Raw genomic sequence first — 57,671 nt, 5'->3', positions numbered from 1 at the left:
CTGACCTTGATGAAGGTCGCCAGCGGGATCATCTCGCCTTTGTTGTTACGCACTTTCAGTTGACCGATCTGATCGGATTCAAGACGGAACTGCTGTTCGGCCTGAACGTTGACCTGATAGGTGCGCCCGAAGCGGTTGAAGTCGTTGGCATACAGCGAGCCCAGATAGATCTGCAGGGTGTCGAAGATGTCGCTGACGGCCACGCCGTGGGTCTTGGCTTTTTCCCGGTCGATAGCGGCATCGACCTGCGGCACGTTCACCGTGTAGCTGGTAAACAGGCCGGCCAGTTCCGGGACGTTGTGGCTCTTGTTGATGATGTTCATGGTTTCTTTGTACAGCTCGTCGTAGCCGAGGTTGCCCCGGTCTTCGATTTGCAGGCGGAAACCACCGATGGTGCCCAGGCCTTGTACCGGCGGTGGCGGGAAGATCGCCATGTACGCTTCCTGAATGTTCGCGTATTGGCCGTTCAAGGCACCGGCAATCGCGCCGGCGGACATGCTCGGATCTTTACGCTCGTCGAACGGTTTCAGGGTAACGAAGACGATGCCGGCGTTCGGGCTGTTGGTGAAGCCGTTGATCGACAGGCCGGGGAACGCCACGGCGCTTTCCACACCCGGCTGTTTCAACGCGAGGTCGGACATGCGCTTGATCACGTCTTCGGTGCGATCCAGGCTCGCGGCGTCCGGCAGTTGCGCGAAAGCCACCAGGTATTGCTTGTCCTGGCCCGGTACGAAACCGGTCGGTGTGCTGGAGAAACCGAAGAAGGTCAGCACCATCAGGCCTGCATAGACGAGCAGGGCGATGCCGCTGCTACGGATGACCCGGCGCACGGTACCGACGTAGCCATGGCTGGCGCGATCGAAGAAGCGGTTGAACGGACGGAACAGCCAGCCACCGAAGATTTTGTCGAGCACCTTCGAAAAGCGGTCTTTCGGCGCGTCGTGGCTTTTCAGCAACACCGCGGCCAGTGCTGGCGACAGGGTCAGCGAGTTGAACGCCGAGATCACTGTCGAGATGGCGATGGTCAGTGCGAACTGTTTGTAGAACTGCCCGGTGAGGCCGGAAATGAATGCCGCCGGAATGAACACCGCACACAACACCAGTGCCGTGGCCACGATCGGCCCGGTCACTTCGCGCATGGCGCGCTTGGTCGCTTCGACCGGCGTCAGTCCAAGTTCGATGTTTCGTTCGACGTTCTCCACCACCACGATGGCGTCGTCGACCACGATACCGATGGCCAGTACCAGACCGAACAGCGAGAGCGCATTGAGCGAGAAACCGAACAGGTGCATGACCGCAAATGTACCGATCAACGATACCGGCACCGCCACCAACGGAATGATCGAGGCGCGCCAGGTCTGCAGGAACAGGATCACCACCAGCACCACGAGGATCAGTGCTTCGAACAAGGTGTGAACCACCGCTTCGATCGAGCCACGAACGAAGATCGTCGGGTCATACACGATGCTGTAGTCCATGCCCTGCGGGAAGCCTTTCTTCAGCTCTTCCATCTTGCCGCGCACTTCGTTGGAAATGTCGATGGCGTTGGAGCCCGGACGCTGGAAGATCGGGATCGCTACCGCTGGCTGATTGTTCAGCAGCGAACGCAAGGCGTATTGGCTGGAGCCCAGTTCGATGCGCGCGATGTCTTTCAGGCGGGTGATCTCACCGTCGTCGCCTGCGCGAATCACGATGTTCTCGAACTCTTCCTCGGAAACCAGACGGCCCTGAGTGTTGACCGACAGCTGGAAGCTTTGGGCGGTCGGCGCAGGAGGCGCGCCCAACTGGCCGGCGGCGACCTGGCGGTTCTGCTCGCGAATGGCCGTGACCACATCGGTTGCGGTCAGATTGCGCGAAGCGGTCTTGTTCGGGTCAAGCCAGACCCGCAGAGAGTAGTCGCCCATGCCGAACAACTGCACGTCACCGACACCACCGAGGCGAGCAAGCTCATCCTTGATGTTGAGGATCGCGTAGTTGGACAGATAGAGCATGTCGTAGCGCTTGTCCGGCGAGGTCAAGTGCACAACCATGGTCAGGTCGGGCGAAGCCTTGTCGACGGTGATACCGATGCGCGTCACTTCCTCGGGAAGTTTCGGCTCGGTCCGGGTCACCCGGTTCTGCACCTGCACCTGCGCGTTGTCCAGGTCAGTGCCCAGGGCGAAGGTGATGGTCAGGGTGATCTTGCCGTCAGCGGTCGATTGCGAGGACATGTACAGCATGTTCTCGACGCCGGTGATCGCCTGCTCCAGAGGAGCGGCCACGGTTTCACCGATGACTTTGGGGTTGGCGCCCGGGAAGTTGGCGCGGACCACCACGGTCGGCGGCACGACTTCCGGGTATTCGCTGATCGGCAACTGGAACAGCGAGATCGCACCGGCGATCAGGATCAACAGCGACAGCACCGCTGCGAAGATCGGCCGGGAAATGAAGAATTGGGAAAAATTCATCGGAGTTGTCGTCCCTTAACCGCGTGGGGTCGTAGCGGCCAGCTTCGCAGCCGAACCCGATGCGCCCTTGGCAGGGGCAACTTTGGGCAGGTTGCTGGCTTCCAGCGCTTGACGTTGTTGAGCAAGGGCGGCGAGGGTCTGCTCGCTGGCCATCGGAATAACCTCGGGGGTGACCGGTGAGCCAGGACGAACCCGTTGCAAGCCCTTGACGATGATCGTGTCGTCCTTGTTCAGACCGTTGCGCACGATGCGCAGGCCTTCGATTTTCGGTCCGAGTTCGACGGCGCGGTAGGCGGTCTTGTTGTCGCCATCCATCACCAGCACGAATTTCTTGCCCAGGTCCGTGCCTACGGCTTCGTCATTGATCAGCATGGCGTTGTAGGTGCCGCTGCCGACCAGTTTCAAGCGAGCGTAGAGGCCCGGGGTGTAGGTGCCGTCAGCGTTGTCGAACACGGCGCGGCCACGGATGGTGCCGGTTTTCGGGTTGACCTGGTTGTCGACGAAGTTCATCTGGCCCAGGTGCGGGTTGCCGTCTTCGTTGGACAGGCCCATGTACACCGGCGTGGTTGCGCCGCGCTGGCCGTTGCGGGCCAGTTGGGTGTATTTGAGGAAGACGCGTTCGTCGGCGTCGAAGTAGGCGTAGACCTTGTCGGTGGAGACGACGCTGGTCAGTGCGGTGGTGTCGGCGGTCACCAGGTTACCGGCAGTGATTTCGGCACGACTGACGCGGCCACTGATCGGTGCGGTGACGCGGGTGAAGCTCAGGTTCAGTTTGGCCAGATCCAGTTGCGCTTGCAGGGCACCGACGGCGGCGCGGGCCTCTTGGGCGGCGCTGGTGCGTGAGTCGGCCAGCTCAGCGGAAATGGCGTTGCTGGTGCGCAGACGTTCACCGCGAGCGGCTTCGTTTTCGCTGCGAGTGGCGGTAGCGCGGGCTTGGGCGACCAGGGCTTCGAGGCGGCGTACCTCGGCCTGGAACGGACGCGGGTCGATCTGGAACAGCAGGTCGCCTTTCTTGACCAGCGCGCCTTCGGTGAACGCGACCTGATCAATCTGGCCCGAAACCCGTGGCCGGATTTCAACGGTTTCCGGCGCTTCGAGGCGCCCGGTAAATTCGTCCCATTCGTTGACCGGTTGTTCCAGCACCTTGGCCACACTGACTTTGGCAGCGGGCGGGGCGCCAGCAGTCTCCGGAGTTTTGCCGCAGGCGCTCATCACCAGTACGGCCAGCATGGCCAACGGGAAGCGCAAATGTTTGAGTGATTGTTCCATGGATGCAATCCGCCGAAGTATTGAAGATGGGCGGATGATGCTCGGCGCGGGTGTGATGGCACGAATCGAATGAAGCGAAGGTAACTATCATTCGGAATGATATAAGGGCCGAGGCAGCCCTCTAGCATGCACCTTTCGTTAGGCGGCTATCAATTGGTCTGAAGGCAATTCTGTGTTGCCTGATCTGCAATGATTGCGACCGAAGCTGCACGCGGAGAATTATCCGACGATTAAGCGCTTCGTTGTTGTTTCGGCACGTTGCCCGCTTGCCCGAACAATCGCCAATATCCAGGTGAATTTCGCTCTGACATGAGCGTAACCTCATGCTCCGACATTCACCGTTCCCGGACGATTATTTATGCGCGACCTGCCCCCGACCGCGACCCTGCGCGCTTTTGAAGTAGCCACCCGGCACCCGACGTTCACTGCTGCAGCGCAGGAACTGCACGTGACTCAAAGCGCTGTCAGTCATCAGCTCCGGCACCTTGAAGATCTTTGGGGATTGCAATTGTTCGAGCGCGGCAAAGCGTTACGCCTCACCGCAGCGGGGGCGACGCTGGCGCCGATCGTGCGCGAGTTTTTCATGAGCATCGAGGCAACGCTGGAGGACCTGCGTGAGCAAAAGGACAGGGTTCGGCTGAGCGTCAGCACCACTTATTCGTTCGCGCTGAAGTGGTTGCTGCCACGCTTGCCGAGCCTGTCTCGCCAACACCCGGAACTGTTGGTATCGCTGGATACCACGGACAAAGTCATCCATTTCGCCAGCGGCGAAGCCGACGTCGCGATCCGTTTGGGCAAGGGCAATTATCCCGGTCTGTACTCGGAGTACCTGTTCGGCGAGCAGGTGTTTCCCGTGGCCAGTCCCGAATTGCTGCGGCGCGTCGGCAGGCCGGACAGTCCCGCTGAGTTGCTGCAGATGCCGTTACTCATTCGCGACGGCGCCGAACTGGCGCCGAAATGGGAGGTGTGGTTTCAGTCCGTCGGGCTGGAGTTTTTACCGCTGCGCGAAAGCGTCAGGTTCGGCGACACCAATATGACGGTGGAAGCTGCGTTGCTCGGCCAGGGAGTGGCGCTGGTACGCAGCGGGCATGTCGAAAATGAAATCGGCGATGGCCGTCTGGTGAGGCTGTTCGACGTGCCATTCCAGTCGCCGCTGGCCTACTATTTCGTCTGCCCCAAAGGCCTTGAAGCCCAGCCGCACATCCTCAGGTTTCGCGAATGGTTGCTCGGCGAGGCGTTGAAGGTGCAGAGCGCCCAGCGTTGAGGTATGAGCTATTGCTCATGCTGCAATGAGGAGACTTCTCTGTAACGCCGGCGCCGGGGATGCCTAGAATGCTGCATGCCCAGCCAACTCGTATTCCTCGTTCTGTTCGCCGCGCTTCTGCACGCCAGCTGGAACGCACTGCTGCGCGGCGGCGCCGATCGGCTCTGGTCTATGACGATGATGTGCGTGCCCATCGCCATCGTCTGCGCCGTCGCCGCCGTTTTCATGGTCCCGCCGGCACCCGAGAGCTGGGGTTACGCGCTGCTGTCGGCACTTTTGCATGTTGGCTACAACCTGTTTCTGGTGCGCAGCTATCGGATCGGTGACCTTGGGCAGATCTATCCGATCTCCCGTGGATCTTCACCCGCGCTGATCACTCTCGGCGCCGCACTGTTCGCCGGCGAAACCATCACACCCGGCGAACTGCTCGGCATTGGCCTGGTATCGGGAGGAATCATTTCCCTGGCGTTCCGCGGACGCAGCCTGTCGGTGCCGAGCCTGCCGTATGCGCTGGGCACCGGTTGCTTCATCGCCGCCTACAGTGTCGTCGATGGTATTGGCGCCAGGCTTTCCGGAGCGCCACTCGCGTATACGGTGTGGATGAGTGCCCTGTGGGGCGTAATGATGCCGGTGGTTTATATCTGCATGCGCGACGCCCGCAGCCTGTTTTCCATGCGGCCCGGAATGCTCACCGCTGTGGTCGGCGGCCTGGTCTCCTTGCTGGCCTACGCCATCGTTATCTATGCGATGAACGAAGCGCCGCTGGGCGCGGTGTCGGCCCTGCGCGAAACCAGCGTGTTGTTCGCGGCATTGCTCGGCTATCTGTTCCTCGGCGAAAAACTCACCGTTCGCCGTATGCTCGCATGCGTGGTTATCGCCAGCGGCGCCATCATCATCGGCTGATACAGGCCAACTGCTCAGGAGAACGTCTCATGGATAAAGTCTCGCCGGCCCCGCTGATTCTGATCACCGGCGGCAGTCGCGGAGTGGGCGCCGCCACCGCCAGACTCGCCGCAGCACAAGGCTACGACGTCGCCATCAGCTACGTCGCCAACGAGTCCGCCGCGCTGGCGGTGGTGGCTGATGTCGAAGCATTGGGATGCAAGGCGCTGGCGGTGCGTGCTGACAGTGCCGATCCTGAGCAGGTTGCTCAACTGTTCTCGGTCATCGATCGTTCATTCGGGCGTATCGACGTGTTGGTCAATAACGCTGGCGTGCTGGCGCAACAGTCACGAATGGAGGACTTGGGCTTCGAACGCATGCAACGCATCTTCGCGGTCAATGCTCTCGGGCCGATCCTGTGCGCGCAGCAGGCAGTCAAGCGCATGTCTCAGCGCCATGGCGGAGCAGGCGGCGTGGTGATCAATATTTCTTCTGCCTCGGCCCGGCTGGGCAGCCCGAATGAATACGTCGACTACGCAGCGTCGAAAGGCGCGCTGGAAACCTTCAGCATCGGCTTCGCCAAGGAAGTCGCCCGCGAGGGAATCAGGGTCAACTGCATTCGCCCGGGGCATATCTACACCGACATGCACGCCAGCGGCGGCGAGCCGGGGCGGGTCGATCGGGTCAAGGATTCGATCCCGATGGGCCGTGGCGGACAGCCCGAGGAGGTGGCGCGGGCTATCTTGTGGCTGGCCAGCGCGGAGGCCTCGTTTGTCACCGGGACTTTTCTGGATGTGACTGGCGGCAAGTAATTCGGGTGGGGAAAGAGGCTTACAGGCGTTCTGGTTCGAGATTTGAAGCGGGAGCCTTATCTTTCTGTTCTTGCCAGTCAAGCCATTGGGTCAGGGCGTTGATCAGTCGTAGGCAAGTGCAACTGCACTTCCATGGCGTCATGCAAGAGTCTGACGACCTCGATCACGTCGTCGTTTGCCACGCGATAGAACACGATATGGCGGGGGCTTTTGACCGTTCCATGGATTGATTTCGCCTGCTGGCGCGAATAGATGAGGTGATAACTGCGAAGGCCTGGCGCAAGCTCATCGCGGTCAAGGCTGCCAATGCGAAAAGGCGTTTCGGCGAGCGCTTGCAGCGCTGCGAGGATCAGCGCTTTGTAGCGCTGGCGTGCTTGGTCGCCGAATTGGGTCTGGGAGAGTCTGAGAATGTCGACAATGTCGGCGCGCGCGGGGTTGGAAATCCGATATCGCTGCATCCTCAATGCTTCTCCCGAGTGGGAAGGGTGGCCTCTTGGCTCAAGCCCTCGAGGTAAAGTTCCAGATCCCCTTCGCTCACCTGAGTAAAACGACCTTGCTCAAGATCCATGATGCCGATCGAGGTCGCCTGACGCAGCGCCTCGATTTTGGCGGTATCTTCGGCGACGCGCTGCTCCAACAGTCGCAAGCCTTCGCGCATTACCTCGCTGGCATTTTGATAACGGCCGGACTGCACCAAGTCATGGATAACCTGTTCCTGGTGAGGGGTGAGCACAACGTTTCGCGTCGCCATAAGGAGCTCCAGCTTTGGTCAAACAGTTTTTACGGTCATTGGCATACTATGCCATTTGGCTTTGTAGCACACCGTTTGCAATGGAATATGACGGACTGCCTCATACGGTCGGAGCCCATCGCGCAGTGTCCACCGATCCCCCCAACCTATGAAAGGCCGGAAATGATCAGCTAAACAGCCTGCCCGACGAGACCTAAAGACTATCCGGATCCCCAAAAAACATCTGAATCCGCGACCTCAACCACCGCTCCCCCGGGTCGTTGTCCTGCGACCCACGCCAGGCCATGTGCAGTTCAAACGTACGCGTCGGCAGCGGCGGATCTTCAGCACGCAAACCGCCAGCTGCCGTCAGTGCGTCCGCCGTGTAATCCGGCACCGTCGCGACAATGTCGGTGCCCGCCAGCAGCGTCCCCAAACCATTGAACTGCGGCACTGCCAGCACCACGTGGCGTTTGCGTCCAAGTTTTTCCAGTTCTTCGTCGACAAAACCACTGAGATCGCCAGCAAACGACACCAGCGCGTGCGGACGGGCGCAGTAGTCGTCGAGGCTCAACGGGCCTGGCACGGTGTCGGCGCGCAGGAGCTTCGGTGCGCTGCGGCGCAGGACCTTGCGTTTGGCGTTGGCCGGCAGGTCGGTGGTGTAGCTGACGCCGATGGAAATTTCGCCGGAAGCCAGCAGGCCGGGCATCAGTATGTAGTTGACCCGCCGCACGACAAGGACGATGCCCGGTGCTTCCGCGCGCAGGCGCTTGAGCAGCATGGGCAGCAGGGCGAATTCGACGTCGTCGGACAGGCCGATGCGGAACACCGAAGTGCTGGTCGCCGGATCGAAATCCGCGGCGCGACTGACGGCGGTCGAGATCGAATCGAGGGCCGGCGAGAGCAGGGCGAAGATTTCCACGGCGCGCGCGGACGGTTCCATGCTGCGGCCGGTGCGGACAAACAAGGGATCGTCAAACAGGCTGCGCAGACGCGACAGCGCTGCACTGATTGCCGGTTGGCCGAGGAACAATTTTTCCGCGGCCCGAGTCACACTGCGTTCGTGCATCAATGTTTCGAACACGATCAGCAGGTTCAGGTCGACACGACGCAGGTCATTACGATTCATCTGGAGTCCTGGCAGAGTCATCAAACTTGACGAGGGCGACCATATGAGAACAATGGCCGGCATGAATCTTACGGGGAAAGGCTGGTACTCTGCACCGGAAAATTCAGCTTTACTGCGACGGTGGCAGGCCTTTTTTCATGGATTTTGCCAATGCCGCCCCTGCTGCGGAATCAATGACAGGCATGTCGACTATTAATAGCCACTGATGGTCTTGGGTCGAAAGCCCAGATAGAGTTCATGGCATTAGAGGTTACTTTGACGAGGTTTGCGATGTCCCGCACGATCCGTTTTCACAAGTTTGGTCCGGCCGAGGTGCTCAAATGCGAAGAGCATGCGGCCGCTCAGCCAGGTCCTGGCGAAGTGCAGGTGCGTGTCGAGGCGATCGGCATCAGCTGGTACGACACCCTGTGGCGTCAGAATCTGGCGTCTTCCCAGGCACGTCTGCCTTCAGGCCTCGGTCATGAAATGGCTGGCGTGGTGACTGCCGTTGGCACTGATGTCGACGACCTGTCCGTCGGCGACAAGGTGGCCAGTTTTCCGGCGGAGAGCCCGAACGATTACCCGGTGTATGGCGAGTCGATCGTCCTGCCGCGCACGGCGCTGACCCGTTACCCGGATGTGCTCAGCCCGATCGAAGCCAGCGTGCATTACACGCCGTTGCTGATCGCCTACTTCGCTTATGCGGATCTGGCGCGGGTCAAACCCGGTCAATTTGCCCTGGTGACTGACGCCAGCCACTGTGCCGGTCCGTCGTTTGTCCAGCTTGGTAAAGCGCTGGGTGTGCGAGTGATCGCGGCGACCAAATCGGCGGAGGAGCGTGAGTACCTGCTGTCCCTCGGGGCGGAAAAGGTCATCGTTACCGAAGAAGAAGATCTGTTGATGCGCATCAACAAGATCACCGACAACCGCGGCGTCGATGTGGTTTTCGATGGGCTGGGCGGTCCGCAGATGTCGCTGCTCGGCGATGTGCTGGCGCCACGCGGCAGTCTGGTTCTGTACGGCCTGCAGGGTGGTAATCAGACGCCTTTCCCGGCCTGCGCAGCGTTCCAGAAGAACATCCAGTTCTTTGTGCACTGCATCGGCAACTTCACCGGCAAGCCCGAGCTGGGCATTGTCCAGGACCACGTCGCTCTGCAGCGTGCTCTGCGTGACATCAACCAGTTGACCGCTGACCGCGTGCTGCTGCCGCTCAAGACGCGTGTATTTGCGTTCAACGAGTTCGTCGAGGCACACCGCTACATGGACGAATGCCCATGCCGCGAGCGGGTCGCACTGCAAGTCGAAACCGCGTAAATCCGCTCATCAGAGTCCGTGCCCCCACGGACTCTTTTCTGTTTATATTTTCCGCTGTCCGTAAACCCTCCCCGTATCCAGCATTGGCCCTTTCAGCAACTGAACTGGTTTTTGCCTTCCATCTGTATCTTCTAATCACACTATAAGCACTGATAATTGAATGATTACTTTCATCTCAAGGAATGAGCTATGGCTGTGCATTCAATTTGTCCGGGGCAATATCAAACCGCTAGCTCTGCTGGCTTCGTCAATTTCTGTTTAATTGCTGTAGGGCGATTCGGAAGTTGCTTCTTCTTTTCTTGTAATGATTTGTCGTGGGACGTTGTGGGAAGTTTCCTCGGATCATTTTCGAATGGAGAAAGGCCAATGAATGCGGGTGGTTGAGCGTGTGCCCTGGCATTCCGAAGGTTTTCTTCAGGTGAAGTGTTTCAAATAACTACAACTTTGTAAGTGTTAGCATTTCAGCGTCTATTACTTATTGATCCAATTGTCGCGCGCCCATCGTCATGTCTGCGCGGCATGAAACTTTTGATACCGGGTAAATACCGATGAGCACGATCCATGATCAGGCAATGAACTATGTCTATCAGCAAGTACTGCAGCGTCTGCTGAGTTTCTTTTCCCGAGCCGAGCGCACGGCATTGCAGTTGCTGATACAGCGCCTGGTGGTGGCCGCTGGGGGCATGGAAAACATAGGGCAGTTCAAGGTGCTGGTGCATCAGTCCGGCCTGCGCGACGGTTGCTACACCCTGGCCTTGCTGCGGGCCGCGCAGTTGACCATTGCCGGACGTGCTCCGGCGACCTTCCAGTTGCGCGTGGCTTCCCTGCGCTGGAATGGCGACAGCCCGCTCGCCCTGCAAAATCTGCATCGCAGCTACAGCGCACTGTTCCTTTATGACGATCCGCGGGTCGAGGTGCTGATGGTGGATAACCGAGAGGTGCTGCCGTTCGACCACCGCACGTCTGTCAGCGATGAAGGGCGAGAGGCCAGCCGAGTCAATCTGCTGCTGGTCGGGCACTGTCGCACCTGGCTTGAAACGCCTGAATTATGGGATGACGCCTATTTGGCGACGGCCGAGTATTACAGCCAGATCGCCCGCTGGAACAATGGTGTCGACGCCATGATCAGCACTGAAACCAAAGGCGGTCAGCAACACTTCCTCGAAGGCCTGAACCGTGCGATGCAGCGAGTGGCAATAGCCGGTCCCGGGCTCGTCGATGCCGGATTCGAAACGCTTTTTCCACTGCTCGACGGGCTCGGTGATGACTTTTACCGGGAACTGCGTGCCGATGATGACCGCATGGCGTGGCGCCCGGAAGGTGAGTTCGAAGCCTGCCGGCGCACAAGCTTTATCGACATCAACGACATGATGGTCGGCAAAATCGAGGACCGCTGGCCGCTGCTGGGCGAATTTCTCGGTTATGAACCTGACGACCTCGCGCTGTACCAGGGCGAAGCGGTGTTTGCTGACCCTCTGATTTCGGCGCATGTACGAGGGTTGTACGCACACTATATCGAGGGGCGTGCCTATGACGCGGGTATCGACGATTACGTCCGTCACACGCTGGCCGACATGCGGCGAAAGCAGGTCGCCGAGCCTGTCTGCGAGCACTTGCTGGCCAGTTATGACAATGCCGGCGGGCCAGAGCAGCTGCGGGCGCTTGCCGAGGACTACCTGATCAATGGTTTCGGATTGAACGAAACACAGTTGGCGTGCCTGCTGTTCGCCCCGTTCATCGACAACGGCAAAGGTCTCGAGCGGTTCCTGCGCAACTGTCACCCCGGCATGCTGGTCGCCATGCCTGACCTGCACCGCGCCATGCAAGGCTTGCACGCGCCGGAGCAGGTTTTGAAGTGGATAACGGAAGTGAGCGGGTTGCCAGTCAGGCTGGTGATCCGTCTCTATGCAATGGGCCCTGTGCAAATTCATGCGCCTGCGCAATTCGCCTCGCAGAGTGCGGGTTCGGATGAGGCGGGTTCGGCCATGCCGTTCGAGCGGTCGACGGAACGCTGACGGTGTGCCAGAGCCTGGATTGTCAGCCAATATCTACGGAAATGAGGGTGTGAAAGGCGCGCGGGACAACGACTTTGTTTATCAGGCGGTTTATCGATATCTGACCACGCTGATTGATGATGCCGGAGGTGGTGCGGCGGTACGCATGCCTTCCTTGCGACAACTGGCAGACCGCCTGAATGTGTCCATCTCAACAGTGCAATACGCCTATTCGCTTCTGGAAAAGGAAGGTCGAGTCTATTCGATAGCCAAGTCAGGGTATTACGCGCAAGCGCTGTTCAGCATTGATGTACCCGGTAACGGCAATGATCTGCTGGAGACCGTTTACGTCAACGCCAGACGTCCCGGGATGTGTGTGTTGAGCGCCGACGAACCGGCCTCGTTGCAACCGCTGGACAGTCCGTTGTTGACGATGGAACGTGAGCTTTTGCGTCAGTATCCGCGTCAGCTACAGACATTCGTGCAACCTTGCGGTGAGCTGGAGTTGCGGGTTGCGCTGGCAGCGCGGTACACAAGCTCGACAGAGCATTTCTGGCACGCTGATGACATCTATATCGGCGCCGATTTGCGTGGGGTCCTGGAGATTCTGATTTCGGTGCTTGAATTGCGTCAGGCTACTGTGATTGTCGAATCCCCTTGCGACTGGGTGATATTGCGCCTGCTCGAATCGTCCGGGGTGCGCGTGATCGAATGGCCATTGATGGTCGAAGGCGTGCTTGATCTGTCGGCACTGCAATCACTGCTCGCGAGCGAGTCGGTACGTCTGGTTCTGTTGTCTTCGGTGTTGAGCATGCCCCACGGCAAGGGGCTCACCCATGAGCATCAGCAGGCCACCGCGCAGTTGCTCAATCAACATGGCATTTGGGTGCTGGAAAACGACTGCTACAGCGAGCTTGACGAGCGCAATGATTCGCAGCGGTTGCGCAGCTGGCTTGATCCTGAGCGTCTGCTGGTATTTTCCACTTTCGAGAAATTCATCGGTGCTGAAGCGCCATTCGGCTTTGTCTTGTCGCGTTACTGGCGTGAGGAGTTGCAACGCCATTTTCTGCTGCGCGCGTTTCGCTTGTCGCCTATCCGCCAAAAGGCGATTGCGCGGCTGTTGAATGGTGGGCGGCTTGATCAGCATTTATCCGTGCTGCGGCGAATGCTGGGTGAGCGGCGAGCCGGGTTGATTCAGATATTGCACGAACGTCTTGGCGATACGCTGCAGATAGTCGAGCCGCAGGGCGGGGCGACGGTATGGGTGCGTTCGTTACGTCCGGTAGATATGGCGAATGTGTTTCATCGACTGCTCAAGCAACAGATCATCGTCGCCCCCGGCGAGCTGTTCAGCCTGCAAGGTCTGCATGCGGACCATCTGCGTATAAGCGCGTTGCACCATGGCGAGCGGGATCTGCCGGGTGTCATAGGCTTGCTCGGCGATGCCTTGCGCCTGTCGCCCGGTCAATAACGTTAAAAAACATCGGGCGATGTTTGGATACATCCCGTCGCACAGTGGTCAAACTGCCAGTAAACTGCGCAGCATTTCCTGAACCACTCCGATTTCAGAGGTTTTTGCATGACACTCAGTCCTTTTGCGGGCAAACCGGCACCAGCAGAACTGTTGGTCGATATCCCGCGACTGGTTACGGCCTATTACACCGGCCAGCCTGATGCAGCGATTTCTACCCAGCGAGTGGCGTTCGGCACCTCGGGCCACCGCGGCAGCTCCTTCGATCTGAGTTTCAACGAATGGCACGTTCTGGCCATCAGCCAGGCGATCTGCCTGTACCGTGAAGCCCAGGGCATTACCGGCCCGCTGTTTGTCGGCATCGACACCCATGCCTTGTCGACCCCGGCCGGCGCCAGCGCACTGGAAGTCCTCGCCGCCAACGGTGTAACGGTGATGATCGCCGAAGGTGACGAGTACACGCCGACCCCGGCAATTTCCCATGCCATCCTCTGCTACAACCGCGGCCGTACCTCCGGCCTGGCTGACGGTATCGTCATCACGCCGTCGCACAACCCGCCACAAAGCGGTGGCTACAAATACAACCCAACCAACGGTGGCCCGGCCGATACCCACATCACCAAGTGGATCGAAGCCAAGGCCAACGAGCTGCTGGCGAACAAACTGGCCGGCGTCAAGCGCATCAGCTACGAGCAAGCGCTCAAGGCCAGCACGACCCATCGTCACGATTACCTGAACACCTATGTCGCCGACCTGATCAACGTCATCGATTTCGATGCCATTCGCGACGCCAAGCTGCGTCTGGGTGTCGATCCGCTGGGCGGAGCTGGGGTGCGCTACTGGTCAGCGATCGCTGAGCACTATCGCCTGGACCTGGAAGTGGTGAATAAACAGGTCGATTCAACGTTCCGTTTCATGACGGTCGACTGGGACGGCCAGATCCGCATGGACCCATCTTCCAGCCACGCGATGCAGGGCCTGATTGGTCTGAAAGAGCGTTTCGACGTGGCGTTTGCCTGCGACCCGGATCACGACCGCCACGGCATCGTCACGCCGTCCGGTGGTTTGCTTGCGCCGAACAACTATCTGGCGGTGGCGATCGACTACCTGTTCCAGAATCGTCCGCAATGGCGCGCCGATGCTGCTGTCGGCAAAACCGTGGTCAGCAGTGGCCTGATCGACCGCGTGGCCAAGCGCCTTGGCCGTCGCCTGTACGAAGTGCCGGTCGGCTTCAAGTGGTTCGCCGACGGTCTGTTCGATGGCTCGCTGGGTTTTGGCGGTGAAGAGAGTGCCGGCGCCTCGTTCCTGCGCAAGGATGGCGGCGTATGGAGCACCGACAAGGACGGGCTGATTCCAGCCTTGCTCGCCGCCGAAATGACTGCGTGCACCGGGCGCGATCCAAGCCAGGCCTACCACGCGTTGACTGATGAACTGGGCGAGCCGTTCTCGGTACGCGTCGATGCCAAGGCCAACCCGGAGCAGAAGGCACTGCTGAGCAAGCTGTCGCCGCAGCAGGTCACGTCGACCGAGCTGGCCGGCGAGAAGATCCAGAGCATCCTCAGCCATGCACCGGGCAACGATCAGGCCATTGGCGGTCTGAAAGTCATGACCGAAAACGGCTGGTTCGCCGCGCGTCCGTCGGGCACCGAAGACATTTACAAGATCTACGCCGAGAGCTTCATCAGCGACGACCACCTCAAGCAACTGGTGGCCGAAGCGCAAACCCTGGTGGATGGCGCTATTTCCACCAAGTGATGCACGCATGAAAAAGGGCAACCGTGATGGTTGCCCTTTTTTATTGCCTGCGGATCAGGCCAGGTCAACCAGCACGATCTCGCTGTCTTCGATCGCCGTGACCGTCAGAACTTGCTCATGTGCCACCGCCACACCGTCGCGCGCTTGCGCACGCAAACCGTTGACTTCGATCACGCCAGTGGCCGGAACCAGATAGGCGCGACGTCCCTCGTCCAAACGGTATTCGGCAGTTTCACCGGCCTTGATGTTCGCCGCGACCAGACGTGCATTGGCGCGAATGTGCAGGCTCTCATCGTCGCCAGCCTTGCCGCTGGCCAGCGTGACAAAGCCTTCACGCTCACCTTTGGGAAACGGCTTGGCTCCCCAGGATGGAGGGGCACCGGTTTCAGTCGGCAGAATCCAGATCTGGAAGATCTTGGTTTCCTTGTCCTCAAGGTTGTATTCGCTGTGGGCGATGCCGGTGCCGGCGCTCATCACCTGTACGTCGCCCGCTTCGGTACGGCCCTTGTTGCCGAGATTGTCCTGGTGGGTGATCGCACCTTCACGCACGTAGGTGATGATTTCCATGTCGCGGTGTGGATGCTGCGGGAAACCGGTGCCTGCGGCGATGATGTCATCGTTCCACACGCGCAGATTGCCCCAGCTCATCCGCTGCGGGTCGTAGTACTCGGCAAATGAAAAGTGGTGATGCGCGTCCAGCCACCCGTGATGGGCGCCGCCCAGCGAGCTGAAGGGTCTGAGTTCAAGCATGATCGTCTCCTTGATAGGGTTCGTCAGGGGGCGGGCCCCGTGGTTGATGACGACGATCATCTATCAGGCAATCATCGATAAAAAGCGCAAAAACTGCCGCATCATGATCAGGTAATTAGATGGGAAGGCGCCGCGGAATCATTTCATCCGACTTTCAATTCGTCGCCTAAACCGATGACCTGTAAGCATTTCGCTAGAACTCATGAGCAAATCCAGCCACCATAGCCGCCACAGCCTCACACCCTGGAGTCCCTCAGCGTGGCGCAACACACACCCGATCTTCCCCCTGAACTACGGCCACTGGCCGAGATGCCCTGGTTCAAGCGTCTGGCCGCGCGATTCTTCGGTCACGGCCTGACCAAGCTGCGCGCCCAGCACCGCGCCTCGTGGCTGCACGGGCAAGCTGACGGCTTTCGCAGCGGCCACACCGCTGGCGTCGAGTACGGTTTCAAGGAAGGCAAACTCGAGGGGTTGGAAGAGGGCCGCCAGGTCCTGTTGATCCGCGACATCCGCAATACCGAGCATCGCCCGCCCAGCGTTGACAACAACCTGTTTGACGACTGGCGCCTGCCGCTGACAGCGGAACTGAAAAAACGCATCAAGGCTGACGTCGCCCGTTTGCTCCCGGCCCACGCCCAGCCCAGTGTCGCGCAATGGAAAATGATCTTCAGCGACACGCCGTCCACCTCGGTGGTGGCCGGTGCCGGCGCTGGCAAGTCGACCACGCTGGTGCTGCGGATTCTCTTGCTCAGCCATTATCTGGGTTTTGAGCTGGATTCAATGACCGTAGTGACCTTCACCCGTGAGTCGCGCAAGGACTTCATCAACAAACTCATTCAAATCTTCACGCTGTGGGGCCAGCCGCTGAACCTCAAACAGGCCCGCGAACTGGTTAGAACCTTTCACTCACGCATTCTGCCGATGGTCCGCAGCCTGCCGGGTTTCGAGCGTTTGCAGGCCTTCGAAAATCTCAGCGATCGCCCGCAAAGCGGCGCAGAGGAGGTCGACAGCAATCCGTTTGACCTGCGCATCAACGATGCGCAGCGACAGCAACTCAATGCCTGCTATCACCGCTTGTTCAACGACGACGAGCGTTTCCGCCAGTTGATCCAGCCGCTGTCCCGCGCCGGGCTGCAATTGAAGGAGCTGGAACGCGATCATCCCGATGTGCAGAAGCGCATGGCGGTGACCGAGCTCGCGGCCAAGCGCGATGAAGAACTGTGCGACGTCATCGAGGATCTGTGGTTTCGCGCAGGTGCGTGGCCGATCAAAGGCATCGAGCCCAATCGGCAAACGTTCGAGATCAACGGCTCTACGTTCCACTGTCACGGTTATATTCCCAGCCTTGATGCCTGGGTGGTCCTGGGCTTCGATCCGAGGGAGAACGCCCAGCTCAGCCGCGCCAATGCCAAGTTGAGTGTCCGTGCAGAATGGGCGGTCAAGCGCACTCTGTTTCAAGCTTTCTGTCGCAAGCCATTGATATGGCTGGATAGTTACGAATCCTCCAAACGTGTTCTGGCGACATTGGCCGGCGATGCCAGCGCCGGTCCTGGCTTCGATTACAAGGTCAAAGGCGAGCTGGCATCGGCACCATTGCTGGATTGTTTCGTCGGCGCAGCAGGCTTCATCGAAAATCTTGGCCTTGATGTGCCGGACGCGGTCAGCCGCATGAGCTTCGCCAAGGACGATCCCGACCGGTTTTTCTTCGAGGCCTTGAGCCTGTTCTGGCGCGCGTTCGAGGATCATCTGCTCGATCAGAAACCGCCCGTGATGACCTACAACCGCATGTTTGCGCTGTTCAGCGAGCATTCACCGGAAAACCTCAAGCTGCTCAGCGATGAGCTGCTGCGGCCCATGGCGCATCTGATGATCGATGAATTCCAGGACGTTTCGCCGCAGATCGTTTCGTGGATTCGTGCCAGCCTGAATGAAGTTCGCAGCCGCGGCCCGGCCATGCACGTCGGGCGAGGCGCCCAGCGCTCGTCGCTGTTGTGTGTCGGCGATGACTGGCAATCGATTTACGGCTGGCGCGGCAGTTCGCCGAGCTATTTCATGGAATTCAACAAGGAATTCCCCTCGCCGAGCACAACGCGGGTCATGCTCAGCGACAACTACCGCAGCCATCAGCACATCATCGATGCCGCCGAACACATTGTTCGCGCAGCGCCGGCGATCGCGGGCAAGAAGGCCAAGGCCAGTGGTGAGTCCAAGCCGCTGCACCCGGTGAATGTGCTTGAGCGTGATGATGAAGGGCTCGGTCAGCGCCTCGCCGAGCATTATCGACGGGGCGATTCAATCTTGATGCTCTATCGAAAAGGCAGCGATAAGGTATTGATTGAACAGCATATTCAGCCAGTACTTAATGTCGATTCGAGCTTGCCATACGAGGCCAGGCGGCTGAAACAGTTGACCTATCACAGTGCCAAAGGCTTGCAGGCCGATGCAGTGTTTCTGCTGGGCGACTGTCAGCACCTGACGAGTTCGCCGTACAAGAATCAGGTCTATCGTATGGCTGGACTGGGTAAAACCGGCGACAGCGAGCCATATGACAGTGCGCAAAAGGACGAAATCCTGCGCTTGGCTTACGTAGGCATCACCCGGGCCGTCAGCCATTGCTACTGGTACGTCGAACCGCAGGAAACCCAAGCGGTGAACATGCCGCGAGCCTCGGATCGGGTTGCCAAGGGCAAGCCATTCTTTGTCGATCATCGAACCGAAAAGGCCAGCGCCTGAGCAATAAAAAGCCCGCATCGCTGCGGGCTTTTTGTTTTAAATCAGTAGGTTAGGCGTAATTCTTCAGAGACTCCGGAGGAGTGAAAGCTTCCAGCTCATCCTCGATGGCTTCGATGATTCGCTCGACATCCGCCGCGTTCATTACCGTCGCACAGGGAATACCAGCGATGGCAATCATGGTTTCGCCGCTGGCACGGTCGAACAGACGGGCGATCATGCTGCCCGGCGCATCCATCGTCGCCTCGAAACCCATTGGATGAAAATGCCAGCGCATCAGCTGGCAGGCGTTGGGGAAGGTGACTTTGCTGAACCCTTTATTCATGGTGTTGCCCGCCTGCTTCATCGAGCGCTTCCTTTTGCTCATGTTAGGTGGGAAGAGCCTTCATTGGCTCAACCAGTGCTTGAGCTTTAAAAGTAGCATCCGTGTGTGAAAAAACTGTGAGTTTTTTCAGTCCGTTTAGCGATTGATTCGCATTTTTTGATGTAAGTCACTGGCTGGTCGATTATCGCCAAAACGCCACCATGGATTTTTCATTGAAGCGGCAGAGGAAGTTGGGCAAGCTCGGTTCTTTTTCGCCGAGCCGCTTATGCACGCCGATGACGACGGCCCAGAACAGACCCAGGCCACGGCCGCCACGGTCATGCGCTATCACCTGAGCTGGAAGCATCGGGATCTGGACAGCGTCATGGCGCTTTATCACGCCGATATCCAGTACAACGATTTTTTTCAGAATCGCGTGCTCGGCCTGGATGAGTTGCGCGAATACGTGCGCGTGAGCATGCCGCGAGAATCCGACGAACTGCTCGAACATTGCGACCGCATCCGGGTGGATGGCAACACCGCATTCATTCAGTACGAGGTGACCTTGCGCGGCGGCGATGGCCTGGTGTCGTTCCGCTCCAGCGAAGCGATCACGGTCAAGGACGGCTTGATCTGGCGCGTCAATGAATATGCCTCGCTGGTGCGTACCCAGGCCGACGGTAGCGCGACGCCGAGCCAGCGCCCGGCGGTGAGTCGTCTCGGTCTGTCACCGCGGCAACTGAGTTTCATGGCCGAAGACCTGCAGCAGTATTTCGAAAAGCAGCAACCTTATCTGGATCCTGAGCTTGACCTGCAACGGGTGGCGAAGGAGTGCGGGTACAGTCGCAATCAGATTTCCTATCTGCTCAACCAGGTGCTGGGGCAGAGCTTCTATCGCTACGTGAATCAGGCGCGCCTGCAACATTTGCTGCGCACGCTGGACCGCGCCACGCTGCCGTTGCGCGTCGATGAGCTGGCGTTTGCCGCCGGGTTCAACTCGTTGTCGGCTTTCTATAAATGCTTCCGCGAGCACACCGGCCAGTCGCCCAAGGCGTATGCCAAACAAATTTCTCTGCGGGCACGCGCGCAAGACAGCCACTGAAGGCAACCACTAGGATCGACGCCATCGAAGGTTTTCAATGGCGGAGTCTGGGATGTCGGCGTGGCGCACGATCAGTTTGTGGATGGATCAGCTCGATGAGCCGCTGCTGGCGCGGCCTGCGTTGGAGCGGGACCTGGACGTCGACGTGGCAATCATCGGCGCCGGTTATACCGGACTGTGGACGGCGTACTACCTGAAGAAACACGCGCCCGGCCTGGATATCGCCATCATCGAGGCGCAAACCGCCGGATTCGGTGCGTCCGGCCGTAATGGCGGCTGGCTGATGGGCAACCTGCTCGGCGAGGATCGCCTGTTGGCCGGGGTGTCGCCAGAGCAGCGCCGCGCCTCATTCGACCTGCTGCACAGCATTCCGGATGAAGTGGAGATCGTCCTCGAACGCGAAGGTATCGACTGCGATTACCGCAAGGGCGGGGTGCTTTACTGTGCTGCGCGATACCCCGAGCAGGAAACCGTCCTGCGCGATTATCTGAGCAAGCTGCACGCTCAAGGCCTGACCGACAACGACTACCGCTGGCTCAGCCCCGAGCAACTGGCCCAACAGATCCGCGTGGCTAAGCCCTACGGCGGCATCTTCGCCCCCCATGTCGCGACCATTCACCCGGCGAAACTGGTGCGAGGTCTGGCGCGGACCGTGCAGAACATGGGGGTGAAAATCTACGAAAACAGCCCGGTCACCCACTGGCAGTCCGGCAGTTTGCGCACCGCCAAAGCCAGCGTGCGCAGCCGCTGGATCGTCCCGGCCGTGGAAGGTTATTCGGTGACGTTGCCGCCGCTGGGCCGCTATCAGTTGCCGGTGCAAAGTCTGATCGTCGCCACCGAGCCGTTGTCCGCTGCGACCTGGGATGAAATAGGCCTCAATCGCGGCCAGGCCTTCAGTGAATTCAGCCGTCAGGTCACCTACGGCCAGCGCAGTGCCGACAATCGTCTGATCTTCGGCGCCCGTGGTGGTTATCAGTTCGCCGGCAAGCTGCGTCATGACTTCAACCTGACCCGTGATGAAGTCGAGCTGCGCCGCTATCTGTTCGGCGAACTGTTCCCGCAACTGAAAAACGTGCAGATCACCCACGCCTGGGGCGGCAATCTCGGCATGTCGCGGCATTTCAAGCCGCACATGCTCTGCGATCGTGCCAATGGCATCGCTCTGTCTGGCGGTTACGGCGGGGAAGGTGTCGGTGCCAGCAACCTCGGCGGACGCACCCTGGCCGATCTGATTCTGGAGCGCGACAGCGAACTGACCGAGCAACCGTGGGTGCTGCCCGACGGCGGCATTCATGCGCTGCGCGCCTGGGAGCCGGAGCCATGCCGCTGGCTGGGCTACAACGCGATCATCAAAAGTTTCGTGCACGAAGACCAGACCCTGGCCAACCCGGCCACGGCACCGTGGCGGCGCAAGCTGGCCAGCCGGGTCGCCGGGTTCATGGAAGGATTCATGCACTGAACGTCGTTTACCTCAATAAACAGGACACGCCATGAGCATCACCCAATTCAAGAACACCGCGACGCTCAAGCTCGAGGAATCCAATCCGGTCGCCGTGCCCCTCGGCGAGCCCGTCGCAATTGCCTCGACCACCAGTGTCGAGCGCGACGACGGCGTTGAAACCGGAGTCTGGGAATGCACGCCGGGCCGCTGGCGGCGGCAGATCACCGCGCAGGAGTTCTGCCATTTCATCTCCGGGCGCTGCACCTTCACCCCCGACGGTGGCGGCGAAACCCTGCACATACAAGGCGGCGACGCACTGATGTTGCCAGCCAACACGCTCGGGATCTGGGACATCCAGGAAACCGTGCGCAAGAGCTACGTGCTGATTTTCTGATTGTTCGATCCTTTGATTGCCTGCCAACAAAAAAAGCCCATACAGGAATCGCCCCATGATCCAGAAAACCCTCGCATTGGCGCCTCTGCTGCTGGCCGCTTCCGTCAGTCACGCGGCCGAGACGGTCAAGGTCTACAACTGGTCCGACTACATCGCCCCGGACACGACGAAGAACTTCCAGAAGGACACGGGCATCGGCGTCACCTATGACGTCTACGACAGCAACGAAACCCTCGACGGCAAGTTGATGACCGGCAAATCCGGTTACGACGTGGTGTTCCCGTCGAACCACTTCATGGCGCGGCAGATTCAGGGTGGGGCGCTGAAGAAGCTCGACAAGAGCCAGTTGCCGAACTGGAAGAATCTCAACCCGGCGCTGCTCAAGGCCTTGCAGACCAACGACCCGAACAACGAGCACGGCTTCCCGTACCTGTGGGGCAGCACCGGCATCGGCTACAACATCGCCAAGGTCAAAGCGGTATTGGGCGACAATGCGCCGGTGGATTCCTGGGATCTGATCTTCAAGCCCGAGTACATGGAAAAGCTGCAGAAGTGCGGCGTGGCGATCCTCGACAATGGCCCGGAATTGCTCCCGGCGGCGCTCAACTACCTCGGCCTGCCGCACCACAGCAAGAACCCCGAGGACTACAAAAAAGCCGAAGCGTTGCTGATGAAAGTGCGGCCCTACGTCAGCTACTTCCACTCCTCGAAGTACACCAGCGACCTGGCCAACGGTGACATCTGCGTAGCCGTCGGGTTTTCCGGCGACATCCTGCAAGCCGAGAACCGCGCCAAGGAGGCCAGGAACGGCGTCGAGATCGGTTATGCGATTCCCAGGGAAGGCGCGGCGATCTGGTTCGACATGGTCGCCATGCCCGCCGACGCACCGGACGAGAAGGCCGGCTACGCCTTCATGAACTACCTGCTGCGCCCGGACGTCATGGCCGGCATAACCAACTACGTGCACTACGCCAATGGCAACGAACAGGCGGACACGCTCATCGATCCGGCGATCAAGAACGACACCAAGGTTTACCCAAGCGCGGAAATGATGGGCAAGCTGTTCGCGCTGGAGGCGATGCCGTTGAATATCGACCGGATTCGTACGCGGGTGTGGAACAAAATCCGTACCGGTAGCTGACCCTCCGTCCCCTGTAGGAGCTGACGAGTGCAACGAGGCTGCGATCTCTTGATCTTGATCTTCAAAAGGTCAAAGTCAAAAGATCGCAGCCTCGTTGCACTCGTCAGCTCCTACGGTCAAATAACGTTGCGGAGTTGATCTCAAAGCACTTGCACCGCTGTCTGCAAGTGTGACGCCTTCATGAACTACCTGCTGCGCCCGGACGTCATGGCCGGGATAACCAACTACGTGCATTACGCCAATGGCAACGAACAGGCGGACACTCTTATCGAGCCAGCCATCAGGAACGACACCAAGGTTTACCCGAGCCCGGAAATGATGGGCAAGCTGTTCGCGCTGGAGGCGATGCCGTTGAATATCGACCGGATACTTACGCGGGTGTGGAACAAAATCCGCACCGGTAGCTGAACCGCGCCCCCTGTAGGAGCTGACGAGTGCAACGAGGCTGCGATCTCTTGATCTTGATCTTCAAAAGGTCAAAGTCAAAAGATCGCAGCCTCGTTGCACTCGTCAGCTCCTACGGTCAGATAACGTTGCGGAGTTGATCTCAATGCACTGGTACCGTGACGCCTTCATGAACCACCTCCTGCGCCCCGACGTCATGGCCGGGATAAGCAGATACGTGCATTACGGCAATGGCAACGAACAGGCGGACACCCTTATCGATCCGGCGATCAGGAACGACACCAAGGTTTACCCGAGCCCGGAAATGATGGGCAAGCTGTTCGCGCTGGAGGCGATGCCGCTGAATATCGACCGGATTCGCACGCGGGTGTGGAACAAGATCCGTACCGGTAGCTGATCGTCTAGCGGGCGCTAAAGCGCCCGGCGTTACAGCGTTAGCGAGAGCTATCACGAAAAATCAGTATTTGCACCTGTCATTGTTGACAGGTCCGGCTCAGCTGGAAATTGGATTTAATGCCTTGGCAGGAGGGCGAAATGTCGCCTTTCCTTACCGAGGATTTTGATGATGAGCAATGAAAATGGTCTTGAGAATGTATTGAAGGGGACGGTGAAAAACCTTCGTAATGGTAAGGAATTCAAATTCTACGCCAGAGAAACCCACCGCGACGAGCAGGGAGGGACGCTCAGATTTCATGGCACGATGGTCGACCCGGAGGGCAATAGCAGCGTTGATCTTTCATCAATCGCAGTGAATCTCAGCAACAAGGCTGATTCTGGCACAGAGATTCCGCTCACGGACGCGCGAGTTCTTTTTGTGGCTTACTCCCGCAATGGGGCGACTACCAGGAATTTTTACGCAGACAAGGAAAAGCCGGGCTTTGTGACGCTCCAGCATTCAGGGGATCGCATCAACGGTAAATTGCAATTCACAACTGAAGCCCTTGGAGACGACAGCTACGAGGTCGACGTGATCTTTGACCAGGGTCCTTCTCGATAAATCGCCCTACAGAGTCGGTGAGTGCAACGAGGCTGCGATCTTTTGACTTTGACTTTTTGAAGATCAAGATCAAGAGATCGCAGCCTCGTTGCACTCGTCAGCTCCTACGGTCCGAGCAAATCGTAGTTGATATCAAAGCACTGGCACCGCTGGCTGAAAGTGTGACTTGCCGAGCAAATCCAAACTTACCGATATTTAATATTTAAATAGAAAATCGTCAGACAATTTCCACTCTCTCACCAACTAAAAACATTCTTTCCTCCCCGCACGCTTTGTTTTCGGCAGTTTCCTGATAACACCAAATTGGATCGCAAAAAAACTCTTTACGACAGATTTCAAATTGTGTCAGGTTCGTTACGCCTTCATTGGGCGAGTGATAGGACGATCTCGCCAAAGATCGTCCTGTCGGACAAAAACTGTTCCATTGCTAAACAAGGAAGTGTGTTTATGTCGAAAGTTAAAACCAACGCTGTTGATTCCGCCGAACAGGCCTTCCAGCTGGCTGCCTTCAGCTCGGCGTACAACCAGATCAACAGCTTCAGCCATCAGTACGATCGTGGCGGCAACCTCACGGTCAATGGCAAACCCTCGTACACCGTCGACCAGGCGGCTACGCAATTGCTGCGTGACGGCGCTGCCTACCAGGACAAGGACGGCAGCGGCAAGATCGAATTGACCTATACATTCCTGACCTCGGCCTCGAACAGCACGATGAACAAGCACGGGATCAGCGGATTCAGTCAGTTCAGCGCGCAGCAGCAGGCTCAGGCCAAGCTCGCCATGCAGTCCTGGGCAGATGTGGCCAATGTCACCTTCACCGAGAGAGCCTCGGGCGGTGACGGGCACATGACCTTCGGAAATTACAGCGGTGGCCAGGACGGCGCTGCGGCGTTCGCTTATCTGCCGGGTACCGGCGCTGGCTATGATGGTACTTCGTGGTACTTGATCAACAGCGGTTACACGCAGAACAAGAACCCGGATCTGAACAACTACGGTCGTCAGACCCTGACCCACGAAATCGGCCACACCCTGGGCCTTGCACACCCTGGCGACTACAACGCCGGCAATGGCAACCCGACCTACAACGACGCGACGTACGGCCAGGACACCCGTGGCTACAGCGTCATGAGCTACTGGAGCGAAAGCAACACCAATCAGAACTTCAGCAAGGGCGGTGTCGAAGCCTATTCGTCCGGCCCGCTGATGGATGACATCGCCGCAATCCAGAAGCTCTACGGCGCCAACACCAGCACCCGCACCGGTGACACCACCTACGGCTTCAACTCCAATGCCGGCCGTGATTTCCTCAGCGCTTCGTCGTCGGCCGACAAAGTGGTGTTCTCGGTATGGGACGCCGGCGGCAAGGACACCCTGGATTTCTCCGGTTTTACCCAGAACCAGAAGATCAACCTCAATGACGCTTCGTTCTCCGACGTTGGCGGCATGGTCGGCAACGTGTCGATTGCCAAGGGCGCGATCATCGAGAACGCCATTGGCGGTTCGGGTAGCGATCTGTTGATCGGTAACAGCGTGGCCAACGAGCTGAAGGGTGGTGCCGGTAACGACATCCTCTACGGCGCTGGCGGTGCCGACAAGCTGTGGGGCGGCAGCGGTTCGGACACGTTCGTGTTCGCCGCCAGCTCGGACTCCAAGCCGGGTGCGATCGACCAGATCCTCGATTTTGTCAGTGGTCTGGACAAGATCGACCTGACCGGCATCACCAACGGCGCGGGCCTGCACTTCGTCAACAGCTTCACCGGCTCGGCCGGCGATGCGGTGTTGACCTCGTCGGGCGGCAACAGCCTGTTGTCGGTGGATTTCTCCGGGCATGGCGTGGCGGACTTCATCGTCAGCACCGTGGGCCAGGCAGCGACCAGCGACATCGTGGCGTGATGTGAAAGGAAAGCGGCGCCTGGTGCGTCGCTTTCTTCGCTTGCATCGGCGTGGTCGCCGGGCAAGGCTACGAGCGGAAGTGGAAATTTCCTATGCGTGTATACGTTTTTACTTACACAACGATGGCATGGCTGATGGCAGTCACGCTGATGATGAGCGGAGCGACAAGCATGGCAAGCAGCCTCAGACTCGAAGAACCCGCGGTATTCGCCGGGCGCTGGCAGGCCACATTGACCGGTCACAACGACACACCGCAAGCGCAGACGCTGCAAGACAAACCGTCGAACACTTGTCTGGTCGAGCTTGCGCCGAACCAGACCTTGGGCAAGGGCGCCGATTGTCTGGGCGCGTGGTTGAGCGAATCGCCGATCGGCTGGTTTGCAGAGCCCGATGGTATTGCCATCACCGGCAAGGAAGGTTCGAAAATTGCGTTTTTCAGCCGCCAGCGCGAGAGCGTTTACACAAAAAAACTGGATGGCGGATTACTCATCACGCTAGAGCGTGCGGCGCAATAAGCAATGCCCAGAAAGTTGATTAGCGCCAGTGAACATCACTAATAAGCGATCACTGGTTAACTTGTTATGAAATTGTAAGCACTACTTGCAAGTCCTCTTCGGCAGGTAGGCGGACTATCAATGGAATGCTCGTTGGTAATGACGAGAACATGAACTCAGGAAGAATGATGAAGATGGCGAAGTCTCCTGCCACCGCTCCGTTAATCAAGGCACTGGGTGACTATAAGAGCATCTTGATCAGCGTCGGTTGTTTCACCGCGCTGATCAACGTGCTGATGCTGGTGCCGTCCATCTACATGCTGCAAGTCTATGACCGGGTGCTGTCGTCGCAGAACGAAACCACCCTGGCGATGCTGTCGCTGATGGTCGTCGGTTTCTTCGCTTTCATCGGCCTGCTGGAAGTCGTCCGCAGCTTTATCGTGATTCGCATCGGCAGCCAGCTGGAGCGCCGCTTCAATCTGCGGGTCTATCAAGCCGCGTTCGAGCGCAATCTGTTCAAGGGCGAGGGCAACGCCGGACAATCGCTGGGTGACCTGACCCATCTCCGCCAATTCGTCACCGGCCCGGCGCTGTTCGCCTTCTTCGATGCGCCGTGGTTCCCGGTCTATCTGTTTGTCATCTACCTGTTCAACGTCTGGCTCGGCGTATTGGCCACGGCGGGCGCGTTGCTGTTGATCGCACTGGCGTGCCTCAACGAATACATGACCAAGAAGCCGCTGGGCGAGGCCGCTGGTTTCTCCCAGCAGTCCAGCCAGTTGGCCACCAGCCACTTGCACAACGCCGAGACCATTCAGGCCATGGGCATGCTCGGTTCGCTGCGCAAGCGCTGGTTTCAGGTGCATTCGCGTTTTCTCGGCCTGCAAAACCAGGCCAGTGACACCGGTGCGGTGATCAGCTCCCTGAGCAAGACTCTGCGCCTGTGCCTGCAATCCTTGGTGCTGGGGCTGGGCGCGTTGCTGGTGATCAAGGGCGACATGACCGCCGGGATGATGATCGCCGGTTCGATCCTGATGGGCCGGGTATTGAGCCCCATCGACCAGTTGATCGCCGTGTGGAAGCAGTGGAGCGGGGCGAAGCTGGCTTATCGGCGTCTGGATGCGCTGTTGCAGGCGTTTCCGCCAAGCGATGAGGCGATGGCACTGCCGGCACCGAAAGGCCAGATTACCTTCGAACAAGTCAGCGCCGGCCCACCGGGACAACGTTCCGCAACGTTGCACATGGTCAATTTCAACCTCGGTGCCGGTGAAGTGCTCGGGGTGCTCGGCGCGTCCGGTTCCGGCAAATCGACGCTGGCCCGGGTGCTGGTCGGCGTGTGGCCACTATGGGGCGGCACCGTGCGTCTGGATGGCGCTGATATTCACCGCTGGAATCGCGATCAGCTCGGACCTTACATCGGTTATTTGCCGCAAGACATTGAGCTGTTCAGCGGCTCCATCGCGGAAAACATTGCGCGTTTCAGTGAGGCCGACCCGCAAAAAGTCGTCACCGCCGCGCAACAGGCCGGCGTCCACGAAATGATCCTGCGCCTGTCGCGGGGCTACGACACGCAACTGGGTGAGGACGGCAGTGGCTTGTCCGGTGGCCAGAAGCAACGCGTAGCGCTGGCCCGCGCGCTGTATGGCACGCCAAGTCTGGTGGTGCTCGATGAACCGAATTCCAACCTCGACACCGTTGGCGAAGCCGCACTGGCCAGCGCCATCGCGCAACTCAAGGCGCAAGGCACGACTGTGATTCTGGTCACGCATCGTTCTTCGGTGCTGGCTCAGGCTGACAAATTACTCGTGCTCAACGATGGTCGCTTGCAGGCATTCGGCCCGAGTCAGGATGTGCTCAAGGCACTTTCCGGCCAGCATGAACAGCAACGCGAAAAAGCCGCACAAGCACCGGGCGGGCTCAGTATGAGCCGGCAGTACCAGCCCTCGACCAGGAATTCGGGTGTATGAGCAGCGCCAGCATGAACACTGAAAACGAAGCGAACATGGAACACGCCTACCTCACCGAACGCCCGGAACGCGATGCCAAATTCTTCGCACGCATGGGCTGGATTCTGGCCATCGTCGGCGCTGGCAGTTTCTTCACCTGGGCCGCATTGGCGCCGCTGGATCAAGGCATTCCGGTGCAGGGCACGGTGGTGGTCTCGGGCAAACGCAAGGCTGTGCAGTCGATGAGCAGCGGCGTGGTCAGTCGGATTCTGGTGCGCGAAGGCCAGATCGTGAAGCAGGGCCAGCCGCTGTTCCGCCTCGATCAGACGCAAGTCGCCGCCGATGTGCAATCGCTGCAGGCGCAATACCGCATGGCCTGGGCCAGCCTTGCGCGCTGGCAGGCCGAGCGCGACAACCTCAAGCAAGTGACCTTTCCGCCAGAATTGAGCAACGACCCGGATCCGCGTCTGGCGTTGGTGCTGGAAGGCCAGCGGCAACTGTTCAGCAGCCGCCGCGAAGCGTTCTCCCGTGAGCAGGCGGCACTGCGCGCCAATATCGAAGGCGCTACAGCGCAACTCGCCGGGATGCGCCGCGCGCGCAGCGACCTCAATGCCCAGGCCAGTTCCTTGCAACAACAATTGAGCAATCTGCAACCGCTGGCCGACAACGGCTACATCCCGCGCAACCGCTTGATGGACTACCAGCGGCAACTGTCGCAAGTGCAGCAGCAACTGGCGGAAAACACCGGCGAAAGCGGGCGCGTGGAGCAGGGCATTGTTGAATCGCGCCTGAAGTTGCAGCAGCACGGCGAGGAATATCAGAAGGAAGTGCGCACGCAGCTGGCCGACGCGCAGTTGAAAAGCGTGACCCTGTCCGAACAACTGACCTCCGCCGGTTTCGATCTGCAACACAGCGAGATTCTCGCCACTGCCGATGGCGTAGCGGTCAATCTCGGGGTGCACACCGAAGGCGCCGTGGTGCGTCAGGGTGAAACGCTGCTGGAGATCGTTCCGCAAGGCACCACTCTGGAAGTGGAGGGACATTTGCCGATCAACCTGATCGACAAGGTCGGTACGCATCTGCCGGTGGACATTCTGTTTACCGCGTTCAACCAGAGCAAAACCCCGCGCGTGCCCGGCGAGGTCAGCCTGATTTCCGCCGACCAGATGGTCGATGAGAAAACCGGCGTGCCGTATTACGTGTTGCGCAGCAGCGTCAGCGATCAGGCGATGGAAAAGCTCAATGGCCTGGTGATCAAACCCGGCATGCCGGCGGAAATGTTCGTGCGCACCGGTGAGCGTTCACTCCTCAACTACCTGTTCAAACCGCTGCTCGATCGCGCCGGTTCCGCGTTGACCGAGGAATAAGGATGTTCGGCTGTATGAATAAGCGTTCAATGCTGGCGGCAGTCATGATGCTGGCGAGTCACTCGGCAGTCGCGGCCATGGGGCCGTTCGAGATTTACGAACAGGCGTTGCGTAACGACCCGGTGTTCCTTGGTGCGATCAAGGAACGCGATGCCGGCCTGGAAAACCGCGCCATCGGCCGCGCCGGGCTGCTGCCGCGGATCGGCTACACCTACAACAAGGGCCGCAACTCTTCCAAGGCTACGTCCCTTGATGATCGTGCGCGCAACCGCACCGACGAGCGTAATTACAGCAGTTACGGTTCGGCGCTGACCGTGCAACAACCGTTGCTTGATTACGAGGCTTACGCGGCATATCGCAAGGGCGTGGCGCAGTCGTTGTTCGCCGACGAAGCGTTTCGCGGCAAGAGTCAGGAGCTGCTCGTAAGGGTTCTCGACAACTACACCAAAGCCTTGTTTGCCCAGGATCAGATCGACATCGCCCAGGCGAAGAAGAAGGCCTACGAACAGCAGTTCCAGCAGAACGAACACATGTTCAAGCAGGGTGAGGGCACCCGCACCGATATTCTCGAAGCCGAGTCGCGCTATGAGCTGGCGACTGCCGAGGAGATCGAAGCGCGCAACGAGCAGGACGCGGCCTTGCGCGAACTGGGGGCGCTGGTCGGCGTGCCAGCGGTGGACATCGGCGACCTGGCTCCGCTCGGTCAGCAGTTTCAGACCTTCACGCTGCAACCGGCCAACTTCGACACCTGGCATGAGCTGGCGATCAGCAACAACCCGAACCTCGCTTCACAGCGTCAGGCCGTGGAAGTGGCGCGCTATGAAGTCGAGCGCAACCGCGCCGGGCACCTGCCGAAAGTCAGCGCTTACGCCTCGATGCGCGACAACGAGTCGGAGAGCGGCAACACCTACAACCAGCGCTACGAAACCAACACCATCGGCCTTGAAGTCAGCGTGCCGTTGTATGCCGGTGGCGGGGTGTCGGCATCCACCCGTCAGGCCAGCCGCACCATGGAACAGGCTGAGTACGAACTGGACGGCAAGACCCGCGAAACGCTGATCGAACTGCGCCGACAGTTCAGCGCCTGCCTGTCCGGGGTCAGCAAGTTGCGCGCTTATCAGAAGGCGTTGAAGTCGGCCGAAGCGCTGGTGGTATCGACCAGACAGAGCATTCTCGGCGGCGAGCGAACCAACCTCGACGCGTTGAACGCCGAGCAGCAACTGTTCACCACCCGCCGGGATCTGGCCCAGGCGCGTTATGACTATCTGATGGCATGGACCAAATTGCATTACTACGCCGGGACTTTGAACGAGCAGGATCTGGCGCGTGTGGATGAGGCATTTGTGGTCGCGCAACAGCCCTCACCCTAACCCTCTCCCAGAGGAGAGGGGACCGATTCGGGGAGATTGAAGAGATACACCGACTTGAACGAGCGGCACTGAATCCATAGTCGACTGTTTTTTTCAGGTCGACGGATGACTGAAGACAACACAAATCGGCTCCCTCTCCTCGGGGGAGAGGGCTGGGGTGAGGGGAACAGGCGACACCGCAGGGTGGCTAGGGACCGGGACTTTGAACGAGCAGGATCTGGCGCGGGTGGATGACTCACCCTAACCCTCTCCCAGAGGGAGAGGGGACCGATTCGGGGAGATTGAAGAGATACACCGACTTGAACGAGCGGCACTGAATCCATAGTCGACTGTTTTTTTCAGGTCGACGGATGACTGAAGACAACACAAATCGGCTCCCTCTCCTCGGGGGAGAGGGCTGGGGTGAGGGGAACAGGCGACACCGCAGGGTGGCTAGGGACCGGGACTTTGAACGAGCAGGATCTGGCGCGGGTGGATGACTCACCCTAACCCTCTCCCAGAGGGAGAGGGGACCGATTCGGGGAGATTGAAGAGATACACCGACTTGAACGAGCGGCACTGAATCCATAGTCGACTGTTTTTTTCAGGTCGACGGATGACTGAAGACAACACAAATCGGCTCCCTCTCCTCGGGGAGAGGGCTGGGGTGAGGGGAACAGGCGACACCGCAGGGTGGCTAGGGACCGGGACTTTGATGAGCAGGATCTGGCGCGGGTGGATGAGGCATTTGTGGTCGCGCAACAGCCCCCACCCTAACCCTCTCCCAGAGGGAGAGGGGACCGATTCGGGGAGATTGGAGAGATACACCGACTTGAACGAGCGGCACTGAATCCATAGTCGACTGTTTTTTCAGGTCGACGGATGACTGAAGACAATACAAATCGGCTCCCTCTCCTTGGGGAGAGGGCTGGGGTGAGGGGAACGGGCGACACCGCTATTGAGCCTTGAACAGAACAACAAAAACGAGAGTGACGACCATGGACGTACGCATCAAACCGATTTCGCTCGGCACGCTGTTGCTGATGACCTCTGCAACGCAGGCGCAATATCTGGAATCCGGCCAGCCCGGCAATCCGGCCAGTTGGCGCAGTGCCGAGTTCTTGCGTGACTGGGGCCTGGAACGCATGCAGGCCGATCAGGCCTACGCCGCCGGCATCACCGGCAAGGGCGTGAAGATCGGCGCGCTCGATTCCGGTTTCGATGCCGCCCACCCGGAATTCTCCGCCGATCGTTATCACCCGGTAACCGCCAGCGGCAGCTACGTCGACGGCTCAGCGTTCAACGTCGACGGCACGCTCAACCCGAACAACGACTCCCACGGCACCCACGTGGTCGGCACCATGGGCGCGTCGCGTGATGGCAGCGGCATGCATGGCGTGGCGTACAACGCGCAAATCTACGTCGGCAACACCAACAAGAACGACAGTTTCCTCTTCGGCCCGGGGCCCGATCCGCGCTATTTCAAAGCGGTCTACGACAGCCTTGCCGACGCTGGCGTGCGGGCGATCAATAACAGTTGGGGCAGTCAGCCGCCGGATGTCAGCTATCGCACCCTGGCGGATCTGCACGCCGCCTACGCGCAGCACTGGAACAAGGGCACCTGGCTCGACGCCGCTGCCGACGTCTCCCGGCGCGGTGTGATCAATGTCTTCAGCGCGGGCAACAGCGGTTACCCGAACGCCAGCGTACGTTCAGCGCTGCCGTATTTTCTGCCGGATCTGGAAGGCCACTGGCTGGCGGTGTCCGGGCTCGATCAGAGCAATCAGCAGAAGTACAACCAGTGCGGCATCGCCAAATACTGGTGCATCACCACACCGGGGGCGAAGATCGACAGCACCATTCCCGGTGGCGGCTATGCGATCAAGTCCGGTACCTCGATGGCCGCACCGCACGCGACCGGCGCCCTGGCGCTGGTGATGGAACGCTATCCGTACATGAACAACCAGCAGGCGCTCGAGGTGCTGCTGACCACCGCCACCCAGCTCGATGGCTCGGTCACCGATGCGCCGAGCGAGCGCGTCGGCTGGGGCGTCGCCAATCTCGATCGGGCGATGCGCGGGCCGGGGCAATTGCTCGGTGCGTTCGATGCCAATCTGGGGGCAGGGCAGCGCGATGTCTGGAGCAATGACATCTCCGACAAGGCACTGATCCAGCGCCAGAGCGAAGACCTCGCCGAGCACAGCGCCTGGCAGCAAACCCTGCAGGACAAAGGCTGGCAGAACGGTGTTGCGGCCGGCGCCAGTCAGCAGGACCAGACCGACTACGCCGTCGGCATGCTCCGCGATGCGGCAGCCGCCAGTCGCGTTTATCAGGGCAGCCTGATCAAATCCGGTGCCGGTCAGTTGTTGCTCAGCGGTACCAACACTTATCGCGGCCCGACCACGGTCAACGGCGGTCTGCTGACGGTCGACGGCTCGCTGACTTCAGCGGTCAGCGTCAACGACAGCGGCACCCTCGGCGGCTCCGGACGCATCGGCGCGTTGACCGCCAACAGCGGCGGCCGAGTCGCACCGGGCAATTCCATCGGCACCTTGAACGTCGCCGGTGATGTGACACTCGCCCCGGGCTCGACTTACGCCGTTGAGCTGTCACCCACCAGCAGCGACCGCATCGTTGCCGGCGGCACGGCAACCGTCAGCGGCGCCAGCGTCAGCCTGGCGCTGGAAAACAGCCCGACCTTGCTCAGCAGCGCAGAAGCGCAAAGCCTGCTCGGCCGCCAGTACAACATCCTGCAAGCGGCCGGCGGCGTTCAGGGGCAGTTCGCTGCGGTGGTGCCGAACTACCTGTTCATCGGCGGCGCCCTCGACTACGCCGCAAGCGGCATTCAACTGAATATCCAACGCAACGCAACCAGCTTCGCCAGCGTCGGGCAAACGCCAAACCAGCGTTCGGTGGCGGCGGCAATCGAAGGTTTGGGCGCTGGCAATCCGGTTTATGAAAGCCTGCTGCGTGCGCCCAGCCAGGCCTCCGCACAGCAAGCCTTCCAGCAACTGAGCGGCGAGATTTATCCGGCACTGGGGACGATGCTGATCAACGACAGTCGCCAGTTGCGTGATGCGGTCGGCGAGCGGCTGCACGATGAATCGGCGGCCCGCAGCAATGGCTGGATCAAAGCCCTCGGCGCGTGGGGCAGCACCGATTCGAGCCACGACACGGCCGGCTATAACACCTCGATCGGCGGCTTGCTGGCGGGTGTCGACGGCGCGCTCGATGAGCAGACCCGCATCGGTCTGGTCACCGGTTACAGCGACAGCTCCTTGAGCATGGGTTCGGGCACGCATTCCTCGGCGAAAGTCGACAGCTATCACCTCGGCGCTTACGCCGGCCACGACATTGCTGCGTGGCGCTTGAGCACTGGCGTGGCGTACAGCTGGCATCGCGGCGATGTAAAGCGCGATTTGCACTACGACGAAGTCAGCGCCAAGCAGAAAGCCAAGCTTGATGCGACCACCACCCAGGTGTTCGGCGAAGCGGCGTATCGCTTGCAGCTGCAAGCGCTGGCGCTGGAACCGTTTGCCAACCTGACTTACCTGCATCTGGACACCGAGGGCTTCACCGAGAAGGGCGATGCCGCTGCCTTGAAAAGCTCGGGCGATACGCGCGACGTGGTGTTGAGCACTCTGGGCATGCGGGCGAGCAAAACCTTCAACCTTTCCAACCAGCAGGCGCTGGACGTCAGCGCCCGTCTCGGCTGGCAGCACAGCCTCAGCGATATCGAATCGGCGCAACATTTGCGCTTTGCCAGCGGCGGCACGCCGTACGCAGTCGAGAGCTCGGCGCTGGTGCGCGATGCCGCGCTGGTCGGCGTGCAGGCCAGTCTGGCCCTGAGCAAGGACGTGCGGGTCAACCTCGATTACAACGGCCAACTGGCCAGCCGCGAGAAGCTGCATGGCGTTGGCTTGAGTCTGAACTGGCAGTTCTGACCGAACGCTTTCCTGTGGCGAGGGAGCTTGCTCCCGCTGGGGCGCGAAGCGGCCCTGTGCTTTTCTCAGGCAGATCGCGTTGACTGATTTTACGGCTGCTGCGCAGCCGAGCGGGAGCAAGCTCCCTCGCCACAAATAGCGTGCACGGCAGCAAAGACAATCGGATTTTTTCGCAACATCACTAAGGAAGGTCGTGGATGGATAACAACAATACCCCCGCGCAATCGGGTGGCCGCTTTGCCCTGAAAACCCTGACAGTCGCCATGCTCTGTGCCAGTGCGATGGCGCAGGCAGCGCCTTACGTGGAAAACGGCCGCAACGGCGATCCGTCGAGTTGGCGCAGCAATGAATTCAAGGCTGACTGGGGCCTGGGCGCGATCGGCGCGGATTACGCCTATGCCGCCGGCTACACCGGCAAAGGCGTCAAACTCGGAATCTTCGATCAGCCGGTGTACGCCGCGCATCCGGAGTTCTCCGGTAGCAACAAAGTCGTCACCCTGGTCACCAGCGGCATTCGCGAATACACCGACCCGTACATTCCGGTGAAGGCCGGCGATGCGTTCCTGTATGACGGTTCACCCTCGGTCGGCTCCAACGGCAAGCTCGGCGCCCACGGCACGCACGTTGGCGGCATCGCGGCGGGCAGTCGCGACGGCGGGGTGATGCACGGCGTCGCATTCGGAGCGCAGATCATCAGCGCCGACAACGGCGACCCGGGGCCGGAGGACGGCATTGTTCGCGGCAATGATGGTGCGGTGTACAAGGCCGGTTGGGATGCGCTGATCGCCAGCGGGGCGCGGATCATCAACAACAGCTGGGGCATCGGCATCACCGACCGCTTCGACCTCGGCGGCCGCGATCCGGCGTACCCGCACTTCACCGTCAACGACGCGCAATTGCAGTTCAACGAAATCCGCACGCTGCTCGGCACCAAGCCCGGTGGCGCCTACGACGGCGCGATTGCCGCCGCTCGCAGCGGCATCGTCACCATTTTTGCCGCCGGCAACGACTACAACCTCAACAACCCGGATGCCATCGCCGGCCTGGGTTATTTCGTCCCGGACATCGCGCCGAACTGGATCACCGTCGCCGCGTTGCAGCAGAACCCGGACACCGCCAGCGCCAACCCCTACGTGATCAGCACGTTCTCCTCGCGTTGCGGCTACACGGCGAGTTACTGCGTCTCGGCGCCGGGCACGAAGATCTACAGCTCGATCATCGAAGGCACCAATGCCGGCAACCTGACCACCAGCTACGCCAACTACAACGGCACGTCGATGGCGGCACCGCACGTCGCCGGTTCCATCGCGGTACTGATGGAGCGCTTTCCGTACATGTCAGGCGATCAGGTCGCCAGCGTCTTGCGCACCACCGCCACCGACCTCGGCGCGCCGGGCATCGACGCCTTGTACGGCTGGGGCATGATCAACCTGCGTAAAGCCATCGACGGCCCGGCGATGTTCGTTACCGAGCAGGACATTCCCGAGGAGTTTCGCGTGCAGGGCGCCTACGGCTCCGGCCAGTTCGTTGCTGACTTGCCGGGCATTGGCGCGATCATCGATCAGGGCAAACCGACCGAACGCGTGTGCACTGACATCACTTGCGGCCTCGACACCTGGCGCAACGACATCGGCGGCCACGGCGGTCTGACCAAGCAAGGCATCGGCACTCTGGTGCTGACCGGCAACAATACTTACAGCGGCCCGACCCTGGTCAATCAGGGCCGACTGGCAATCAACGGTTCGCTGCAATCGGCGGTCACCGTCAACAATGGCGGCGTCCTCGGCGGCAATGGCCGCATCGGCGCGCTGGCGGTGAACAGCGGCGGTACGGTGGCACCGGGCAATTCCATCGGCACCCTGAGCGTTGCCGGTGACGTGACCTTCGCGCCGGGTTCGACCTACGCCGTAGAGCTGTCGCCGACCAGCAGCGATCAGATCGTCGCGGGCGGCAAAGCCGTCATCGACGGCGCCACGGTGAGCCTGTCGCTGGAAAACAGCCCGACCTTGCTCAGCACCGGCGAAGTGCAAAGCCTGCTCGGCACTCGCTACAACATCCTGCAAGCAGCGGGCGGCATCGAAGGGCGCTTCGGTCAGGTCTTGCCGAATTACGCCTTCCTCGGCGGCACCCTCGACTACTCGGCGGGCGGCATTCAGTTGGCGGTCGGGCGTAACGAGGCATCGTTCGCCAGCGTCGGTCTGACGCCAAACCAGCGCGCCGTAGGTGCTGCCGCCGAGCGTCTGGGCGCGGGCAATGCGCTGTTCGAAACCCTGTTGCTGTCGCCCACTGCGGTGTCGGCGCAGCAGGCCTTTCAACAGCTGTCCGGCGAGATTCACCCGGCCATCGGCACGCTGCTGATCAACGACAGCCGCTACTTGCGCGAAGCTGTCGGCGAACGTCTGCGCGAGCGTGACCTGTTCAACGCCGACGCACCGGCTGATGATCGCAGCAACGTCTGGGTCAAGGTCCTCGGCTCTTGGGGCGAAAGCGACGGCGGGCATGACAATGCCGACTCCAACAGCTCCATCGGTGGGCTGCTGGCCGGTGTCGATGGCCTGATCGCTGAAGACACCCGGCTCGGTTTCGTCACCGGTTACAGCGACAGTTCGTTGAGCATGGGCAGCGGCACGCATTCCTCGGCGTCGGTCGACAGCTACCACTTGGGTGCGTATCTGGGCCATGAGATCGACGCGTTGCGCCTGACTGTCGGCGGTGCTTACAGCTGGCATCGCATCGATGTGAAACGTGATCTGCAGTTCGGCGACGTCAGCGGCAAACAGAAAACCAAGCGTGACGCGACCACTGCGCAACTGTTCACCGAGGCCGCGTACGACCTGGGCCTGCAACCGATGAACCTGGAGCCGTTCGCCAATCTGTCCTACGTGCACCTCAACACCGACAGCTTCACCGAGAAGGGTGACGCTGCCGCACTGAAGGGTGGCGAGGACAATCGCGACGTGGTGCTCTCCACTCTTGGCGTACGCGCCAAGCGCAGCTTCGCCGTGTCGGATAAACATCAGCTGGAACTGGGCGCGAGCCTCGGCTGGCAGCACAACCTGAGCAGCGTCGATGCCGACAGCCACCTGGCGTTCGCCAACGGCAATAGCGCGTTCACCGTGCAGAGCGTGTCGATGGATCGTGACGCTGCCGTGGTCGGCGTGCGCGCCGGGCTGGCGCTCAATCGCGACGTGCGGGTCAATCTCGATTACAACGGCCTGATCGGCTCGAACGAGAAAGATCACGGTGTCGGTCTGACCCTCGACTGGCAGTTCTGAGGCGTAACCGGCAGGAGATCCAATAGTGGGAGCGAGCCTGCTCGCGAAAGCGGTGGTTCAGGCGATTGTGATGTTGAATGTGCTGCCGCCTTCGCGAGCAGGCTCGCTCCCACAGGTCCGGTGTACACATGACATTTGAGGGACCATCAAACGACATATGATGCTCCGGAGCCCCGCGCTCTGGCTGTGAGCTATCTCTGACAATTCCAACAACAAGAGAGGCAATGGCAATGGGTGTATACGACTACAAGAACTTCGGCACAGCCGATTCCGCGGTGCTGTTCAGCGATGCCATGGCGATCACGCTGTATTCCTATCACAACCTCGATAACGGTTTCGCTGCCGGTTACCAGCACAACGGCTTCGGCCTTGGATTGCCAGCGACGCTGGTCACCGCGCTGATTGGCGGCACCGATTCGCAAGGGCTGATTCCCGGTATCCCGTGGAATCCGGACTCGGAAAAACTCGCCCTTGAGGCCGTGCAAAAGGCCGGCTGGACGCCGATTACCGCCGCGCAGTTGGGTTACGACGGCAAGACCGACGCACGCGGGACGTTCTTCGGCGAGAAGGCCGGCTATACCAGCGCGCAGGTGGAAATCCTCGGCAAGTATGACGCCCAGGGTCATCTCACCGAACTGGGCATCGCCTTTCGTGGCACCAGCGGCCCGCGGGAAATCCTCATCGGCGATTCGATTGGCGACGTGATCAGCGATCTGCTCGCAGCTTTCGGCCCGGCCGACTACGCGAAAAACTACGTCGGCGAAGCCTTTGGCAATCTGCTCAACGATGTTGTCGCCTTCGCCCGGGCCAACGGCCTCAGCGGCAAGGACGTGCTGGTCAGCGGCCATAGCCTCGGCGGCTTGGCGGTGAACAGCATGGCTGACTTGAGCGGCGGCAAATGGGGCGGGTTCTTCGCTGATTCCAACTACATCGCCTACGCTTCGCCGACCCAGAGCAGCGGCGACAAAGTGCTGAATATCGGTTACGAAAACGACCCGGTATTTCGTGCCCTCGACGGTTCGACGTTCAGCGGCGCATCGGTGGGCGTGCACGACGCGCCGCACGCCTCGACGACGGACAACATCGTCAGCTTCAACGACCACTACGCCTCGAATGCGTGGAACGTGCTGCCGTATTCGATCCTGAATATCCCGACCTGGATTTCGCACCTGCCCACAGGCTATGGCGACGGCATGACCCGCGTGCTGGAGTCGAAGTTCTACGACCTGACCAGCCGCGACTCGACGATCATCGTCGCCAACCTGTCCGACCCGGCGCGGGCCAACACCTGGGTGCAGGATCTCAACCGCAACGCCGAAGCCCACAAGGGCAGCACGTTCATCATCGGCAGTGACGGCAACGAGCTGATCCAGGGCGGCAGTGGCAATGACTATCTGGAGGGGCGCGCCGGTAACGACAGCTTCCGCGACAGCGGCGGCTATAACGTCATTCTGGGCGGGCAGGGGAGCAACACGCTCGACTTGCAGCAGACGGTGAAAAACTTCGATTTCGCCAACGACGGCGCCGGCAACCTGTACATCCGCGATGCCAGCGGCGCAATCAGCATCACCCGCGACATCGGCAGCATCGTGACCAGGGAGCCGGGTTTTCTCTGGGGCGTGTTCAAGGACGATGTGCTGCACAGCGTCGCTGACAAGGGGTTGAAAGTCGGTAGTAACCTGACCGCTTATGAATCGAGCGTAAAAGGCACGACTGCTGCTGACACGCTCGAGGCGCATGCGGGCGGTGACTGGCTGTTCGGGCTGGAGGGCAATGATCATCTGCTCGGCGGCGCGGGCAATGACGTGTTTGTCGGTGGCGCTGGCAACGATCTGCTGGAGTCGGGCGGCGGGGCGGATATGTTTCTGTTCAATGGCGCGTTCGGCCAGGATCGGGTCGTTGGCTATACGGCCGATGACAAACTGGTGTTTCTTGGCGTGCAGGGTGTGTTGCCGGGGGATGATTTGCGCGCGCATGCGTCGGCAGTCGGGCAGGACACGCTGCTGACGTTTGGCGCGGATTCGGTGACGTTGGTGGGTGTGGCGCTTGGCAGCCTCAACAGCGATGCCATAGTGATCGCCTGACGCACAACCCTGTGGCGAGGGAGCTTGCTCCCGCTTGAGTGCGAAGCACTCACCTTTTTTGGGGGCGCTGCGCGCCCCAGCGGGAGCAAGCTCCCTCGCCACAATGGGTATCAAAAGTCTGATCGTTCCCACACGGAGCGCGGGAATGAATCGGCGCGTATCAGTCTTCCTTGCGCACGGTCGCGACTTCATCAGCGCGAACCTTTACCTTGGCTCCGGAAATATCCTCGAACTCATAAAAACCGTCTTCGGTCTTGGTCTTGGGCATGTCCTCGGTCAGGTATTGGGTGCCGTTCTGCAGCGTCACCACAGTCTGGGTCGAACAGCCGCCCAGCGCCAACAGGGCTGCGACCGCTACAGGAATGCCCAGCATCTTGATTTTCATACCCACCTCTGACTCCTTGCTTGAATGTGATTGCGGGCATTGTCGGCCCTCTAACGCGGTTGGTGCCAGCATCGGCGGAAAAGTTCGATGGCAGCGCGAAAAAATGCCATTGATCTTTTTCCGTTTGCGCCGGACCGGGCTGAGCTGCTATCTGTACGCATAACCAGTGTTCGCTTGCCGTGGCTTTGAAATCCCGTGACCCCCAACCCTCTCGACAATCCGTTCTATTACCTCAACAACTTCCGGCAAGTGCTTGATTGGCTTGGACTTCGCTATGCCGATGTGATGAGCACGCGCGAACACGGCTTCATCCGCGACTTCAACACGTTGTCGCAAGCCTCGCAGGGATTGCTGGTGCGCATGGTCATGCGCAAGGGCATTCATTTTCGCGCGAGCAAACTCAATTATCTGGAAATCGGCGATATCGCTGAAGCGGCGCAGCCGTTGCTCGATCACGGCTGGCTCGACGAACACGCCGCGCTGACGCTGGCAGAGCTGTTCGATGTCTTGCTCAAGGCCGAGCTGTTGCAGGCATTCGGCACCTTTATAGAACAGCCGAAAGGGCGCAAGGATGAATGGCTGCCGATGCTGGCCGAGCAGTTCAGCGAGGCGCAAACCCTGCGCGCCTGGGCCCCGCAACTGGCTGACCAGCTGTTCAGCCTGACCCTGATGGATTTGTGCGATCGCCTGCGCCTGATGTTCTTCGGCAATCTGTATCAGGACTGGTCGGAGTTTGTCCTGGCCGACCTGGGCATCTTTACCTATGAAAAAGTCGAGTTCTGCGCCGACTCCCGAGGCCTGCGCAGTCGCGAAGACGTCGATGCCTGCCTGTTCCTGCATCAGTGCCAGCTGCGCTTCGAGGCCGGTGAGCCGCTGGCGGAGATCGTTGAGCAGATCAACGCCGTGCATTTCGACAACCCGTGGCTGCGCCGCCGGCAAGCCAAGGCGTTGTTCCAGATCGGCCAGTATGCCGAGCGCATCGGTGACTTCGGCCTGGCCCTGAGTGTTTACCGCGACTGCGCTTACCCAGGCGCGCGACTGCGGATGATCCGTGTGCTCGAACGTTGCGGCGAATACGGAGTGGCATTGGAGCTCGGCACGCTGGCCGAACAGGCGCCGCAAAGTGCAGCCGAGCAACAAGGTTTGCAACGCATCGTTCCGCGTCTGCGGCGCAAACTGGGTGGCCCGCCGCTCAAGCGTGTAAAAGCCAGAGAGGTCGAGCGCCTCGACTTGCACCTGCCGCGCACCGATCCGGCGTTGTCGGTGGAATTCCATGTGCAAGCGCACTTGCATGCCGATGACGGCCCGGTGCATTACGTCGAGAACAGCCTGATCAATTCCCTGTTCGGGCTGTTGTGCTGGCCGGCGATTTTCGCGCCGTTGCCGGGTGCGTTTTTTCACCCGTTCCAGCGCGGTCCGGTCGACCTGCTCAGCGAAGATTTCCTCGAGCGCCGCGCCGAACTGTTTCAGGCCTGCCTGGGCGAACTCGATGACGGCCGCTACGCCGAGACGATCCGCCAGCGCTTCGTCGACAAATGGGGCATCCAGTCACCGTTCGTGTTCTGGGGCGCGCTCAATGAAACCTTGCTGGAGCAGGCGCTGGCCTGTCTGCCCGCCGCACACCTGAAACACTGGTTCAATCGTCTGCTGCTCGACATCAAGGCCAATCGCGCCGGCATGCCGGACCTGATCCAGTTCTGGCCGCAGCACAAGACCTACCGGATGATTGAAGTCAAAGGCCCCGGCGACCGCTTGCAGGACAATCAACTGCGCTGGCTGGAGTTCTGCCACGAGCATCAGATGCCGGTGGCCGTGTGTTACGTGCAATGGGCGGAGCAGAGCGCTTGAGTTACAGCATTGCCGTCCGCGCACTCTGTGAGTTCACCGCCAAGACCGGCGACCTCGACCTGCGCTTCACCCCCTCGCCGACGGCGTTGGAAGGCATCGTCGGCCATCGCACCGTGGCCTCGCGGCGCAATGAGCAATATCTGAGCGAAGTGGCCCTGCAAGGCGAGTTCGGCGAGCTGCGGGTCAAGGGCAGGGCGGATGGCTACGACCCGACGCAGAATTGCCTGGAAGAAGTCAAAACCTACCGCGGCGACCTCAGCAAGCAACCGGCCAATCACCGCCAGTTGCACTGGGCGCAGGCGAAGATCTACGGCTGGTTGATGTGCCAGAAACTGCAACTGGAGCAGATCAATCTGGCGCTGGTGTATTTCGACATCGCCAGCGAAAAGGAAACCTGCCTGGTCGAAGCCCACAGCGCCGAAGCACTCCAGGCATTTTTTGCGCAGCAGTGCACTTTGTTTTTGCAATGGGCCGAGCAGGAAATGGCCCACCGCGAAGCGCGCAATCTGGCCGCGCAGCAACTGGCGTTCCCCCACGCGGATTTTCGACCGGGCCAGCGGCATCTGGCCGAGTCGGTGTTCAAAGCCGTCAGCACCGGTCGCTGCCTGATGGCCCAGGCGCCAACCGGCATTGGCAAAACCCTCGGAACGCTGTTTCCGATGCTCAAGGCCCTGGCGCCGCAGCAGCTGGACAAGGTGTTCTTTCTCACCGCCAAGACACCGGGGCGCAAACTGGCGCTGGATGCCAGTCAGGTGTTGTTCAAACAAACGCCGGATCTGCCGTTGCGGGTGATGGAAATGGTCGCCCGCGACAAGGCCTGCGAACATCCGGACAAAGCCTGTCATGGCGAATCCTGCCCGCTGGCCCAAGGCTTTTATGATCGCTTGCCTGCGGCCCGCGAAGCCGCCAGCCGCATCAACCTGCTCGATCAGGCGGCGATGCGCGAGGTCGCCGCGCAACACAGCGTGTGTCCTTATTATCTGAGCCAGGAAATGGCCCGCTGGGCGGATGTGGTGGTTGCCGACTACAACTATTACTTCGATTTCAGTGCGCTGCTGTTCGGTCTGGCCCAGCTCAATCAGTGGAAAGTCGCGGTGCTGGCCGACGAGGCACACAACCTCGTCGAGCGCGGTCGGCAGATGTACAGCGCCAGTCTCGACCAGTTCACTCTCGGCACTGTGCGCAAAACCGCGCCGGCAGCGCTGAAGAGTTCCCTGCAACGGGTCAACCGCGAATGGAATGCGCTGCATGCGCCGCAACTGGCGGCCTATCAAGCCTACGACAAGGCCCCGGACAAACTTCTGCACGCCATCTCATTGTGCTGCGCGGCCATCGGCGATTACCTCAACGAGCATCCGCAAGGCCTCGACAGCGGCCTGCAGAACTTCTATTTCGACCTGCTGCAATTCGCCCGGGTCGCCGAGCTGTATGACGAGCATTACCTGTTCGATATCAGTAAACGCGATCTCGACCGCAAGCGTCCGCTGTCGCAACTGTGCCTGCGCAACGTAGTGCCGGCGGCGTTCATCGGCCCGCGCCTGAGCGCGGCGCGCAGCAGCGTGCTGTTCTCGGCTACGCTGAGCCCGCGCAACTACTACGCTGACCTGCTCGGCACCCCCGCCGACACGGTGTGCATCGACGTCGAATCGCCGTTCAGTGCCGAGCAGTTGCAGGTGCACATCGTCAGCCAGATCTCCACCCGTTTTAACCATCGGCAGGCCTCGCTGGAACCGATTGTCGAACTGATCGCCTGCCAGTTCAGCGAGCGTCCGGGCAACTATCTGGCGTTCTTCAGCAGTTTCGATTACCTGCAACAAGTCGCGACCTTATTGGCCGAGCGCCATCCGCACATCACCCAATGGCTGCAATCGCGGGGCATGGTCGAGGGCGCGCGGCAGGCGTTTCTTGACCAGTTCAGCGCCGACAGCCAGGGCGTTGGCTTTGCGGTGTTGGGCGGCGCGTTCGGTGAGGGCATCGATCTGCCCGGTGCGCGGCTGATCGGTGCGTTCATCGCCACGCTGGGGCTGGCGCAGCTCAACCCGGTCAACGAGCAGATGAAGCGGCGCATGGCCGCCATTTTCGGCGCCGGCTACGACTACACGTATCTGTACCCGGGCATGCAAAAAGTCGTACAAGCCGCCGGACGGGTGATCCGCACCCGCGAGGATAGCGGCACGGTCATGCTCATTGACGATCGCTTTGCCGAAAGCCGCATCAAGCAACTGCTTCCGAGCTGGTGGACGATCAAAAGCGAACCGGCACTTTTCAAATCGGCGGATTCACGCATACTTCAGCCCATGACAGTGGCCGGTGAGTGTGATGAGTGATAACAACAGAACCGCAGCGATCGAAGACAGCCGTTTCCGGCTGCTGATCGATGCGGTTGTCGACTACGCGATCTACATGATCGACCCCGACGGTACCATCACCAGTTGGAACTCCGGCGCCAAACGTTTCAAAGGTTATGAAGAAGCCGAGATCATCGGCGAGCACTTCTCGCGCTTCTATACCCCGGAAGACCGCGCCAACGGCATGCCGCAGCGGGCGCTGGACACGGCAATCCGTGAGGGCCGCTTCGAAGGCGAGGGCTGGCGCGTGCGCAAGGACGGCACGCATTTCTGGTCGCACGTGGTGATCGACCCGATCATCGACCCCAACGGCACGCTGCTCGGTTTCGCCAAGATCACCCGTGATCTCACCGACCGCAAAATGGCCGAGGAAACCCTCAAGCAAAGCGAACAGCAGTTCCGCCTGCTGGTGCAGGGCGTTACCGACTACGCGATCTACATGCTCAGCCCCGAAGGTTGCGTCAGTAACTGGAACCAGGGCGCGCAGCGGATCAAGGGTTACTTGCCGGAAGAAATCATCGGCCAGCATTTTTCGATTTTCTACACCCCCGAAGACCGCGCACTCGGTGAGCCGCAGCGTTCTCTGGAGATTGCCACCCGCGAAGGCCGCTTCGAAAACCGCAGCTGGCGGATGCGCAAGGACGGCACGCGCTTTCTTGCCCACGTAGTGGTCGATGCGATTCGCGGCGACACCGGCGCGTTGCTTGGCTTCGCCAAGATCACCCGCGATGTGACCGAGGCCCACGAAGCACAGCAGGCCCTGGAAAAGACCCGCGAGGCGTTGTTCCAGGCGCAGAAGATGCAGGCGATCGGCCAACTCAGCGGCGGTATCGCCCATGATTTCAACAACCTGCTGACGGTGATACTCGGCAATCTCGAGATCGTGCAGAAGCGCATCGGCGACGCGCCGAAAATCGCCCGTTTACTGGAAAACGCCACCCAGGGTGCCTTGCGCGGTGTCTCGCTGACCCAGCGCATGCTGGCCTTTGCCCGACGCCAGGAACTGAAGACCGAATCGGTGGATATCCCGCAATTGGTGCAAGGCATCACCGGGCTGCTGCGCAGCTCTCTGGGGCCGGGGATTCGCATCGAAACGCGCTTTCCAGACGACCTGCAGCCAGTGCTGGCCGACAGCAACCAATTGGAACTGGCGATCCTCAATCTCGCCACCAATGCCCGCGATGCCATGCCAGATGGCGGCACGGTGATCATTCAGGCACAAGCGGAAGTGGTACTGGAACAAACTCATTCGACCCTCGCGGCGGGGCGCTACGTGTGCCTGAGCCTGATCGACAGCGGCGAAGGCATGGACGCAGCCACGCTGGAGTGCGCCCGCGACCCGTTTTTCACCACCAAGGGCTTGGGCAAAGGCACCGGGCTGGGCTTGTCGATGGTGCATGGCTTCATCGAGCAGCTGGGCGGGCGCTTTATTCTCAAGAGCGAGAAGGGCCACGGCACGGCGGCCGAGCTGTGGATTCCGGTGGCGCTTGAGCAAGCGGTCAGTCGCCCGAGCTACAGCAACGCAGCGCCGATTGCAGTGCCAAGACTCAGTGTGCTGGTGGTCGACGACGATTCGCTGGTGTTGACCAGCACCAGTCTGTTGCTCGAAGACCTCGGCCACCGCGTCATCGGCGCGACCTCCGGCACCAAGGCGCTGGAATTGTTCGATCAGGGCGAGGTGATCGATCTGGTCATCACCGACATGGCCATGCCGCACATGAGCGGCGCGCAACTGGCCCACGCCGTGCGCATGCTCAAACCGGATCTGCCGATCATTCTCGCCACCGGTTACGCCGAACGCCTCGAAGGTTTTGCTGCTGAACTGCCGCGCCTGCCGAAACCGTTCACCCAGTTGAATCTGGTGCAGATCATTGCCCAATCGATGAAGTGACGCGCTGGTCGATCCGGCTGAACTAGTCAGGACGCGTGCCTTTCCAAAAAGTCTTGTTCACTTTTGGAGGGCACGTCTCTTGCCTCGCATATTGACCCAGCCAAGCGCTGTTGAAGAAGCCTTGGCCGAACACGATGCCAAGATGTTTGGCTCACCCAAGGAGCGCCTGGATTTCTATCGCCGGGAAATCCAGTACGAAACCAGCATCCTCGCCAACCGCACCGACGCCTACCTGGCGGCGCAGTCGTTTCTGGTGATCGCCTTCGCCTCGTGCATGGCCAACCTCAATCCCGAGTGGGGCAAGATGTTCACCCTCGTCGTGCCGCCGTTTCTGGCACTGCTCGGCGTGCTCAGCTCGCTTAACGCCTGGCCGGGGATTCGTGCGGCTTACGACATCATCGACCACTGGCATTTCAAACAGAGCCAGTTGCTGCACAGCGAGCCGGTGATGGGCGCGGCGTATGACGAATCGCCGCTGTTCAGTGAAATGGAATCGAGCCACAAGGGCTATCGCAAGTCGCTGCTGTTCTCGGTGCGCACGCCTTGGATCTTTGCCACGTTCTGGGTGATGTTGGGGGTGTATGCGGTGTTTATTCAGGTGACCAATCCTTGAGGTGGGTTGGTCGGGGGCAGGGGACAGGTGCTGGATTTTGTGGTGTCTGTGAGAGCTTACCCCCTCACCCCAGCCCTCTCCCCCAAGGGGGCGAGGGGGAAAGGGAGCCGATTTTCACGCTTTTCAAAACTTGTAGTCGACTCGATTTTCAGGTCGATGAATAACGAAAGAACACCCCGGTCAGTCCCCTCTCTGCCAAGGGAAAAGGGAGCCGATCTCGGGTGGATTCGAGGGGTGGTTCAGCGCGCGATATCTCGTCTGGCAAATTGGTAAAGGCCTGAGTTCGGCGCGGTATTTCAGGTCGGTGTAATACGCAAGGGCACCCCGGTCAGTCCCCTCTCCCTCCGGGAGAGGGCTAGGGTGAGGGGCTTTTGACTTTTATCACGCGGTTTCCAGCTCACGCCGCGGAGTAACAGCGTTCTGCACCGCCGCGGGAATCGGCGGGAAATCCTCATTCAGCACACACAGATGATCAATCGCATCTTCAAATTTCGCGTCGGCTTTCTTGCGCAGTGCCCGGTATTGCTCAAAGCGTTCGAAGTCGGTCGGGGTCTGTTCCAACAGCGCGTTGGCCGCTCGGTTCAGTTCGTGGGCTTCTTCGAACAGTTGACGATTGCGTTCCAGAGCCAGTGCTCTGCAAGCCTTGATTTGCGCAGGAGTCGAGCATTCGTTCATGACTGTGACCTTAATCTTGTCGGGGTTCCGTTTGATAGGCTTGTTCGCCGCAGGGGAACCGAACCTGCCGGGCCGCGCTGGATGGTTGGCGCGGTTAAAGTTGTGACCCTTGGGCCGCGCCCGGCGATCCATTTTTTTCCAGAAAAATCTTCGATGATTTCCAGTGAAGCGCAGCGGCGCAAGAATCAGCTTTTTCGTTGTTTCAAGCTTTCATACCGCGCCAGCATCGGCTGCGTACTGATGCCATGCAGCAGAATGCTCAGAGCCACCACGGACAACGTGAGGTCAGTACAGACCTTGGCCACGTCGGAATCCAGGCCATGGTTCAAGGCGAAAAACAGATAGAACAGGCTGCCGATGCCACGTATGCCGAACCAGCCGATCAACAAGCGCTGCGGGCCGCTGAGCAGCTTGCCCCAGGGCATCAGCGCCACGCTCAGCGGGCGGATCAGGCAGAACAGCACCGCGCCGATCCACAGCGCCCGCCAGTCCCAGTGCGCGATCAGCACGACGCCGAGCAGGGTCACCAGAAACACTTCCATCGCCCGCTCGACCAGGCTGCCGAATGCGAGCATGTCGCCCATCATGATCCCCGCCGCGACCTGGCTGTCTTCCAGTTGCTCGGTATCGCCATGCACGGCGTTCTGCGGCTCGACGTTCTGATGGCCGACCACCGGCTGCACCAGATGCTCGGCAGGGGCCTGGGTGATGCCGGTGGATTTTACTTCCTCCTGGCGCAGACCGAGGCCCGCAGCGAACACTGCGAGAAAGCCATAGCCGCCAATGGCATCGGCGACCACGTAGGACAGGGCGATCAGGGCGAGGGTCAGGTAATCGTTGGGGCCGAGGGTGCTGTCCTCGTTGTGAATGCGCAGCGACAGGGCGATGCGGCCGATGCCGCGGCCCATCCAGTAACCGGTGAGCAGCCCCGCCGGCACCGCCCACAACAGACTGCGAATCACCCAGTGCTGCCACTCGCCGGCGCTGCCGTCACCGTGCAGCAACAGCAAGCCGAGAATCACGAACGGAAAGGCCACGCCATCGTTGAGACCGGCCTCACCGGACAGGCCGAAGCGCACGCTGTCGACGTCCTGCGCGTCGTTGACCTGCACCAGCGCGGCGAGCACCGGGTCGGTCGGCGCCAGCATCGCGCCGATCAGCAGCGAAGGCCCCCACGCCAGTTGCAGGCCCCAGTGCAGCAACAGACAGACGCCGATGATGGTCAGGATCATCACCGGCCCGGCCAGACCGAACGCAATGCGCCAGGTTTTGTTGGTCAGTGGCAAACGCAGCTTCAGCCCGCAGACGAACAAGGAAAAGAGCACCGCGACTTCCGTCAGGTGCTCCATCCACAAGGACGATTCTTCCAGCGACAGTTTCAGCAGGTCGAGACCGCTGGGGCCGATGGCGATGCCCAGCAGCAGGCACACCGCGGAGGTGGTGACCGGCATCCAGCGCAACCACGACGAGGTCAGGGCCAGCATCAGCAGCACGGCGCCGAGCACCGCGACCCATATGCCGAAACTCATGACCGCTCACTGCAATGAATTTTCAAGGACAGGCGCACCGGGTCAGCTCACGGTCGTGCGCAGGTACTCGGGGATGAGCACGTTGAACCACAGCAGGATCATCGACACCAGCATGGTCACCAGCACCAGCAGGCCAACGCCCCACACGCACGCCGAGTACAACAGGCCTTGTTCCTTTCGCTCATGCATGAACGTCGGCAGGCCGACGAACAGCAGGAACGTTGAATAGATCGACGCCGCGCCGAGCACCAGAATCGCCAGCCAGCGGCTCGGGTACAGCCCGGCAAACCCGGCAATGAAAAACGGCGTCACCGTGTAAGCGGCGAAACCGATGCATTGATTCAGTGTCGGCCGCGCATCGAAGGAACGCGACATCCAGCGAATGAAACCGCCGATGATCGCCACGCCGGCCACAATCGTCACGTAGAGCAACACGCTCAATTGCAAGGCGCTGGCCGTGCTCAGGCGCACGTTTTCACCCACGGCGAGGCTCCAGCCGACATAGGTAGTGCCGATGAACAGGCACACGGCGGGAATCAACGCGAGCAGCAGCAGATGAGCGAGGTAGTGGCGCGGATGGGTTTCTTCTTCGCGGCGGATATCGGTCCAGGCGAAGTTGGGTTGGGTGAAGAGTCTGACGAGGGGGGCGGACATGACAACCTCCTGTTCCTGATGGCCCGTAGGCGCTTACAGGTATGGAGGGATGTCATGCCGCTCGGGTTCAGTTTTTCTGCTGCACGGTTACAGCATCGGTTTGCCGCCGGTGACGCCGTAGCGCTGGCCGGTGATGTAGCTGGCTTCGTCGGAGGCCAACAGCACGTAAATCGGTGCGACTTCCACCGGTTGGCCCGGACGGCCGAGCGGGGTGCTGCCGCCGAAGTTCTGCACTTCTTCGTCAGGCATGGTCGAGACGATCAGCGGCGTCCAGATCGGGCCAGGGGCGACGCTGTTGACGCGAATTTCCTTCGGCCCGAGCATCTGCGCCAGGCCGCCGGTGAAGTTGGCGATCGCGCCTTTGGTGGTGGCGTAGGCCAGCAGGGTCGGCTTGGGCATGTCCGAGTTGACCGAGCTGGTATTGATGATCGACGAACCGGGGCGCATGTGTTTGATCGCCGCCTGGCAGATCCTGAACATGGCCGTGATGTTGACGTCGAAGGTCATCACCCATTCGTCATCGGGGATTTCTTCGAAGTTCTCGTGGGTCATCTGGAATGCGGCGTTGTTGACCAGTATGTCGATGCGGCCGAAGCGCTCGACGGTCTTGTCGACCAGCGCCTGGCACTGAGCTTTTTCGGCGATATCGCCCGGCAGCAGGATGCACTGACGCCCGGCCTGTTCGACCCAGCGTGCGGTTTCCTTGGCGTCTTCGTGTTCATTCAAGTACGCCACGGCGACGTCGGCGCCTTCACGGGCGAAGGCAATCGCCACCGCGCGACCAATGCCGCTGTCAGCGCCGGTGATCAGCGCGATCTTGCCGGCCAGGCGGCCGGAACCGACGTAGCTTTGCTCGCCGCAGTCTGGATACGGTTCCATTTTGCGTTGCGAGCCGGGCACCGGTTGGGCTTGTTTCGGGAAGGGTGGTTTTGGATAGTCAGTCATCGCAGGGTCTCCTGATTTCAAGGCCAGTGTTCCGGGTTGACCCGGTGGCTTTGCCTTGAGTTCGATCGGATTTGCGCTGGATTCTGATTGGCTATGCGAAATCAATGTGGGAGCGAGCCTGCTCGCGAAAGCGGTCTGTCAGACGATAAATGTGTCGACTGACACTGCGCTTTCGCGAGCAGGCTCGCTCCCACAGGGATCATTTATATAGGGAAATCTCGGCCCGAATCAGATATTGCGGTTGATCAAAGCCCGCTCCATCCGCGCAATCCCTTCTTCAAGCAACGCCCGCGGGCAGCCGAAGTTAAGGCGCACGAATTGCTGATGCTGGTCGCCAAAATCAAGTCCGGCACTCAGCCCGACCTTGCCCTGTTCGAGGAAGAACCGCTGCGGATCTGGCAGGTCCAGCGCCGTGCAATCGAGCCATGCCAGATAGGTGCCCTGCGGCACATTGATGGTCACGCCCGGCAGGCGGGTGCGCACGGCATCTACCAGCCAGTCGCGGTTGGCCTGCAAATAGGTTTTCAATTCGGCGAGCCACGGCGCGGCTTCGCTGTAGGCGACACGGGTGGCTTCCATGCCCAGCGGGTTGACGCTGTCGACCATGCCGCAGCGCGCGTGGTTGACGCGCTCGCGCAGGGCGGCGTCCTGAATGATCATGAACGAGGTCTTGAGGCCGGCGATGTTGTAGGCCTTGCTGGCCGACATCAGGGTGATCGTGCGTTTGGAAATTTCCGGGCTCAGCGATGCGGTGGGAATGTGCACGCGGCCGTCGAAGCACAGCTCGGCGTGGATTTCGTCGGAGATGATCCACGCGTCCTGCGCTGCGCAGATGTCTGCGATGGCCTGCAATTCCTCGCGGTCGAAGACTTTGCCGATCGGGTTGTGCGGGTTGCTCAACAGCAGGGCGCCGCCGCCGATCAGCGACTCACGCAGAACATCCAGCGGCGTGGCGTAAGTGCCATCGGCCTGGGCGTTGAATTCCAGCTCGACCTTGTTCAGACCCCAATGCCCCGGTGCGTGGCGCAGCGGCGGGTAGTTCGGCACCTGCACAACGACATTCTGCTGCGCCTGGACCAAAGCCTTGAGGGCCATGTTGAAGCCCGATTCCACGCCCGGCAGGAAAATCAGCTCCTGCGGTTTGACCCGCCATGCGTACTTGTTCCACAAGTCAGCGACGATGGCTTCACGCAGGTTGTCCTGGGCCACGCTGTAACCGAGCAGCGGGTGCAGCAGGCGCTGTTGCAAGGCTTCGATGACCACCGGCGGCGCGGCGAAATCCATGTCAGCGACCCACATCGGCAACACATCGGCCGGGTAGCGGCTCCACTTGGTGCTGCCGGTTTGGTGGCGGTCGAACTGCTGATCAAAATCGAAAGTCATGCGCGGTCTCGTCAAGGCGGGTTGGTTCTGCCGGACATTCTATGCGCAACGCGATCTGTGTGGGAGCGAGCCTGCTCGCGAATACGTCGGGTCAGGCAGCATCGAGTTGAATGACCCACCGCTTTCGCGAGCAGGCTCGCTCCCACAGGGGGGGTTGTGTGCTGGCTGGAAATCCGGGCCAGACACCCGACGGTCGGTTTTCACACAATCGCCAAGGTCTTTGTCTACAGTCAAAAGGTCAGCGCCGTCGCGCTGCAACCGTGATTGTCCAGATAAAGCCCGGCGCAAGTACCGGGTTCCACCTGATCAGGAGTGCACGATGGATCTCAGCCGTCGTCAGTTCTTCAAGGTCGCCGGTATCGGCCTTGCAGGCTCAAGCCTGGGCGCGTTGGGCATGGCCCCGACGGCGGCCTTCGCCGAGCAGGTGCGTCACTTCAAGCTCGCCCACACCCGTGAAACCCGCAACACCTGCCCGTATTGCTCGGTCGGTTGCGGCTTGATCATGTACAGCCAGGGCGATGCCGGCAAGAACGTGGCGCAAAACATCATTCACATCGAAGGCGATTCCGACCACCCGGTCAATCGCGGCACTCTGTGCCCGAAAGGCGCGGGGCTGCTCGACTTCATTCACAGCCCCGGCCGCTTGCAGTACCCGCAAGTGCGCAAGCCCGGCAGCAATGAATGGACGCGCATCGGCTGGGACGAAGCCCTCGATCGCATCGCCGACCTGATGAAGGCCGACCGCGACGCCAACTTCATCGAGAAAAATGCCAACGGGCAAACGGTGAATCGCTGGCTGACCACCGGTTTCCTCGCGGCATCGGCGGCATCCAACGAAGCCGGCTACATCACCCAGAAGGTGATTCGCAGCCTCGGTCTGCTGGGGTTCGATAACCAGGCGCGTGTCTGACACGGCCCGACGGTGGCAAGTCTTGCCCCGACGTACGGCCGTGGTGCCATGACCAATACCTGGACCGATATCGCCAATGCGAATCTGATCCTGGTGATGGGCGGCAACGCAGCAGAAGCGCATCCGTGCGGCTTCAAATGGGTGACCGAGGCCAAGGCGCATAACGCTGCGCGGCTGATCGTGGTCGATCCGCGTTTTACCCGGACCGCTTCGGTGGCCGACTATTACGCGCCGATCCGCACCGGCACCGACATCGCCTTCATGGGCGGGCTGATCAATTACCTGCTGACCGAGGACAAGATCCAGCACGAATACGTGCGCAACTACACCGACGTGTCGTTCATCGTCAAAGCCGGCTATGGCTTCGAAGACGGCCTGTTCAGTGGCTATGACGCGGAAAAACGCAGCTACACCGACAAGTCCGGCTGGGGCTACGAGTTCGCCGAGGACGGTTTCGTCCGCGTCGACCCGACCCTGCAAGACCCGCGCTGTGTCTATCAGTTGATGAAGCAGCATTACAGCCGCTACAACATCGACCTGGCGAGCCAGATCTGCGGCATGCCGGTCGATGCGATGCAGAAAATCTGGGAGGAAATCGCCACCTGCTCGACACCGGGCAAGACCATGACGATTCTCTATGCGCTCGGCTGGACGCAGCACTCGATCGGCGCGCAGATCATCCGCAGCGCGGCGATGGTGCAATTGCTGCTGGGCAACGTCGGCATGCCCGGCGGCGGCGTCAATGCGCTGCGCGGGCACTCGAACATTCAGGGCCTGACCGACCTCGGCCTGTTGTCCAACGCCTTGCCCGGCTACCTGACTCTGGCCAGCGACAGTGAGCAGGATTACGGCCAGTTCATCTTCAAACGCACGCAGGTTCCGCTCAGGCCGGGGCAGCTCTCGTACTGGCAGAACTACAGCAAATTCCACGTCAGCCTGATGAAATCCTGGTACGGCGCCAACGCCACCGCCGAAAACAATTGGCTGTTCGATCATTTGCCCAAGCTCGACATCCCCAACTACGACGTGCTGAAAATGTTCGACCTGATGAGCCAGGGCAAGGTCAACGGCTACTTCTGCCAGGGCTTCAACCCGATCGCCGCATTGCCGGACAAGAACCGCGTGATGGGCGCGTTGGCCAAGCTCAAGTGGCTGGTGGTGATGGACCCGCTGGCCACCGAGACTTCGGAGTTCTGGCAGAACGTCGGGCCGTACAACGATGTGAAAACCGAGGAAATCCAGACCGAAGTCATTCGCCTGCCGACCACCTGTTTTGCCGAAGAGGACGGCTCGCTGGTCAACAGCAGTCGCTGGCTGCAATGGCACTGGAAAGGCGCCGATGGCCCCGGCGAAGCGCAGACCGACATTCGCATCATGAGCGAACTGTTCCTGCGTCTGCGCCAGCGTTATCAGACCGAGGGCGGCAAGTTTCCCGATCCGCTGCTCAAGCTGTCGTGGCCATACAAGATCCCCGACGAGCCTTCGCCGGAAGAACTGGCGCGGGAAATCAACGGCACCGCGGTCAGCGATTTCACCGATGCCAGCGGCGTCACGGTCAAGGCCGGCACGCAACTGGCCGGTTTCGGCTTGCTCAAGGATGACGGCAGCACCGCATCCGGTTGCTGGATCTTCGCCGGCAGCTGGACCGAGGCCGGTAACCAGATGGCCCGTCGCGACAACGCCGACCCGTTCGGCATGCACCAGCATCAGGGCTGGGCATGGGCGTGGCCGGCCAATCGGCGGATTCTCTACAACCGCGCCTCGTCGGACCCGGCGGGCAAACCGTGGGATCCGAAAAAGCGCTTGGTGTGGTGGAACGGCAAGACCTGGACCGGCACCGACGTGCCGGACTACAAGGCCGACGTGCCGCCGGAAGCCGGGATGAACCCGTTCATCATGAACCCCGAAGGCGTGGCGCGATTTTTCGCTGTCGACAAGATGAACGAAGGGCCTTTCCCCGAGCACTATGAGCCCTTCGAAACGCCGATCGGCATCAATCCGCTGCACCCGCAGAACAAGAAGGCCACCAGCAACCCGGCAGCGCGGATCTTCGATTCGGTCTGGGAAACCCTCGGCGAGGCCAAGGACTTCCCGTACGCCGGCACCAGTTACCGGCTTACCGAGCATTTCCACTTCTGGAGCAAGCACTGCAAGTTGAACGCGATTGCCCAGCCCGAGCAGTTCGTCGAAATCGGCGAAGTGTTGGCGAACGAGAAGGGCATCGCTGCCGGTGATCGCGTGCGGGTCAGTTGCAAACGCGGCTTTATCGAAGCGGTGGCGGTGGTGACCAAACGCATCCGGCCGCTGCAAGTGAACGGTCAGGTCGTGCATCAGATCGGCATCCCGCTGCACTGGGGGTTCACCGGCCTGACGCGTCACGGTTACCTGACCAACACCCTGGTGCCGTTCCTCGGCGATGGCAACACTCAGACCCCGGAATCCAAGTCATTCCTGGTCAACGTGGAGAAGCTCTGATGGAGAATCTTTAAATGGCCAGCCAAGACATCATTGCCCGCTCGGCCACCACCACTGTGCCGCCGTCGGTGAGGACCCAGCAGGGCGTTGCCAAGCTGATCGACACCACCAAATGCATCGGTTGCAAGGCTTGCCAGGTCGCCTGCTCGGAATGGAACGAGCTGCGCGACGAGGTCGGTCACAACCACGGCACCTACGACAATCCGCAGGACCTGACGGCGGACTCGTGGACGCTGATGCGCTTCACCGAGCACGAAACCGACGCCGGCAACCTTGAATGGCTGATCCGCAAGGACGGCTGCATGCACTGCGCCGAGCCCGGTTGTCTGGCCGCGTGCCCGAGCCCCGGCGCGATCATCCAGCACGCCAACGGCATCGTCGATTTCGATCAGGACCACTGCATCGGGTGCGGCTATTGCATCACCGGTTGCCCGTTCAACATTCCGCGCATTTCGCAGAAGGATCACAAGGCCTACAAATGCACCTTGTGTTCCGACCGCGTGGCGGTGGGGCTGGAACCGGCCTGCGTGAAAACCTGCCCGACTGGCGCGATCGTTTTCGGCACCAAGGAGGACATGAAAGAGCACGCCGCCGAGCGCATCGTCGATCTGAAAAGCCGTGGTTTTGAAAACGCCGGTCTGTACGACCCGGCCGGGGTCGGCGGCACCCATGTGATGTACGTGTTGCACCACGCCGACACGCCAAAAATCTACGCCGGCCTGCCGGATCACCCGGCGATCAGTCCGCTGGTGGATCTGTGGAAAGGCATCAGCAAACCCCTCGGCCTGTTGGCGATGGGCGCGGCGGTGCTGGCCGGGTTCTTCCATTACGTGCGCATCGGCCCGAATCGTGTCGAGGAGGATGAACTTCCGCCAGCGCCCGACACCTCGGTGCACGTGGTCGATCCGGCGGTGCACACCTTCGATCCACGCGGGGAGGAGCGGCCATGAGCCACAAGACGATCCTGCGTTACAGCGCCAATCAGCGCAGCAATCATTGGCTGGTGGCGATCCTGTTCTTCATGGCCGGGCTGTCCGGGCTGGCGCTGTTTCATCCGTCGCTGTTCTGGCTGAGCAACCTGTTCGGCGGCGGCACCTGGACGCGGATCCTGCACCCGTACATGGGCATCGCCATGTTCGTGCTGTTCCTCGGCCTGGTGTTCAGCTTCTGGCGCACCAATTTTTTCATCGCCAATGACCGACAGTGGCTGCGGCGGATCAACCGGGTGATGGTCAACGACGAAGAAAGCGTGCCGCCGGTGGGCAAATACAACGCCGGGCAAAAGCTGCTGTTCTGGACTTTACTGCTGTGCATGCTCGCGTTGCTGTTCACCGGGCTGGTGATCTGGCGCGCGTG

At 60.4% G+C, this 57,671-nt stretch carries 41 protein-coding genes and 2 pseudogenes (2 of these 43 only partly in view); 30 read left to right on the top strand and 13 right to left on the bottom strand.

Annotated elements, in window-relative coordinates:
• Both GXB78_RS04945 and mexE read right to left on the bottom strand, forming a co-directional pair.
• Positions 1-2,447: the 5' portion of an efflux RND transporter permease subunit gene (locus GXB78_RS04945; protein ID WP_041480270.1), read on the bottom strand. 745 nt of this gene lie to the left of the window's left edge; only the first 2,447 of its 3,192 coding nucleotides appear in the window; it begins with the start codon at positions 2,445-2,447; the stop codon falls past the left edge of the window.
• A 15-nt stretch (positions 2,448-2,462) separates the two neighbouring features.
• Entirely contained in the window at positions 2,463-3,716 is a 1,254-nt protein-coding gene (mexE, locus tag GXB78_RS04940; RefSeq protein ID WP_039761553.1) for a multidrug efflux RND transporter periplasmic adaptor subunit MexE, read from the bottom strand.
• Between the two features lie 358 nt (positions 3,717-4,074).
• Here mexE and gcvA point away from each other — a divergent pair, with 358 nt between their 5' ends.
• The 3 genes from gcvA (at position 4,075) to GXB78_RS04925 (ending at position 6,674) form a co-directional block, all read left to right on the top strand.
• Positions 4,075-4,980: a transcriptional regulator GcvA gene (gene gcvA / locus GXB78_RS04935; protein ID WP_329514552.1), complete on the top strand. Its 906-nt coding sequence runs from the start codon at positions 4,075-4,077 to the stop codon at positions 4,978-4,980.
• Positions 4,981-5,055: 75 nt separating this feature from the next.
• Positions 5,056-5,883, top strand: coding sequence for a DMT family transporter (locus tag GXB78_RS04930; RefSeq protein WP_329514551.1), 828 nt, complete (start codon positions 5,056-5,058; stop codon positions 5,881-5,883).
• A gap of 29 nt (positions 5,884-5,912) precedes the next feature.
• Entirely contained in the window at positions 5,913-6,674 is a 762-nt protein-coding gene (locus GXB78_RS04925) for an SDR family oxidoreductase (RefSeq protein ID WP_329514550.1), read from the top strand.
• Between the two features lie 77 nt (positions 6,675-6,751).
• On the opposite strand, the gene GXB78_RS04920 is transcribed toward GXB78_RS04925, so the two are convergent.
• From GXB78_RS04920 to GXB78_RS04910, 3 genes are all read right to left on the bottom strand, one after another.
• Positions 6,752-7,132, bottom strand: coding sequence for a type II toxin-antitoxin system RelE/ParE family toxin (locus GXB78_RS04920; protein ID WP_329514549.1), 381 nt, complete (start codon positions 7,130-7,132; stop codon positions 6,752-6,754).
• Between the two features lie 2 nt (positions 7,133-7,134).
• A complete protein-coding gene (locus GXB78_RS04915; protein ID WP_329514548.1) occupies positions 7,135-7,425 on the bottom strand; it encodes a type II toxin-antitoxin system ParD family antitoxin in 291 nt (96 codons plus the stop codon).
• 193 nt (positions 7,426-7,618) lie between these two features.
• On the bottom strand, positions 7,619-8,533 hold the full coding sequence (locus tag GXB78_RS04910) for a LysR family transcriptional regulator (protein WP_225926638.1): 915 nt from the start codon (positions 8,531-8,533) through the stop codon (positions 7,619-7,621).
• 270 nt (positions 8,534-8,803) lie between these two features.
• Here GXB78_RS04910 and GXB78_RS04905 point away from each other — a divergent pair, with 270 nt between their 5' ends.
• From GXB78_RS04905 to pgm, 4 genes are all read left to right on the top strand, one after another.
• A complete protein-coding gene (locus GXB78_RS04905; RefSeq protein ID WP_329514547.1) occupies positions 8,804-9,826 on the top strand; it encodes a zinc-dependent alcohol dehydrogenase family protein in 1,023 nt (340 codons plus the stop codon).
• Positions 9,827-10,374: 548 nt separating this feature from the next.
• Positions 10,375-11,841 (top strand): hypothetical protein, encoded by a 1,467-nt coding sequence (locus tag GXB78_RS04900; protein WP_329514546.1) that lies wholly within the window; start codon positions 10,375-10,377, stop codon positions 11,839-11,841.
• Positions 11,842-11,890: 49 nt separating this feature from the next.
• Positions 11,891-13,291: an aminotransferase-like domain-containing protein gene (locus tag GXB78_RS04895; RefSeq protein ID WP_329514545.1), complete on the top strand. Its 1,401-nt coding sequence runs from the start codon at positions 11,891-11,893 to the stop codon at positions 13,289-13,291.
• A gap of 108 nt (positions 13,292-13,399) precedes the next feature.
• Positions 13,400-15,046 (top strand): phosphoglucomutase (alpha-D-glucose-1,6-bisphosphate-dependent), encoded by a 1,647-nt coding sequence (pgm, locus tag GXB78_RS04890; protein WP_329514544.1) that lies wholly within the window; start codon positions 13,400-13,402, stop codon positions 15,044-15,046.
• Between the two features lie 54 nt (positions 15,047-15,100).
• Here the strand turns inward: pgm and GXB78_RS04885 are convergent, their stop codons facing one another.
• Positions 15,101-15,796, bottom strand: a complete 696-nt coding sequence (locus GXB78_RS04885; RefSeq protein WP_329514543.1) for a pirin family protein — start codon at positions 15,794-15,796, stop codon at positions 15,101-15,103.
• A 258-nt stretch (positions 15,797-16,054) separates the two neighbouring features.
• Here GXB78_RS04885 and GXB78_RS04880 point away from each other — a divergent pair, with 258 nt between their 5' ends.
• Entirely contained in the window at positions 16,055-18,529 is a 2,475-nt protein-coding gene (locus tag GXB78_RS04880; protein ID WP_329514542.1) for a UvrD-helicase domain-containing protein, read from the top strand.
• A 49-nt stretch (positions 18,530-18,578) separates the two neighbouring features.
• Here the strand turns inward: GXB78_RS04880 and GXB78_RS04875 are convergent, their stop codons facing one another.
• Positions 18,579-18,851, bottom strand: a complete 273-nt coding sequence (locus tag GXB78_RS04875; RefSeq protein WP_039761582.1) for a DUF1652 domain-containing protein — start codon at positions 18,849-18,851, stop codon at positions 18,579-18,581.
• A 265-nt stretch (positions 18,852-19,116) separates the two neighbouring features.
• Between GXB78_RS04875 and GXB78_RS04870 the strand changes: the two genes are divergently transcribed.
• The 15 genes and pseudogenes from GXB78_RS04870 to GXB78_RS04800 all read left to right on the top strand — a co-directional run bounded on the left by GXB78_RS04870 (position 19,117) and on the right by GXB78_RS04800 (position 40,659).
• A complete protein-coding gene (locus tag GXB78_RS04870; RefSeq protein ID WP_329514541.1) occupies positions 19,117-19,932 on the top strand; it encodes a helix-turn-helix domain-containing protein in 816 nt (271 codons plus the stop codon).
• A 52-nt stretch (positions 19,933-19,984) separates the two neighbouring features.
• A complete protein-coding gene (locus tag GXB78_RS04865) occupies positions 19,985-21,391 on the top strand; it encodes an NAD(P)/FAD-dependent oxidoreductase (protein ID WP_329514540.1) in 1,407 nt (468 codons plus the stop codon).
• Between the two features lie 31 nt (positions 21,392-21,422).
• On the top strand, positions 21,423-21,767 hold the full coding sequence (locus GXB78_RS04860; RefSeq protein ID WP_039761535.1) for a cupin domain-containing protein: 345 nt from the start codon (positions 21,423-21,425) through the stop codon (positions 21,765-21,767).
• Between the two features lie 55 nt (positions 21,768-21,822).
• Positions 21,823-22,908 carry a polyamine ABC transporter substrate-binding protein gene (locus tag GXB78_RS04855; protein ID WP_329514539.1) on the top strand — a complete coding sequence of 362 codons (1,086 nt, stop codon included), beginning with the start codon at positions 21,823-21,825 and terminating at the stop codon, positions 22,906-22,908.
• Positions 22,909-23,082: 174 nt separating this feature from the next.
• Positions 23,083-23,316 (top strand): annotated as a pseudogene (locus GXB78_RS04850) (spermidine/putrescine ABC transporter substrate-binding protein PotF); the annotation flags it as partial.
• Positions 23,317-23,476: 160 nt separating this feature from the next.
• Positions 23,477-23,710 (top strand): annotated as a pseudogene (locus GXB78_RS04845) (spermidine/putrescine ABC transporter substrate-binding protein PotF); the annotation flags it as partial.
• 168 nt (positions 23,711-23,878) lie between these two features.
• Positions 23,879-24,310: a hypothetical protein gene (locus GXB78_RS04840; protein WP_329514538.1), complete on the top strand. Its 432-nt coding sequence runs from the start codon at positions 23,879-23,881 to the stop codon at positions 24,308-24,310.
• Positions 24,311-24,757: 447 nt separating this feature from the next.
• Entirely contained in the window at positions 24,758-26,203 is a 1,446-nt protein-coding gene (locus GXB78_RS04835; protein WP_329514537.1) for a serralysin family metalloprotease, read from the top strand.
• A 92-nt stretch (positions 26,204-26,295) separates the two neighbouring features.
• Positions 26,296-26,718 (top strand): AprI/Inh family metalloprotease inhibitor, encoded by a 423-nt coding sequence (locus GXB78_RS04830; RefSeq protein ID WP_329514536.1) that lies wholly within the window; start codon positions 26,296-26,298, stop codon positions 26,716-26,718.
• 167 nt (positions 26,719-26,885) lie between these two features.
• Positions 26,886-28,661 (top strand): type I secretion system permease/ATPase, encoded by a 1,776-nt coding sequence (locus GXB78_RS04825; protein WP_329514585.1) that lies wholly within the window; start codon positions 26,886-26,888, stop codon positions 28,659-28,661.
• Positions 28,658-30,007 (top strand): HlyD family type I secretion periplasmic adaptor subunit, encoded by a 1,350-nt coding sequence (locus tag GXB78_RS04820; RefSeq protein ID WP_329514535.1) that lies wholly within the window; start codon positions 28,658-28,660, stop codon positions 30,005-30,007. The genes GXB78_RS04825 and GXB78_RS04820 overlap by 4 nt, the downstream gene beginning before the upstream one ends.
• A 2-nt stretch (positions 30,008-30,009) precedes the next feature.
• Positions 30,010-31,377 carry a TolC family outer membrane protein gene (locus GXB78_RS04815; RefSeq protein WP_329514534.1) on the top strand — a complete coding sequence of 456 codons (1,368 nt, stop codon included), beginning with the start codon at positions 30,010-30,012 and terminating at the stop codon, positions 31,375-31,377.
• A gap of 977 nt (positions 31,378-32,354) precedes the next feature.
• Positions 32,355-35,300: an autotransporter serine peptidase EprS gene (eprS, locus tag GXB78_RS04810; protein WP_329514533.1), complete on the top strand. Its 2,946-nt coding sequence runs from the start codon at positions 32,355-32,357 to the stop codon at positions 35,298-35,300.
• A 197-nt stretch (positions 35,301-35,497) separates the two neighbouring features.
• Positions 35,498-38,575 (top strand): autotransporter domain-containing protein, encoded by a 3,078-nt coding sequence (locus GXB78_RS04805; protein WP_329514532.1) that lies wholly within the window; start codon positions 35,498-35,500, stop codon positions 38,573-38,575.
• Positions 38,576-38,805: 230 nt separating this feature from the next.
• Positions 38,806-40,659, top strand: a complete 1,854-nt coding sequence (locus GXB78_RS04800) for a polyurethane esterase (RefSeq protein WP_329514584.1) — start codon at positions 38,806-38,808, stop codon at positions 40,657-40,659.
• 160 nt (positions 40,660-40,819) lie between these two features.
• Here GXB78_RS04800 and GXB78_RS04795 read toward each other — a convergent pair whose 3' ends face one another.
• Positions 40,820-41,044, bottom strand: coding sequence for a YgdI/YgdR family lipoprotein (locus GXB78_RS04795; RefSeq protein WP_042610041.1), 225 nt, complete (start codon positions 41,042-41,044; stop codon positions 40,820-40,822).
• Positions 41,045-41,239: 195 nt separating this feature from the next.
• Between GXB78_RS04795 and GXB78_RS04790 the strand changes: the two genes are divergently transcribed.
• The 4 genes from GXB78_RS04790 to GXB78_RS04775 all read left to right on the top strand — a co-directional run bounded on the left by GXB78_RS04790 (position 41,240) and on the right by GXB78_RS04775 (position 47,744).
• Positions 41,240-42,892 (top strand): VRR-NUC domain-containing protein, encoded by a 1,653-nt coding sequence (locus tag GXB78_RS04790; RefSeq protein ID WP_329514531.1) that lies wholly within the window; start codon positions 41,240-41,242, stop codon positions 42,890-42,892.
• Entirely contained in the window at positions 42,889-45,219 is a 2,331-nt protein-coding gene (locus GXB78_RS04785) for an ATP-dependent DNA helicase (RefSeq protein WP_329514530.1), read from the top strand. The genes GXB78_RS04790 and GXB78_RS04785 overlap by 4 nt, the downstream gene beginning before the upstream one ends.
• Positions 45,212-47,131, top strand: coding sequence for a hybrid sensor histidine kinase/response regulator (locus GXB78_RS04780; protein ID WP_329514529.1), 1,920 nt, complete (start codon positions 45,212-45,214; stop codon positions 47,129-47,131). Before GXB78_RS04785 ends, GXB78_RS04780 begins: the two co-directional genes overlap by 8 nt.
• A gap of 79 nt (positions 47,132-47,210) precedes the next feature.
• The gene (locus tag GXB78_RS04775) at positions 47,211-47,744 is read left to right on the top strand and encodes a hypothetical protein (protein ID WP_042610038.1); all 534 of its coding nucleotides are present in this window, start codon (positions 47,211-47,213) and stop codon (positions 47,742-47,744) included.
• Between the two features lie 381 nt (positions 47,745-48,125).
• Here the strand turns inward: GXB78_RS04775 and GXB78_RS04770 are convergent, their stop codons facing one another.
• The 5 genes from GXB78_RS04770 to GXB78_RS04750 all read right to left on the bottom strand — a co-directional run bounded on the left by GXB78_RS04770 (position 48,126) and on the right by GXB78_RS04750 (position 52,930).
• Complete coding sequence (locus tag GXB78_RS04770) at positions 48,126-48,419, bottom strand: hypothetical protein (RefSeq protein WP_039761510.1); 294 nt, start codon at positions 48,417-48,419, stop codon at positions 48,126-48,128.
• Between the two features lie 185 nt (positions 48,420-48,604).
• The gene (locus GXB78_RS04765; RefSeq protein ID WP_329514528.1) at positions 48,605-49,948 is read right to left on the bottom strand and encodes a cation:proton antiporter; all 1,344 of its coding nucleotides are present in this window, start codon (positions 49,946-49,948) and stop codon (positions 48,605-48,607) included.
• 42 nt (positions 49,949-49,990) lie between these two features.
• The gene (locus GXB78_RS04760; protein WP_329514527.1) at positions 49,991-50,602 is read right to left on the bottom strand and encodes a Yip1 family protein; all 612 of its coding nucleotides are present in this window, start codon (positions 50,600-50,602) and stop codon (positions 49,991-49,993) included.
• An 87-nt stretch (positions 50,603-50,689) separates the two neighbouring features.
• A complete protein-coding gene (locus GXB78_RS04755; RefSeq protein ID WP_016774822.1) occupies positions 50,690-51,547 on the bottom strand; it encodes a glucose 1-dehydrogenase in 858 nt (285 codons plus the stop codon).
• A gap of 228 nt (positions 51,548-51,775) precedes the next feature.
• The gene (locus GXB78_RS04750; protein WP_329514526.1) at positions 51,776-52,930 is read right to left on the bottom strand and encodes a MalY/PatB family protein; all 1,155 of its coding nucleotides are present in this window, start codon (positions 52,928-52,930) and stop codon (positions 51,776-51,778) included.
• 319 nt (positions 52,931-53,249) lie between these two features.
• Here GXB78_RS04750 and fdnG point away from each other — a divergent pair, with 319 nt between their 5' ends.
• The 3 genes in view from fdnG to GXB78_RS04735 are tightly spaced (at most 14 nt apart) and all read left to right on the top strand, a layout consistent with a single transcriptional unit that may run on beyond the window.
• A complete protein-coding gene (gene fdnG, locus GXB78_RS04745) occupies positions 53,250-56,315 on the top strand; it encodes a formate dehydrogenase-N subunit alpha (RefSeq protein WP_329514525.1) in 3,066 nt (1,021 codons plus the stop codon).
• A gap of 14 nt (positions 56,316-56,329) precedes the next feature.
• Positions 56,330-57,265, top strand: coding sequence for a formate dehydrogenase subunit beta (gene fdxH, locus GXB78_RS04740; protein WP_329514524.1), 936 nt, complete (start codon positions 56,330-56,332; stop codon positions 57,263-57,265).
• Positions 57,262-57,671: the 5' portion of a formate dehydrogenase subunit gamma gene (locus GXB78_RS04735; RefSeq protein ID WP_329514523.1), read on the top strand. The gene runs 256 nt beyond the window's last position; the window shows 410 of its 666 coding nt (coding positions 1-410); it begins with the start codon at positions 57,262-57,264; the stop codon falls past the right edge of the window. Before fdxH ends, GXB78_RS04735 begins: the two co-directional genes overlap by 4 nt.

The organism is Pseudomonas moraviensis subsp. stanleyae (assembly GCF_036283065.1).
Taxonomy (GTDB): Bacteria; Pseudomonadota; Gammaproteobacteria; order Pseudomonadales; family Pseudomonadaceae; genus Aquipseudomonas; species Aquipseudomonas stanleyae.
This window is presented reverse-complemented; position numbering and strand designations above follow the sequence as displayed.

What these genes read in the sequence shown, in the direction of transcription:
- GXB78_RS04780 (WP_329514529.1), top strand. Translation starts at nt 45,212, where the DNA reads ATGAGTGATAACAACAGAACCGCAGCGATCGAAGACAGCCGTTTCCGG.
- GXB78_RS04925 (WP_329514550.1), top strand. Translation starts at nt 5,913, where the DNA reads ATGGATAAAGTCTCGCCGGCCCCGCTGATTCTGATCACCGGCGGCAGT.
- GXB78_RS04770 (WP_039761510.1), bottom strand. Translation starts at nt 48,419, where the DNA reads ATGAACGAATGCTCGACTCCTGCGCAAATCAAGGCTTGCAGAGCACTG.
- GXB78_RS04800 (WP_329514584.1), top strand. Translation starts at nt 38,806, where the DNA reads ATGGGTGTATACGACTACAAGAACTTCGGCACAGCCGATTCCGCGGTG.
- GXB78_RS04820 (WP_329514535.1), top strand. Translation starts at nt 28,658, where the DNA reads ATGAGCAGCGCCAGCATGAACACTGAAAACGAAGCGAACATGGAACAC.
- gcvA (WP_329514552.1), top strand. Translation starts at nt 4,075, where the DNA reads ATGCGCGACCTGCCCCCGACCGCGACCCTGCGCGCTTTTGAAGTAGCC.
- GXB78_RS04915 (WP_329514548.1), bottom strand. Translation starts at nt 7,425, where the DNA reads ATGGCGACGCGAAACGTTGTGCTCACCCCTCACCAGGAACAGGTTATC.
- GXB78_RS04860 (WP_039761535.1), top strand. Translation starts at nt 21,423, where the DNA reads ATGAGCATCACCCAATTCAAGAACACCGCGACGCTCAAGCTCGAGGAA.
- GXB78_RS04835 (WP_329514537.1), top strand. Translation starts at nt 24,758, where the DNA reads ATGTCGAAAGTTAAAACCAACGCTGTTGATTCCGCCGAACAGGCCTTC.
- GXB78_RS04920 (WP_329514549.1), bottom strand. Translation starts at nt 7,132, where the DNA reads ATGCAGCGATATCGGATTTCCAACCCCGCGCGCGCCGACATTGTCGAC.
- GXB78_RS04855 (WP_329514539.1), top strand. Translation starts at nt 21,823, where the DNA reads ATGATCCAGAAAACCCTCGCATTGGCGCCTCTGCTGCTGGCCGCTTCC.
- GXB78_RS04930 (WP_329514551.1), top strand. Translation starts at nt 5,056, where the DNA reads ATGCCCAGCCAACTCGTATTCCTCGTTCTGTTCGCCGCGCTTCTGCAC.
- GXB78_RS04870 (WP_329514541.1), top strand. Translation starts at nt 19,117, where the DNA reads ATGCACGCCGATGACGACGGCCCAGAACAGACCCAGGCCACGGCCGCC.
- GXB78_RS04885 (WP_329514543.1), bottom strand. Translation starts at nt 15,796, where the DNA reads ATGCTTGAACTCAGACCCTTCAGCTCGCTGGGCGGCGCCCATCACGGG.
- GXB78_RS04815 (WP_329514534.1), top strand. Translation starts at nt 30,010, where the DNA reads ATGTTCGGCTGTATGAATAAGCGTTCAATGCTGGCGGCAGTCATGATG.
- GXB78_RS04755 (WP_016774822.1), bottom strand. Translation starts at nt 51,547, where the DNA reads ATGACTGACTATCCAAAACCACCCTTCCCGAAACAAGCCCAACCGGTG.
- GXB78_RS04765 (WP_329514528.1), bottom strand. Translation starts at nt 49,948, where the DNA reads ATGAGTTTCGGCATATGGGTCGCGGTGCTCGGCGCCGTGCTGCTGATG.
- GXB78_RS04905 (WP_329514547.1), top strand. Translation starts at nt 8,804, where the DNA reads ATGTCCCGCACGATCCGTTTTCACAAGTTTGGTCCGGCCGAGGTGCTC.
- mexE (WP_039761553.1), bottom strand. Translation starts at nt 3,716, where the DNA reads ATGGAACAATCACTCAAACATTTGCGCTTCCCGTTGGCCATGCTGGCC.
- eprS (WP_329514533.1), top strand. Translation starts at nt 32,355, where the DNA reads ATGGACGTACGCATCAAACCGATTTCGCTCGGCACGCTGTTGCTGATG.
- GXB78_RS04875 (WP_039761582.1), bottom strand. Translation starts at nt 18,851, where the DNA reads ATGAATAAAGGGTTCAGCAAAGTCACCTTCCCCAACGCCTGCCAGCTG.
- GXB78_RS04865 (WP_329514540.1), top strand. Translation starts at nt 19,985, where the DNA reads ATGTCGGCGTGGCGCACGATCAGTTTGTGGATGGATCAGCTCGATGAG.
- GXB78_RS04830 (WP_329514536.1), top strand. Translation starts at nt 26,296, where the DNA reads ATGCGTGTATACGTTTTTACTTACACAACGATGGCATGGCTGATGGCA.
- GXB78_RS04750 (WP_329514526.1), bottom strand. Translation starts at nt 52,930, where the DNA reads ATGACTTTCGATTTTGATCAGCAGTTCGACCGCCACCAAACCGGCAGC.
- GXB78_RS04910 (WP_225926638.1), bottom strand. Translation starts at nt 8,533, where the DNA reads ATGAATCGTAATGACCTGCGTCGTGTCGACCTGAACCTGCTGATCGTG.
- GXB78_RS04825 (WP_329514585.1), top strand. Translation starts at nt 26,886, where the DNA reads ATGAAGATGGCGAAGTCTCCTGCCACCGCTCCGTTAATCAAGGCACTG.
- GXB78_RS04795 (WP_042610041.1), bottom strand. Translation starts at nt 41,044, where the DNA reads ATGAAAATCAAGATGCTGGGCATTCCTGTAGCGGTCGCAGCCCTGTTG.
- GXB78_RS04760 (WP_329514527.1), bottom strand. Translation starts at nt 50,602, where the DNA reads ATGTCCGCCCCCCTCGTCAGACTCTTCACCCAACCCAACTTCGCCTGG.
- GXB78_RS04900 (WP_329514546.1), top strand. Translation starts at nt 10,375, where the DNA reads ATGAGCACGATCCATGATCAGGCAATGAACTATGTCTATCAGCAAGTA.
- GXB78_RS04840 (WP_329514538.1), top strand. Translation starts at nt 23,879, where the DNA reads ATGAGCAATGAAAATGGTCTTGAGAATGTATTGAAGGGGACGGTGAAA.
- fdxH (WP_329514524.1), top strand. Translation starts at nt 56,330, where the DNA reads ATGGCCAGCCAAGACATCATTGCCCGCTCGGCCACCACCACTGTGCCG.
- GXB78_RS04805 (WP_329514532.1), top strand. Translation starts at nt 35,498, where the DNA reads ATGGATAACAACAATACCCCCGCGCAATCGGGTGGCCGCTTTGCCCTG.
- pgm (WP_329514544.1), top strand. Translation starts at nt 13,400, where the DNA reads ATGACACTCAGTCCTTTTGCGGGCAAACCGGCACCAGCAGAACTGTTG.